Origin of the sequence: Brevibacillus daliensis (genome assembly GCF_021245735.1) — a bacterium.
Taxonomy (GTDB): Bacteria; Bacillota; Bacilli; order Brevibacillales; family Brevibacillaceae; genus Brevibacillus_B; species Brevibacillus_B daliensis.
On sequence record NZ_JAJISB010000006.1, the window covers coordinates 173,015 to 230,685 of the forward strand.

At 40.7% G+C, this 57,671-nt stretch carries 54 protein-coding genes (2 of these 54 running past the window's edge); 50 read left to right on the forward strand and 4 right to left on the reverse strand.

All coding sequences use genetic code 11. The features are described from left to right. From rnpM to LM917_RS08650, 25 genes are all read left to right on the forward strand, one after another. Window positions 1-170, forward strand: partial view of an RNase P modulator RnpM gene (gene rnpM, locus LM917_RS08530; protein ID WP_232697075.1) — the 3' portion only. It extends 121 nt beyond the left edge of the window; 170 of the gene's 291 nt are visible here — the last part of the coding sequence; the start codon falls outside the window, past its left edge; the stop codon is at window positions 168-170. After that, complete coding sequence (locus LM917_RS08535) at window positions 167-475, forward strand: YlxQ family RNA-binding protein (protein WP_232697076.1); 309 nt, start codon at window positions 167-169, stop codon at window positions 473-475. The genes rnpM and LM917_RS08535 overlap by 4 nt, the downstream gene beginning before the upstream one ends. A 14-nt stretch (window positions 476-489) precedes the next feature. Beyond that, window positions 490-2,994 (forward strand): translation initiation factor IF-2, encoded by a 2,505-nt coding sequence (gene infB, locus LM917_RS08540; protein ID WP_232697077.1) that lies wholly within the window; start codon window positions 490-492, stop codon window positions 2,992-2,994. Further along, window positions 2,994-3,275, forward strand: coding sequence for a DUF503 domain-containing protein (locus LM917_RS08545; RefSeq protein ID WP_232697078.1), 282 nt, complete (start codon window positions 2,994-2,996; stop codon window positions 3,273-3,275). Before infB ends, LM917_RS08545 begins: the two co-directional genes overlap by 1 nt. 36 nt (window positions 3,276-3,311) lie before the next feature. Continuing rightward, on the forward strand, window positions 3,312-3,668 hold the full coding sequence (gene rbfA / locus LM917_RS08550) for a 30S ribosome-binding factor RbfA (RefSeq protein WP_232697174.1): 357 nt from the start codon (window positions 3,312-3,314) through the stop codon (window positions 3,666-3,668). A 1-nt stretch (window position 3,669) separates the two neighbouring features. Further along, window positions 3,670-4,668 carry a DHH family phosphoesterase gene (locus LM917_RS08555; protein ID WP_232697079.1) on the forward strand — a complete coding sequence of 333 codons (999 nt, stop codon included), beginning with the start codon at window positions 3,670-3,672 and terminating at the stop codon, window positions 4,666-4,668. Further along, complete coding sequence (truB, locus tag LM917_RS08560) at window positions 4,661-5,578, forward strand: tRNA pseudouridine(55) synthase TruB (RefSeq protein ID WP_232697080.1); 918 nt, start codon at window positions 4,661-4,663, stop codon at window positions 5,576-5,578. Before LM917_RS08555 ends, truB begins: the two co-directional genes overlap by 8 nt. An 11-nt stretch (window positions 5,579-5,589) precedes the next feature. Further along, entirely contained in the window at window positions 5,590-6,528 is a 939-nt protein-coding gene (gene ribF / locus LM917_RS08565; RefSeq protein ID WP_232697081.1) for a riboflavin biosynthesis protein RibF, read from the forward strand. A gap of 108 nt (window positions 6,529-6,636) precedes the next feature. Then, complete coding sequence (gene rpsO / locus LM917_RS08570) at window positions 6,637-6,906, forward strand: 30S ribosomal protein S15 (RefSeq protein WP_232697082.1); 270 nt, start codon at window positions 6,637-6,639, stop codon at window positions 6,904-6,906. A 144-nt stretch (window positions 6,907-7,050) separates the two neighbouring features. Further along, window positions 7,051-9,174, forward strand: a complete 2,124-nt coding sequence (locus LM917_RS08575) for a polyribonucleotide nucleotidyltransferase (protein WP_232697083.1) — start codon at window positions 7,051-7,053, stop codon at window positions 9,172-9,174. 553 nt (window positions 9,175-9,727) lie between these two features. Continuing rightward, window positions 9,728-10,894, forward strand: a complete 1,167-nt coding sequence (locus LM917_RS08580; protein WP_232697084.1) for a bis-aminopropyl spermidine synthase family protein — start codon at window positions 9,728-9,730, stop codon at window positions 10,892-10,894. 188 nt (window positions 10,895-11,082) lie between these two features. Then, window positions 11,083-12,060, forward strand: a complete 978-nt coding sequence (locus LM917_RS08585; protein ID WP_232697085.1) for a polysaccharide deacetylase family protein — start codon at window positions 11,083-11,085, stop codon at window positions 12,058-12,060. A 166-nt stretch (window positions 12,061-12,226) separates the two neighbouring features. Next, window positions 12,227-13,483, forward strand: coding sequence for a M16 family metallopeptidase (locus LM917_RS08590; protein WP_232697086.1), 1,257 nt, complete (start codon window positions 12,227-12,229; stop codon window positions 13,481-13,483). A 15-nt stretch (window positions 13,484-13,498) separates the two neighbouring features. Continuing rightward, window positions 13,499-13,951, forward strand: coding sequence for a dUTP diphosphatase (gene dut, locus LM917_RS08595; protein ID WP_232697087.1), 453 nt, complete (start codon window positions 13,499-13,501; stop codon window positions 13,949-13,951). A 151-nt stretch (window positions 13,952-14,102) separates the two neighbouring features. After that, the gene (locus LM917_RS08600; RefSeq protein WP_232697088.1) at window positions 14,103-14,429 is read left to right on the forward strand and encodes a YlmC/YmxH family sporulation protein; all 327 of its coding nucleotides are present in this window, start codon (window positions 14,103-14,105) and stop codon (window positions 14,427-14,429) included. Between the two features lie 357 nt (window positions 14,430-14,786). After that, window positions 14,787-15,944 carry an FtsW/RodA/SpoVE family cell cycle protein gene (locus LM917_RS08605; protein WP_232697089.1) on the forward strand — a complete coding sequence of 386 codons (1,158 nt, stop codon included), beginning with the start codon at window positions 14,787-14,789 and terminating at the stop codon, window positions 15,942-15,944. Between the two features lie 384 nt (window positions 15,945-16,328). Continuing rightward, window positions 16,329-17,228: a dipicolinate synthase subunit DpsA gene (gene dpsA, locus LM917_RS08610; RefSeq protein ID WP_232697090.1), complete on the forward strand. Its 900-nt coding sequence runs from the start codon at window positions 16,329-16,331 to the stop codon at window positions 17,226-17,228. Further along, window positions 17,225-17,818, forward strand: coding sequence for a dipicolinate synthase subunit B (locus LM917_RS08615; RefSeq protein WP_232697091.1), 594 nt, complete (start codon window positions 17,225-17,227; stop codon window positions 17,816-17,818). Before dpsA ends, LM917_RS08615 begins: the two co-directional genes overlap by 4 nt. 36 nt (window positions 17,819-17,854) lie before the next feature. Beyond that, window positions 17,855-18,895, forward strand: a complete 1,041-nt coding sequence (locus tag LM917_RS08620) for an aspartate-semialdehyde dehydrogenase (RefSeq protein ID WP_232697092.1) — start codon at window positions 17,855-17,857, stop codon at window positions 18,893-18,895. An 11-nt stretch (window positions 18,896-18,906) separates the two neighbouring features. Then, window positions 18,907-20,133, forward strand: coding sequence for an aspartate kinase (gene dapG / locus LM917_RS08625; RefSeq protein WP_232697093.1), 1,227 nt, complete (start codon window positions 18,907-18,909; stop codon window positions 20,131-20,133). A 51-nt stretch (window positions 20,134-20,184) separates the two neighbouring features. Beyond that, window positions 20,185-21,054: a 4-hydroxy-tetrahydrodipicolinate synthase gene (dapA, locus tag LM917_RS08630; protein ID WP_232697094.1), complete on the forward strand. Its 870-nt coding sequence runs from the start codon at window positions 20,185-20,187 to the stop codon at window positions 21,052-21,054. Between the two features lie 254 nt (window positions 21,055-21,308). Further along, window positions 21,309-22,988, forward strand: a complete 1,680-nt coding sequence (locus LM917_RS08635) for a ribonuclease J (protein WP_232697095.1) — start codon at window positions 21,309-21,311, stop codon at window positions 22,986-22,988. 376 nt (window positions 22,989-23,364) lie between these two features. Continuing rightward, window positions 23,365-24,897: a spore germination protein gene (locus LM917_RS08640; protein WP_232697096.1), complete on the forward strand. Its 1,533-nt coding sequence runs from the start codon at window positions 23,365-23,367 to the stop codon at window positions 24,895-24,897. Beyond that, complete coding sequence (locus tag LM917_RS08645) at window positions 24,890-25,993, forward strand: GerAB/ArcD/ProY family transporter (RefSeq protein WP_232697097.1); 1,104 nt, start codon at window positions 24,890-24,892, stop codon at window positions 25,991-25,993. Before LM917_RS08640 ends, LM917_RS08645 begins: the two co-directional genes overlap by 8 nt. Continuing rightward, window positions 25,990-27,099, forward strand: coding sequence for a Ger(x)C family spore germination protein (locus tag LM917_RS08650; RefSeq protein WP_232697098.1), 1,110 nt, complete (start codon window positions 25,990-25,992; stop codon window positions 27,097-27,099). Before LM917_RS08645 ends, LM917_RS08650 begins: the two co-directional genes overlap by 4 nt. A gap of 169 nt (window positions 27,100-27,268) precedes the next feature. On the opposite strand, the gene LM917_RS08655 is transcribed toward LM917_RS08650, so the two are convergent. The 3 genes from LM917_RS08655 to LM917_RS08665 form a co-directional block, all read right to left on the reverse strand. Further along, window positions 27,269-28,201 carry an aldo/keto reductase gene (locus LM917_RS08655; protein WP_232697099.1) on the reverse strand — a complete coding sequence of 311 codons (933 nt, stop codon included), beginning with the start codon at window positions 28,199-28,201 and terminating at the stop codon, window positions 27,269-27,271. Window positions 28,202-28,288: 87 nt separating this feature from the next. Beyond that, complete coding sequence (locus tag LM917_RS08660; RefSeq protein ID WP_232697100.1) at window positions 28,289-29,029, reverse strand: IclR family transcriptional regulator; 741 nt, start codon at window positions 29,027-29,029, stop codon at window positions 28,289-28,291. 135 nt (window positions 29,030-29,164) lie between these two features. Further along, window positions 29,165-29,491, reverse strand: coding sequence for a winged helix-turn-helix transcriptional regulator (locus tag LM917_RS08665; RefSeq protein WP_232697101.1), 327 nt, complete (start codon window positions 29,489-29,491; stop codon window positions 29,165-29,167). 141 nt (window positions 29,492-29,632) lie between these two features. Between LM917_RS08665 and LM917_RS08670 the strand changes: the two genes are divergently transcribed. Together LM917_RS08670 and LM917_RS08675 are read left to right on the forward strand one after the other, a co-directional pair. Next, the gene (locus LM917_RS08670) at window positions 29,633-30,037 is read left to right on the forward strand and encodes a DoxX family protein (RefSeq protein WP_232697102.1); all 405 of its coding nucleotides are present in this window, start codon (window positions 29,633-29,635) and stop codon (window positions 30,035-30,037) included. A gap of 18 nt (window positions 30,038-30,055) precedes the next feature. Then, on the forward strand, window positions 30,056-30,907 hold the full coding sequence (locus LM917_RS08675) for a VOC family protein (RefSeq protein ID WP_232697103.1): 852 nt from the start codon (window positions 30,056-30,058) through the stop codon (window positions 30,905-30,907). 198 nt (window positions 30,908-31,105) lie between these two features. Here the strand turns inward: LM917_RS08675 and lepB are convergent, their stop codons facing one another. Continuing rightward, a complete protein-coding gene (lepB, locus tag LM917_RS08680; protein ID WP_232697175.1) occupies window positions 31,106-31,657 on the reverse strand; it encodes a signal peptidase I in 552 nt (183 codons plus the stop codon). A gap of 461 nt (window positions 31,658-32,118) precedes the next feature. On the opposite strand from lepB, the gene LM917_RS08685 reads away from it, so the two are divergent. The 23 genes from LM917_RS08685 to recA all read left to right on the forward strand — a co-directional run. Then, complete coding sequence (locus LM917_RS08685) at window positions 32,119-32,934, forward strand: MurR/RpiR family transcriptional regulator (protein WP_232697104.1); 816 nt, start codon at window positions 32,119-32,121, stop codon at window positions 32,932-32,934. A gap of 178 nt (window positions 32,935-33,112) precedes the next feature. Then, window positions 33,113-34,603, forward strand: a complete 1,491-nt coding sequence (locus LM917_RS08690) for a PTS transporter subunit EIIC (protein WP_232697176.1) — start codon at window positions 33,113-33,115, stop codon at window positions 34,601-34,603. 24 nt (window positions 34,604-34,627) lie between these two features. Further along, a complete protein-coding gene (locus LM917_RS08695; RefSeq protein WP_232697105.1) occupies window positions 34,628-35,272 on the forward strand; it encodes an N-acetylmannosamine-6-phosphate 2-epimerase in 645 nt (214 codons plus the stop codon). Between the two features lie 249 nt (window positions 35,273-35,521). Further along, the gene (locus tag LM917_RS08700) at window positions 35,522-36,139 is read left to right on the forward strand and encodes an undecaprenyl-diphosphatase (RefSeq protein ID WP_232697106.1); all 618 of its coding nucleotides are present in this window, start codon (window positions 35,522-35,524) and stop codon (window positions 36,137-36,139) included. A 109-nt stretch (window positions 36,140-36,248) separates the two neighbouring features. Then, window positions 36,249-37,112 (forward strand): ClpP family protease, encoded by an 864-nt coding sequence (locus LM917_RS08705; RefSeq protein ID WP_373688770.1) that lies wholly within the window; start codon window positions 36,249-36,251, stop codon window positions 37,110-37,112. Beyond that, the gene (locus tag LM917_RS08710; protein WP_232697107.1) at window positions 37,109-37,333 is read left to right on the forward strand and encodes a YlzJ-like family protein; all 225 of its coding nucleotides are present in this window, start codon (window positions 37,109-37,111) and stop codon (window positions 37,331-37,333) included. The genes LM917_RS08705 and LM917_RS08710 overlap by 4 nt, the downstream gene beginning before the upstream one ends. A gap of 191 nt (window positions 37,334-37,524) precedes the next feature. Continuing rightward, a complete protein-coding gene (locus tag LM917_RS08715) occupies window positions 37,525-39,891 on the forward strand; it encodes an FtsK/SpoIIIE family DNA translocase (protein WP_232697108.1) in 2,367 nt (788 codons plus the stop codon). Window positions 39,892-40,282: 391 nt separating this feature from the next. Continuing rightward, entirely contained in the window at window positions 40,283-41,326 is a 1,044-nt protein-coding gene (locus LM917_RS08720; RefSeq protein WP_232697109.1) for a BMP family lipoprotein, read from the forward strand. A 109-nt stretch (window positions 41,327-41,435) separates the two neighbouring features. Further along, window positions 41,436-42,977: an ABC transporter ATP-binding protein gene (locus LM917_RS08725; RefSeq protein ID WP_232697110.1), complete on the forward strand. Its 1,542-nt coding sequence runs from the start codon at window positions 41,436-41,438 to the stop codon at window positions 42,975-42,977. Then, on the forward strand, window positions 42,970-44,046 hold the full coding sequence (locus LM917_RS08730; protein WP_232697111.1) for an ABC transporter permease: 1,077 nt from the start codon (window positions 42,970-42,972) through the stop codon (window positions 44,044-44,046). Before LM917_RS08725 ends, LM917_RS08730 begins: the two co-directional genes overlap by 8 nt. Before the next feature lies 1 nt (window position 44,047). After that, window positions 44,048-44,995: an ABC transporter permease gene (locus LM917_RS08735; protein ID WP_232697112.1), complete on the forward strand. Its 948-nt coding sequence runs from the start codon at window positions 44,048-44,050 to the stop codon at window positions 44,993-44,995. A 186-nt stretch (window positions 44,996-45,181) separates the two neighbouring features. After that, complete coding sequence (locus tag LM917_RS08740) at window positions 45,182-45,337, forward strand: hypothetical protein (protein ID WP_232697113.1); 156 nt, start codon at window positions 45,182-45,184, stop codon at window positions 45,335-45,337. Window positions 45,338-45,553: 216 nt separating this feature from the next. After that, window positions 45,554-46,852, forward strand: a complete 1,299-nt coding sequence (gene yfmF, locus LM917_RS08745; RefSeq protein WP_232697114.1) for an EF-P 5-aminopentanol modification-associated protein YfmF — start codon at window positions 45,554-45,556, stop codon at window positions 46,850-46,852. A gap of 5 nt (window positions 46,853-46,857) precedes the next feature. Beyond that, complete coding sequence (yfmH, locus tag LM917_RS08750) at window positions 46,858-48,135, forward strand: EF-P 5-aminopentanol modification-associated protein YfmH (RefSeq protein WP_232697115.1); 1,278 nt, start codon at window positions 46,858-46,860, stop codon at window positions 48,133-48,135. Window positions 48,136-48,220: 85 nt separating this feature from the next. Next, window positions 48,221-48,955: an elongation factor P 5-aminopentanone reductase gene (ymfI, locus tag LM917_RS08755; RefSeq protein WP_232697116.1), complete on the forward strand. Its 735-nt coding sequence runs from the start codon at window positions 48,221-48,223 to the stop codon at window positions 48,953-48,955. Window positions 48,956-49,071: 116 nt separating this feature from the next. Continuing rightward, entirely contained in the window at window positions 49,072-49,329 is a 258-nt protein-coding gene (locus LM917_RS08760; RefSeq protein WP_232697117.1) for a DUF3243 domain-containing protein, read from the forward strand. 181 nt (window positions 49,330-49,510) lie between these two features. Continuing rightward, on the forward strand, window positions 49,511-50,296 hold the full coding sequence (locus LM917_RS08765; RefSeq protein WP_232697118.1) for a DUF3388 domain-containing protein: 786 nt from the start codon (window positions 49,511-49,513) through the stop codon (window positions 50,294-50,296). A gap of 13 nt (window positions 50,297-50,309) precedes the next feature. Further along, window positions 50,310-51,197, forward strand: a complete 888-nt coding sequence (locus tag LM917_RS08770; RefSeq protein WP_232697119.1) for a helix-turn-helix domain-containing protein — start codon at window positions 50,310-50,312, stop codon at window positions 51,195-51,197. A gap of 875 nt (window positions 51,198-52,072) precedes the next feature. After that, window positions 52,073-53,416, forward strand: a complete 1,344-nt coding sequence (rimO, locus tag LM917_RS08775; protein WP_232697120.1) for a 30S ribosomal protein S12 methylthiotransferase RimO — start codon at window positions 52,073-52,075, stop codon at window positions 53,414-53,416. A 3-nt stretch (window positions 53,417-53,419) separates the two neighbouring features. After that, window positions 53,420-53,995, forward strand: a complete 576-nt coding sequence (pgsA, locus tag LM917_RS08780; RefSeq protein WP_232697121.1) for a CDP-diacylglycerol--glycerol-3-phosphate 3-phosphatidyltransferase — start codon at window positions 53,420-53,422, stop codon at window positions 53,993-53,995. Between the two features lie 21 nt (window positions 53,996-54,016). Beyond that, window positions 54,017-55,261, forward strand: coding sequence for a competence/damage-inducible protein A (locus LM917_RS08785; RefSeq protein WP_232697122.1), 1,245 nt, complete (start codon window positions 54,017-54,019; stop codon window positions 55,259-55,261). Window positions 55,262-55,276: 15 nt separating this feature from the next. Beyond that, the gene (locus LM917_RS08790; RefSeq protein ID WP_232697123.1) at window positions 55,277-56,863 is read left to right on the forward strand and encodes a DEAD/DEAH box helicase; all 1,587 of its coding nucleotides are present in this window, start codon (window positions 55,277-55,279) and stop codon (window positions 56,861-56,863) included. Window positions 56,864-57,240: 377 nt separating this feature from the next. Then, window positions 57,241-57,671 carry the 5' end (the start) of a recombinase RecA gene (recA, locus tag LM917_RS08795; protein WP_232697124.1) on the forward strand. The gene runs 628 nt beyond the window's last position, so only the first 431 of its 1,059 coding nucleotides appear in the window; the start codon lies at window positions 57,241-57,243; the stop codon falls past the right edge of the window.

The window sequence follows — 57,671 nt, forward strand, 5'->3', positions numbered from 1 at the left end:
AGGCAGCGGGACGAGGTACTTATGTGTGTCAAAAAGAAAGTTGTCGCACGCCTGATACGTTTACTTCAGGGAAATGGAAAAAAGTATTGGAACGTGCCCTCAATACCAGCATTTCTCAGGAGCAATATGATGCTTTCCGTGAAAAATGGCTGGAGATGATGGGTAAATGAACCAAAAAGTTGCGCAACTCCTGGGGTTATCCATGCGAGCAGGCAAAGTATTGACAGGTGAAGGTCTCGTGATTAATGCGGTTCGTACAGGACAGGCAAAACTTGTCCTACTGGCATCAGATGCATCTGCTAACACGACCAAGAAAGTGTCCGACAAATGCCTGTATTACAAGGTTCCTTGTTATTCACTTTCGACCAGGTACGAACTTGGAAGTGCGATTGGTAAAGAGGCTCGGGTCTCAATCGCTATTGCAGACAGCAAGTTGGCAAAAAGCATCGAGAACCTACTCACACCTAATCCATAACAAGGGGTGATTACATGAAGACACGCGTATACGAATACGCTAAGAAAAACAATATGAGCAGTAAAGAAATCGTTACTCTTCTAAAAAGAATCAATATAGATGTCAGCAATCACATGAGTATTATGGACGAAGATACAGTACGTAAATTAGAGGAACATATGGCGAAACTGAGAGCAAATGCTGCTGGGAATAATCAATCTCAACAGAACAAAGTTCAAACACAATTAAAACCAAACAATCAGTCCAAGCCACAGGTCAAAGCAACGAGTGAAGCCTCAAGCATAAAAACGGAAAACTCCCCGAGCAAGGGCAATACCAAACATCCGTCCCGAGCCGAAGCTTCCACACGACCTTCTTCACAACAAGGCAGACACGCAACACAAAATCAGGGGAAGAATCAGGAGCGTAAATCGAATATTATGAGTCAAAACAAAAACGAAGACGTCAAGAACAAAGATCCTAAAGTACAGAACGCCACGAGCCAAACTTCAGGGAAAGCAAAAACTGAATCAGAAGATTTCGAGGACAAAGTAAAAATTCCTGGAAACGTTAGTACGGAAAAACGCGAGAAAATCAAAAAAGCACCACAAGTTACAAAAACATTTGAAGACAATAAAAAAGGTCCTCAGCTTAATAGAGGAAACCAACGTGGCGGTAACAACCAACGCGGTGGGAATAATCGCGGAGGCTACAATAATCGCGGTGGAAACAATAACAACAGACGTCCTGGTGGCAATCAGCAACCAGCTCCGCGTCCAGTGTTAGAATTACCTAGCAAAATTACTTTTACTGAATCGTTGACAGTTGCTGAGCTGGCGAAGAAATTAAGAAAAGAACCAGCTGAGTTAATCAAAAAATTATTCGTGCTGGGAATAATGGCTACCATTAACCAAGATCTTGATAAAGATATGATTGAGTTGGTATGTGCTGATTACGGCGTAGAAGTAGAAGAGAAGATCATCATTGATGAGACCAACTTCGAAACAATCGTGGAAAACGATGCGCCTGAAGATCTTCAGGAACGTCCTCCAGTTGTTACAATCATGGGTCACGTTGACCATGGTAAAACAACCTTGCTGGATGCAATCCGTTCTACAAATGTAGTAGCGGGCGAGGCAGGCGGAATCACGCAACATATCGGTGCTTATCAGGTTGAAATTAAAGGGAAAAAGATCTCTTTCTTGGATACGCCTGGTCACGCCGCATTTACTACTATGCGTGCTCGTGGTGCCCAAATCACTGACATTACCATTCTTGTAGTTGCCGCTGATGATGGTGTTATGCCACAAACAGTAGAGGCAATCAGCCATGCGAAAGCAGCTAATGTGCCAATTATTGTTGCGGTTAACAAAATCGATAAACCAGAAGCAGATATCGATCGTATCAAACAAGAATTGATGAAATACGAATTGGTAGCTGAAGAATGGGGAGGCGAAACAATCTTCTGCCCACTTTCCGCTAAAAAACGCGAAGGTATCGAAGAATTGTTAGAGTACATCCTGTTGGTAGCAGAAGTACAAGAATTAAAAGCAAATCCTGACAAACGTGCACGCGGTACGGTTGTAGAGGCTGAATTGGATAAAGGCCGCGGTCCTGTTGCTACAGTGCTTGTACAACAAGGTACACTAAAAATCGGAGATCCAATCGTTGTAGGTTCTTCATTTGGACGTATTCGTGCAATGGTTAACGATAAAGGCCGTCGAATTAAAGAGGCACCACCATCCATGCCTGTTGAAATTACAGGTTTGAACGATGTTCCTCAAGCCGGAGATCAGTTCATGGTGTTTGAAGACGAGAAGAAAGCACGGGCAATCGGTGAAAATCGTGCCGTAAAACAACGTGAATCTGAACGTCGTGCAAGTGCTCGTGTATCTTTGGATGATCTGTACCAACAAATCCAAGAGGGCGACATCAAAGAATTAAACTTGATCTTAAAAGCAGACGTACAAGGTTCCGTAGAAGCACTTCGTGGTTCTTTGGAAAAAATCGATGTAAACGGAACGCGTGTGAAAGTTATCCATACAGGCGCAGGTGCAATTACTGAGTCTGACGTAACGTTGGCTAACGCATCTAATGCAATCGTCATCGGATTTAACGTTCGTCCAGAACCAAATGCTCGCAGCATGGCTGAACAAGAAAAAATCGACATTCGTATGCATCGTGTTATCTACACTGTCATCGAAGAAATCGAATCTGCTCTTAAAGGGATGCTTGATCCTGTCTATAAAGAGCAAATTATTGGCCAAGCGGAAGCACGTCAAGTCTTCAAGGTTTCCAAAGTGGGAACAATTGCTGGTTGCTACATTACAGAAGGTAAACTAACTCGTGATGCAGGCGCTCGTCTGATTCGTGACGGCATTGTTATCTACGAAGGTAAACTCGATACGCTGAGACGTTTCAAAGATGACGTGAAAGAAGTAGCAACAGGTTATGAATGTGGTGTTACTTTGGAGCGCTTTACTGATATTAAAGAAGGCGATGTAATCGAAGCCTTCATCATGGTGGAAGTAAAAGCCTAATGGTTGCTGTGACCCAACTCGAACTTTTCCTGCCCTATACACACTCGTTAAAAGAGAAAAGGTCTATCGTAAAAAGCATCATTAGCCAGCTTCGTAACAAGTATAATGTGTCGGTTGCAGAAACCGATTTTCAAGAGCAATGGCAGCGCACCTTAATTGAGGTAGCTGCCGTTGCCAATGAATATTCCTTTCTTCAAAAAGAGAGGGATACCGTGGTTCGGTTCGTTGAAAATTTTTCCGAAGTGGAAATAATCCGCACGGAAACGGAATACTACGATTGAACCAGTTGTTAGTGTTCGGAGGTGAATGACATGAGTATGAACAAAACACGTATGAGCCGTGTAAGCGAGGAAATAAAAAAAGAGCTTAGCATTTTGCTTCAGCGTGAAATGAAAGACCCACGCATTGGATTTGTAACTGTTACCGATGTCGAGGTTACAAGTGATTTACAACAGGCAAAAATTTTTGTCAGCATCTTTGGAGATGAAGCGAAACGGGAAGAGAGCTTAAAAGGACTACAGAAAGCAAAAGGCTTCCTGCGTACCGAACTAGGCCGTCGCATTAAGTTGCGTCATGTTCCGGAACTACTGTTTAAAGTAGATGCTTCGATCGATTATGGCAGCAAGATAGACAATATTTTGCGTAAAATCTCCCATGATGAAGGAGAAAAATAGAATGAATACCTATCAATCTGCATTATTTGATGCCGCTCGTTTTGTACGTGAAAACGAGCGTTTCTTGCTTATATCCCACGTTAACCCTGATGGTGATACAACTGGCTCTACATTAGCAATGGCATTATTGTTAGAGCAAATGAATAAGTCATATGTAATTGTGAATCAGGGACCTACACCAGAAGTATTTTCTTTCTTGCCTCGTTACGACAAAATTGTTGACCTGTCTTCTGAATCAATCAATGAAACATTTACGCATGTTATCGCCCTAGATGCAGCAGATAGCAGCCGCATGGGAGATGTAACGCATCTGTTTGCTCCTGATGTAGCTCTGTTAAATATTGATCATCACCCTACAAATGATGCCTTTGGTACGTGCAATGTGATCGTGCCTTCTGCAGCAGCGACAGCCGAAATTATGTACGACTGGTGTGAAGCGGCTTCCTTTTCGCTGAATAAGGAGATTGCAACCTGCATTTATACTGGGCTATTAACAGATACAGGTGGATTTCGCTATTCCAATACCACACCTCATGTAATGGAAGCCGCTTCTAAACTGCTTACCTATGGAATTAATTCTGCAGAGATTGCAGAACGCTGTTTGGAATCGATAACTCTTGAACATGTACAGGTATTACGTCGTGCATTGCAATCACTGGAAGTTACACATGGTAATTTAGTTGCTACTATGCAAGTAACCAACCAGGATTTTATGGAGACGATGGCGACAAATGAGGATGTAAGCGGAATTGTTAATTATGGACGTAACATCGAAGGCGTAGAAGTAGGATTATTTTTCACAGAAATTGAACAAGGTGTAATTAAAGTTAGTTTTCGTTCACGAGCTACAGTGGATGTTGCATTAGTGGCCAAAGAACTAGGTGGTGGCGGACATGCCCGTGCTGCGGGGTGTACGTTGAAAGGCTTGTCTCTACAGGAGGCGAAGGATAAAGTATGGTGGTTGGTAACGAAAGCGCTTGGAGTGGAGTCTCATGAGTAATGAACAACATGGAGTAATCGTATTAAATAAACCGGCAGGAATGACCTCGCATGATTGCGTAGCACGCATTCGTCGGATCATGCAAACCAAAAAAGTGGGGCACACAGGGACTCTTGATCCTGATGTGACAGGTGTGCTTCCTATTTGTGTTAATCATGCTACTCGTATTGTAGAATACTTACAAGAACTCCCAAAAGCATATGAAGTAGTTATGCGATTGGGTAGTTCCACTACTACTGAAGATGCTTCCGGAGAGGTAATAGAGAAGAAAGAGGTTGATCCTGCTCATATTACCACAGAACGTGTACGGGAAGCCTTCCAGAACTTCAATGGGCCAATTGAGCAGATTCCACCTATGTTTTCTGCGATAAAAGTGCAAGGAAAGCGTCTGTATGATTTGGCACGAGAAGGTATTGAAATTGAAAGAAAAGCGAGACAAGTCACCATTTATGAGTTGAAACTACATGAAATTAACCCTGGTGATGGATATATAGATGTCTCCTTTTATTGCCTTTGTTCGAAAGGCACTTATATGCGTACTCTCTGTGTTGACCTTGGCAAGGATTTGGGGTATCCTGCCCATATGGACCACCTACTACGTGTTAAAAGTGGTCCTTTTACACTAGATCAGGCGGTCACACTAGAATGGTTGGAGCAACAAGTGAAAGAAGGTACAACTGACTTTATCATACCGATTGGTGAGGCACTTTCTTATCTCCCACGCTACCAGGTACCTAAAGAACGGGTTGCTGCTGTTCGTAATGGACTTGAAACGGGGCTTGTAAATTGTCAGGCTGAAGAAGGTCAACTGATTTGTTTGTATGATGAGGAGCAGATACTCGGAATTCACAAAGTTCACAAAGGACCTAGAGGGTTTTTTGCAAAACCGGAAAAAGTGTTTCGCACATGAGGTGAAAATTGGTGAACATAATACGATTATCCTATCCGCTTTCTTCAGAAATCATCACACAACCATGTGCGGTAGCCATGGGATACTTCGACGGCGTTCATTTAGGTCATCGACGTGTCATCCAACGCGCGATAGATTTTGCTAAAGCAAATGGTCTGAAAAGTGGGGTACTGACGTTTTTCCCTCATCCACGGGAGGTGTTGGGAAGAAGTGGATACTCACAGTACATTACTCCATTGGAAGATAAATTGGAGCAATTTGAAAAAATGGGTATAGACTTTGTCTACATTATCGATTTTGATATTGCTTTTTCTTCCGTCTATCCTGAGGATTATGTAGAAGAAGTGCTTATGCCCCTTCAGGTAAAGCATATCGTTGTTGGTTTTGACAATACGTTTGCTTATCGAGGAATGGGAACAACTCAAACCCTGCAAGAGCTTAGCAAGGGTCGCTACAGTGTTGACGTGGTAGGACCTGTTAATCGCCTGGGTGAAAAGGTTAGCAGCACGATCATTCGTGAATATCTACATAATGGTGAAGTGGATCAAGTGCGCCATCTTTTAGGTCGACCTTATTCTATAAAGGGAGTCGCCGTCCACGGAGATAAGCGTGGTCGTAAAATTGGATTCCCTACTGCTAACATTGGTGTAAGTTCTCCGTATTTGATTGGGAAAAATGGAGTATACGGAGTAAAAGCTAAAGTTGATGGTAAGATCTATGATGGTGTTATGAATATCGGCATTAAACCTACATTTGAACTGGAAAAGAAGGAAAAAACGCTTGAGGTTCATATTTTTGGGTTTGATCAAGAGATTTATGGAAAAGATATAGAAGTAGAGTTATTGTTCATGATTCGCGAGGAACAAAAGTTTTCTGGTGTAGAGGCTTTGATAAACCAGATTCAGAAGGATGCTGAATTTGCCAAAAAGAAGTTTGCCAGTATCCTTTAATTTGTGCTATAATATTTCTGTTCTACTAGGAACAACCCGTAGCTTGGCTGACCGACTCTCACCGACGGCATGCTCAGCTATAGGGAATATTAATGGAGGTGAGTTTACATGGCTTTGACTCAAGAGCGTAAAACTCAATTAATCAACGAATTCCGTACTCACGATAATGACACTGGATCTCCAGAAGTTCAAATCGCGATCCTTACGGAGAACATCAACAATCTAAACGGACACCTACGTACACACAAAAAAGATCACCACAGTCGTCGTGGTCTATTGAAAATGGTAGGTCAACGCCGTAATCTTCTTGGTTACTTAAGAGAGAACGACGTTGCTCGTTATCGTACACTAGTTGACAGACTAGGTCTTCGCCGTTAATATCGGCACATTCTTGAAAAAGCGGGTGAATTCCCGCTTTTTCTGTTATCTATTTTATTTCTGCTCTGGCAGGAAATAATACATAGAGATTAGAAAACAAATATGTTAAGACTTTACGTCTATAGAAGGAGGACTGCTTAAGGAATGGAGCAACAATTTCGTACTTTTGACTTTGACTTGGGCGGCCGTAAACTAACGCTTGAATTTGGGAAAATTGCAAAACAAGCGCATGGTTCGGTCTTAGTTCGCTATGGTGATTCCACCATTCTCTCCGCAGTAACAGTTTCAAAAGAACCAAAGCCATTGGATTTCTTTCCATTGACGGTAAACTATGAAGAACGATTATATGCAGTAGGTAAAATCCCAGGCGGTTTTATTAAACGCGAAGGACGTCCAAGTGAAAAGGCTATCCTTGCTAGTCGCTTGATTGACCGTCCAATTCGTCCTTTATTCCCGGATGGTTTCCGTAATGATGTACAAGTGGTAAATACTGTTCTTTCAGTAGATCAGGATTGCTCTACTGAAGTGGCTGCAATGCTTGGTACTTCTGCTGCATTGTCTACTTCTGAAATTCCGTTTAATGGCCCAATTGCTGGGGTAATCGTGGGACGCATTGATGGAGAATTCATCATCAATCCTACAGTTGAACAGCAAGAGAAGAGCGATATTCATCTGGTTGTAGCAGGAACGTATGATGCGATTAACATGGTAGAAGCAGGCGCTAAAGAAGTGCCAGAATCTGTTATGCTAGAAGCAATCATGTTTGGTCATGAACAAATTAGAAAGCTTGTTGAATTCCAAAGACACGTTGTTGCCGAGATCGGTAAGGAAAAAATGGAAGTCGTTCTTCACAGCGTTGATTCTGAAATTGATAAAGCAGTACGTGATTATGCTGATGCGAAACTGCGTGAAGCCATTCGTGTGGAAGAGAAACATGCACGTGCGGATGCGATTGATGCAGTAAAAGCAGAAACACAAGAGCACTTTGCCGAAGTGTATCCTGAGCAGGAATCAGTTATCGGCGAAATACTGTATAACATCGTAAAAGAAGAAGTACGTCGTCTGATTACGCATGACAAAGTGCGTCCAGATGGCCGTAAACCACATGAGATTCGCCAACTTACTAGTGAAGTAGGCATTTTGCCACGTACACATGGATCTGGTTTGTTTACTCGTGGACAAACGCAGGCACTTAGCGTATGTACATTAGGGGCGCTTGGTGATGTTCAAATTTTGGACGGACTAGGTCTTGAGTCTTCCAAACGTTTTATGCATCATTATAACTTCCCACCATACAGCGTAGGGGAAGCGCGTCCGTTGCGTCCTCCAGGTCGCCGTGAAATTGGTCATGGTGCATTGGGTGAGCGTGCGATCGAACCAATCCTTCCAAATGAAACTGATTTCCCATATACGATCCGACTGGTTTCTGAAGTTGTGGAATCGAACGGTTCTACGTCTCAGGCTTCCATTTGCGGTAGTATCTTGGCATTGATGGATGCAGGGGTACCTATTAAAGCTCCTGTGGCAGGTATTGCAATGGGGCTAATCATGGATACAGACGGAGAACATTTCTCCATCCTGACTGACATCCAAGGTATGGAAGATCATTTGGGTGATATGGACTTTAAAGTAGCAGGTACAGCACAGGGTGTAACTGCACTTCAAATGGATATCAAAATTGAAGGTATTAATCGTGAAATTCTTGAGCAAGCTCTTACGCAAGCAAAAGAAGGACGCATGCACATTCTGGAGCATATGACATCAGTAATTTCCGAGCCACGCCAGGAATTGTCTCAATATGCGCCTAAAATCATTACCATCAGTATCAATCCTGAGAAGATCCGTGATGTTATTGGGCCTCAAGGTCGTATCATCAACAAGATCATCGAAGAAACTGGTGTTAAAATTGACATTGAGCAAGATGGTCGTGTCTTCATTGGTTCTACTGATGCAGCAGCGATTCAGCGTGCAAAACAGATTATTGAAGATCTAGTTCGTGAAGTACAAGTGAACGAAATCTATGAAGGAACTGTAAAACGCGTTGAAAAATACGGTGCATTCGTTGAACTGTTTGCTGGTAAAGAAGGCTTGTGCCACATCTCCCAGCTAGCTGAAGAGCGCGTAGCTAAAACAGAAGATGTCGTTTCTGTAGGCGATAAAATCATGGTGAAGGTTACGGAAATCGACGATCAAGGTCGAGTAAATCTTTCTCGTAAAGCAGCCCTGAAAGAACAAGAGCAAGCGGAAAAACCAGCTGCTACTGAGTAATTCAAAGAACCAACATCATAGCAAAAAGACAAAAAGCTTTGCAACACATGGGAAACCGTGTACGTGCAAGCTTTTTTTGTATCTTGATTGTCTGATAATTTCACTATATAATGGATTATAGTTAATAAAAGGGGATGTCTTGATGTCGGTATTCGTTCTTAACTAAGTAATTTCATATGGTTTATTCCTTTTCTTACACAACCTCCACTTTTATGTGGTTATTTTGGTGTGGGGAAAATGGGGAAACCACTATTAGTTAAGAACAAGGTCATCCACCATATCTTTTTCACAATGACACTGTGCTCTTAGGCACGGTTTTTTTCTGTGAAAAACGTCTCGACGTTTTTCAGAAAATTGGATGTGACCGCTTGCGGTCCAACAAAACGGTTATGACCGTTTTGTATGCTTTCAATAAGGAAGCATGCTAGTTGTCAATATGTGAAGCAGGGCGGAAGGTGAACGTATGTTCATTTTCTGCCCTTTTTTATTTAGTTGAAATTAAAAATCTGACCAGTATGGCAGAGCCGACATCAAATATGAAAGAGTGAATATAATGAGAAATTATATAGAAGAAACCCACAGAAATGTACGCCTCCAAGAAGGAGTTCGCGTAATTGAACAAATGCTTATCCAGTGCTATATGAGACCGGGCATTTCTACCAAAGATTTAGCTCGAGATGTTCTGTTGCCTGTACCAGTTTCTACTGCGATTAAAAAAGAACTAATAAAAGCAGGGATTTTGCAACAGGAGAGTGGTGTGCAATGTACCAAGTTAGGAAAGGAATATATCGAAAATCGGGTAGGGTACGGCGGTTTAGACAAAGCACTTTACCAAAAATTGATGATAAATGATACAGGTTGGCGAATAGAACTCAAAGATATTCTCTCAACAATGGAAGGTCTCTTTACGTTACGGCCTCAGGTAAATGTGCAAATTGATCAATCAAAATGTACAGCGGAAACGAGTTTGCGTCGAGCTATCTTATGTTTGCGAGATTATTCCCTCATCGGAAAGAAAATCTTGTGTGTTGGTGATGATGATTTAGTAAGTGTATCACTTGCTCTGCTTCTTATGCGATTGTTCCCAACAGAACGTAAGCTACCAGTAACGATTGATGTGATCGATATTGATGAGCGATTCCTACGATACATTAAAGAAATCGCTGTGCAGAAAAAACTGCCGATCAGAGTTCATCAGGTTGATTTACGGTATGCACTTCCCGAACAATTACATGCCCAATATGACTGTTTTTTCACTGATCCACCTTACACATTACAAGGTATGTCTCTCTTCTTATCACGAGGAGTTACGGCTTTACAAAAACAAAAAGGATTATCCGTTTTTCTTTCATTCGCGCATAAGTCCCCTGATTTCATGCTATCGATGCACCGGGAGTTTGTAGAAATGGGGTTGATGGTACGAGAAATCATCTCTAATTTTAATGAGTATGAGGGAGCACAGATGATTGGGAACAGGGGTCAAATGATAGTGCTTACGACGACTGAGCATACCACGCCCAAAATTAGTAATTCTTTCAAAGACCCGTTTTATACTGGGGAAATCAAGCGCACCCTACGTACGTATCGTTGCAAGAAGTGTAACGAATCAATTCTCGTAGGTATTGAAGGAAGGTTTACTACCATCGAGGAATTGAAAAATCAGCGTTGCCCTCGTTGTAGAAACAATAAATTTGAGCTGGTTTTAAAAAGTAGAAAATAAAAAATCGTAGCTAAATATCATGTTTTTTTTCAATCACATGGGGAGATGTAACTACTAGTAAGTATGTCACCGTGGAGCCTTTGCTTCACTTCGGGTTTTTACTTCTAGCCGAAATTTTTCTTACATAAATTGGACAAAGAGGATAGAGACTAGAAGGAAAGATTTCGATAAGGCAAAGGTGATGAGAAATGAAGAAAATGAGTCATAACACAGCAAAGTATGTAGTAGTAGCCGGTTGGGCTGTATTACTTTTAGCTCTGGTAACCTCTCAGCCAGTCTCCACATATCTAGAAGTACTCAAAAGCGGGAGTAATCCAGTAGAAGTAACCGCTACAATCCAGAATCCTGATCTGGAAAAGATTGAAGAATGGAAGACAAAGCTGGATGAAGCTCCTCAGGATGCCTATATAGATCCGGTTTGGAAAGCAGTACCTGGTTATAATGGTCGGGTTGTTGACGTGAAGGCCTCCTTGGAAATGATGCAAAAAACAGGTAAATACGAGGAGAGCGGTATTGTTTTCAAGGAACAACTACCTAAAGTGCATCTCAATCAATTAGGTGCTTACCCCATTTATCGCGGCAACCCCAAAAAAGAAGCCGTATCCTTTATGGTAAATGTCGCCTGGGGGAACGAATACTTGGATCAAATTCTGGATACGTTGGATCGCCACAAGGTAAAAACGACCTTCTTTTTAGACGGTTCTTGGGTAAGAAGAAATCCAGAATTGGCAAATAAAATCAAGGACCGTGGTCACGAGCTAGGGAATCATGCCTATTCACATCCAGATATGAGTAAGCTTGGGGAGGAGAGAATTAGACAGGAAATCGGAAAGACACAAGCAATAATTGAGAAAACGACAGGGGTTACACCGACGTGGTTTGCTCCACCGTCCGGATCTTTTTCTCAACGTGTGGTAGAAATTGCGCAAGACGATTTTAAAATGAAAACGATTTTATGGACAGCGGATACGATCGATTGGAAGAATCCGCCAGTTGAGCAAATGGTGGAACGTGTGCGCAAGAAATTGGATAATGGCGTGTTAATTCTTATGCATCCCACAACTTCCTCTGCTCAAGGATTAGACCAGATGCTGAAATTGGCAAAGGAAAAAGGGCTCACTCCTACAACAGTGACAGAGGTACTCTCCAGTAGTCGGCTACCCTAGTCAAAGTTGAAATATTGTACCGCAAGCTATTATTTGATATAGTAAAATGTGAATTTCAATTGCGTAAAGACAAATATTGGCGATACGTGAGCAGGGAAGAGAGGAATAAATGTCTACCCTGCTTATGTATGTTCTTAGCTGATAATTTGATAGAGGGGGATCACTCTTGATTCAAAAACGAACATGCGAAAATGGAGTACGCATCGTTACCGAAAAAATACCAAGTGTACGCTCAGTAGCACTAGGTATCTGGGTAGGTACTGGTTCCAAATATGAAACTGATAGTAATAACGGTATTTCCCACTTTTTAGAGCACATGTTTTTTAAAGGAACAACTAGTCGAAATGCGAAAGAGATCGCTGAAGCATTTGATCAAATTGGTGGCAATGTAAATGCTTTTACATCCAAGGAATATACGTGCTATTATGCACGGGTACTTGATCAACATGCTCCACTAGCTCTTCAAATCTTATCTGATATGTATTTCAATTCTCTATTTGATTCTGAAGAACTGGAGAAGGAAAAGAACGTGGTGCTTGAAGAGATCAGTATGTATGAAGATACTCCTGATGATCTGGTTCACGATCTCATTGCGAAAGCTACCTATGCTGATCATCCACTCGGATATACAATTCTCGGCAAGGAAGATGTATTAAAAAGCATGACGCGTGACGATTTGCTTACCTATATCGACCAACGTTACTTACCATCCAATACCGTTATTACTGTTGCAGGGAACTTTGATGATGCACTCATCGATTTAATCGCTAGTACCTTCAATAGTTTTACCCGTAGTGGAAGTGCAGTGCAAGTACCAGCACCAACCTTCTCTGGACAATCTATTTTGCATACGAAACAGACAGAACAGGCTCATCTATGTCTGACTATTCCAGGATTTGCAGTAGGACATCCACAGGTATACTCGTTAATCATCTTAAATAATATTTTGGGTGGAAGCATGAGCTCACGCCTTTTCCAGGAAATTCGTGAAGAACGTGGACTTGCGTATTCTGTTTACTCGTATCATTCTTCTTATAAGGAAGCGGGTACATTTAATATTTACACAGGTACGGCACCTGAGCATGTAGGTCAAGTGTTTGACATTATAAGCAACGTATTAGACGATGTCCGTACCAACGGCATTACCGACAAAGAATTGCATAAAGGTAAGGAACAGCTTAAAGGCAGCCTAATGCTTAGTCTTGAAAGTACCAATAGCCGTATGAATCGTCTAGGTAAGAATGAATTGCTCCTGGAACGTCATTTGACTCTTGACGAAATCATAACAAGAATTGATCAAGTCTCACAAGAGTCTGTGCTGGATGTGGCGAATCAATTATTCCATTCACAGATGGCAATGGCTATGGTAAGTCCATTAGAAGCCTTCCCACAAAACATCAATACAAAAGTACTTGGCAAATAGATAGAGGTGGCAGCAATGAATGTAAAAATAAAAAGTGTTTCTCCTATGATCGGAACTGAATTATCTTTTCCTAGCTATGCAACAGCAGGTTCAGCAGGGCTTGACTTAGCTGCATGCATCGAAGAAACGATAACAGTCGCACCAGGAGAACGTGTTAAAATCCCTACAGGCTTAGCCGTGCAAATGCCTAATGAGCAAATGGTAGGTCTCGTATTCCCAAGAAGCGGTAATGCTTGGAAACATGGAATTTCATTAACGAATGCAGTTGGCGTAATCGACAGTGATTATACCGGAGAAATTCAGGTGATTTTGCAAAACCTGGATGCAGAAAAGCCTTTTGAAATCAACAAAGGTGACCGTATCGCTCAGCTTTTGTTCATGCCTGTCATGCAAGTTAATCTACAAGTAGTAGAAGAGCTAGGGGATACTGATCGCGGTGCAGGCGGTTTTGGTTCAACAGGAAAATAATAATTGTAAGGTAAGGGACTTCTGATTTAAGGAAGTCTCTTTTTTCAATATGGAACACTCCGCTTTTTTTAGAAGATGAGTATATTTTGTCCTGTGGTCTCATAAAGTGCTTGTATACCAGTTCTACATCACTAATAAGAGGGGGAGTTCTATGCGATTAAGCGAATTTAGCGGTAAAGAGATTATTGATATCGATTATGGGGAAAAGAGAGGTGTAATCGCACAATCTGATATGGAAATAAACCCCTTATCAGGTGAGATTACTTCCATATTTATCTCAGGTGGGTCGTTTTTGGGGTTTGGTCGTAAAAAAGAAGATTTGGTAATTCCTTGGAGCTCAATTATACAAATTGGACCTGATATGATCATTGTTCAATTAAAACCAGACAGTGACTTAGGTCGTGGCTTGCCAGATCCAAATGAGCGAGAAAAGGTGAATTACTCGATCGGAACGGGAAGCGGATTCACAAAAAACTAGAAATAGCAGGCATGTTTCCCCTTTACCATATGCATATACCTGTAACTGTAACTGAACGTGTGACTAGGGAGTAGAATGGGGTACGGTGCAGGTGGTTTTGGTTCAACAGGAAAATAATAATGATAAAATAAGGAACTTCCGATTGAGGGAGTTTCTTTTTCATAATGGGACTACCAATCCGTATCATTACGGACAATTTATGATTTAATATTATTCATTTTTACAAAAAACAAGAAATAATGTTAATTAATTTAACCTGAAACTGTTTCCTCATGTCCACATCATTGGTATTATAAAATGAGCCTATGCAATAGATTATCCAAAGGCTTATACTTCTTTGAAATAGAGGACAATATTATGAACATGATCATCAAACATCTAAAAAAATTAGACTGGATCATAATGCTAATTCTAGCTGTTTTTTTCACAACTAGCCTCATATTTATTTATAGTAGTCAACAAACAGGCCAATACGGGCTAACAAACTTTGTAGGAAAACAAACCGTTTACTATGTTATCGGTTTTGTTCTCATGTTCTACATGTCTGTTTTAGACATCGAACAAATTAAGAAATTTTCTTGGGTTTTTTATGTTTTTTGCCTTCTTAGTATTATCGCTCTTAAATTTGCTCCCGATAATATTGCTCCGATTATTAATGGGGCCAAGCGTTGGTTTACAATACCAGGGATAGGTTCCATTCAACCATCAGAATTTTTAAGGGTTGCTATTATTCTTTTAGCTAGTTATCTAGTACTGGAACACCAAAATAAGCACACCTTTAATACCATCAGAAGCGATCTTTTATTAGTCGGAAAATTATTAGGAATAACTCTTGTCCCTTCTTTTTTGGTATACACCCAGCCGGATACCGGAATGGTTATTTTATATTTCATTTCTATAGTAGCAATTATTTTTCTAGCTAATTTACAAACAAAATTGATTTTATATCTTTCTTTGATTCCTGCTGTCTTTGTATCCTTTTTGTTGTATCTATACTTCCAGCTCCCTGATGTTTTCAAAAATTATGTGCTTTCATTTTTAAGTGGTCATAGGCAACAAAGAATCTTGGGCTGGCTTGACCCTAGCACATTTAAAGATGAAGGCTATCAATCCATGCAGAGTCTTTTAGCTATTGGTTCTGGAGGATTGAAAGGAAAAGGAATTGGACAAGGAAAGGTTTATATACCTGAAAAGCATTCGGATTTTATTTTTGCTACCATTGGTGAAGAAGGGGGATATGTAATAGCGGTATTGATTGTTTTCCTCTTCTTTATTCTGATGTATCGAGTGATTAAAATTGGAAATGAATCAAACGATCCTTTTTGTGCTTGCGTCTGCTCAGGAATTGTAGCTGTTCTCACCTTTCAAACCTTTCAAAACATCGGGATGACTATTGGATTAATGCCAGTAAAAGGAATCGCCTTGCCATTTCTATCTTATGGAGGTAGTACTTTGCTTTCTAATATGATACTGATTGGTATTGTTTTAAGTATACGTAAAAAGTATAGGAGATAGCTGGATCATAATTTATCTCAGGTAGGTCGTTTTTGGAATTTGGTCGTAAAAAAGAAGATTTGGTAATTCCTTGGAGTTCTATTATGCCAGGGCGTGGTTTGCAAATCCAAATGAGCGAGAAAAGGTGAATTACTCGATCGGAACGGGAATTGAAATCTCAAGAAACCAGAAATAGCAGGCATGTTTCCTCTTTACCATATGCATATACCTGTAACCGAACGTGTGACTAGGGAATAGGATGGGGTAGATTACGAATGCCCTATAACGGATGTCACCTTATAGGAAAAATTCTAAGGCTGGATTGTATATTTGCAGCAGCTCAGGAAAAATTCTTTGCGTTTGCAGGTTTTAATGCAGTAAAATGTTTGGAAAGGGGAACACAGCATGCTAACGGGAAAACATGTTGCCTTTGTTGGTGGCGATGCTCGTCAATTGGAAGTGATCAAGAAATGCATCCAGCTGGACGCCACGGTTACTCTTGTTGGTTTTGATAATCTGGAGAGTAATTTTACCGGAGCAACGAAGAAGCCTTTTACATGTGATGTGCTGAAAGATGCAGATGCCCTAATTCTCCCCATTGTCGGAACAGATGACAAAGGTTTTATTGAGAGTATTTTCTCAACGAAAACGATGCAAGTAACGAAGGAACATGCTCAAGCTCTCAGAAAAGATTGCGTTGTCTACACGGGAATGGCAAAACCTTATTTAAAACAACTGCTTAGAGAACATGATGTCTCGCTTGTCGAGCTGTTGAATCGGGACGACGTGGCTATTTATAACTCTATTCCTACTGTTGAAGGAGCATTAATGGTCACGATTCAAAATACCGATGTTACTATTCATGGATCTGAAGTAATTGTTCTTGGATTGGGTCGGGTTGGCATGTCCCTCGCCAGAGTCCTGCATGCACTAGGTGCCAGGGTTAAAGTTGGGGTAAAACGTCCGGAACACATTGCAAGAAGTAATGAAATGGGCATTCAGGCATTTGATCTGGATGACTTTAAATCGCAAGTTACTAATGTAAATATGATTTTTAACACAATCCCTGCACTGGTGATCACAGCTGAGATCATTGCTCAGATGCCGCAAAGCGCTTTTATTCTAGATATTGCTTCCCGACCTGGCGGAACTGATTTCCGCTATGCTGAACGCAGAGGAATTAAGGCAGTACTGGCACCTAGCCTTCCTGGTATTGTTGCTCCCAAGACAGCCGGACAAATTATCGCACGAACATTGTCGCGACTTTTGGCGGAACAAGGCAAAAACCAGGAGGGATCAGCATGAGCAGTTTACAGGGGAGAACGATCGGTTTTGGATTGACTGGGTCCCATTGTACATTAGAAGAGACCATGCCACAGATAAAGAGATTGGTAGATGCAGGTGCTCGGGTCATTCCAGTAGCTAGCCACACTGTTATGACAACAGATACCCGGTTTGGTACATCTAACGACTGGCAAAAACAGTTGTTTGATATAACTGGGGAAAAAATTATTAGTACGATACCTGATGCTGAACCGCTTGGACCTTCCAAGCTGTTTGACGTTATGGTCATTGCTCCATGCACAGGAAACACCACGAGCCGACTGGCAAATGCCCTTACAGACAGCCCTGTGTTAATGGCAGCAAAAGCAACGTTACGCAATCAACATCCCGTCGTATTGGCTATTTCAACGAACGACGGGCTAGGTTTGAATGCAGGAAATATCGCGAAGTTGCTATCAACCAAGAACATCTTTTTTGTACCGTTTGGGCAGGATGCACCTGATAAAAAACCTAATTCATTGGTTGCAAGTATGGATTTAATAAAAGAGACCGTGGAGCAAGCATTGAATTATCGTCAGTTGCAGCCTTTGCTAATACAAAAATTCCATTAAAAGATGAAGCTTACATGCAAATAGGAGGAGAAAGATATGGGGAACCAACTGAAGGTAAATGTCGCTGTCGTGGGAGCGACAGGAGCAGTAGGGCAGGAAATAATTTCACTTTTGGAGAAGCGTGACTTCCCAATCAATCAATTGAAGTTGTTAGCTTCCAAGAGATCAGCAGGAAAGACTGTTATGTTTAAGGGAGAGCCTGTAACGATTGAAGAGGCGACTCCAGAAAGCTTTGCAGGCGTTGAGTACGCTTTATTTAGCGCAGGTGGAACGATTAGTAAGGAGCTTGCTCCTCATGCCGTACGTCATGGAGCTGTCGTTATTGACAACACCAGCGCATACCGCATGGACACGGATGTACCACTTGTCGTTCCAGAAGTAAATATGGATGCAGCTCTTAAACATAATGGAATTATTGCTAACCCTAATTGCTCCACCATTCAGATGGTTGCAGCATTAAAACCACTTTACGATCGCTATGGCATTGAGCGGATCATCGTTTCGACATATCAGGCAGTATCAGGTGCTGGTGCTTCTGCTATTGAAGAATTGCTTACACAGACAAAAGATATCCTGGATGGCAAGGAACCACAAGCAAATATATTACCAGTATCTAAATTACCGGTTCATCATCAAATCGCATTTAACGCCATTCCGCAGATTGACTTGTTTACCGATAACGGATTTACCTATGAAGAGATGAAGATGGTAAACGAGACAAAGAAAATTTTTGGCGATGAGCAGGTGCAGGTGGCTGCTACATGCGTTCGCATTCCGGTTGTGAAAGGACACAGCGAGTCGGTATATGTGGAACTAAAAAATGACTATGAGCTAGAAGAAGTGAAACAAATTCTGGCTAACGCTCCGGGAGTAGAGCTTGTCGATTCACCGGAAGAACAAAAATATCCTTTGGCTACCGATTCTGCGGATAAGCTTGAAGTTTTTGTCGGTCGTGTTCGTAAAGATTTGACGCATCCGCGTGGTCTTCATATGTGGATTGTTTCTGACAACCTACTAAAAGGCGCAGCATGGAACACCGTACAAATTGCCGAGGAGCTTATAAAGGCCAACAACTAGGAGAGAGGTTCATGAAAATACTTGTCCAGAAATTCGGCGGTTCTTCCCTAACAACGGAGGATCATCGCAATCGGGCAATTGGCCATATGGAAAAAGCCCTGGCGGAAGGCTATTCACTCGTAGTAGTTGTATCAGCGATGGGGCGTAAGGGAGATCCTTACGCCACTGATACGCTACTACAATTAATCCGTCAAAATGGAGACAGTTTACAAACGCGTGAACACGATTTGCTCCTGCATACGGGGGAAATCATTTCAGCATGTGTTGTTTCCAGCATGTTAAATAAACGAGGAATTACCTCTACGATTTTAACAGGTGGCCAGGCAAATATTATCACAACTGATGATTATAATAATGCTCAGATATTACGAATAGAACCTGACCGGATTTTTTCTGAGTTGGAAAAGGAACGAGTTGTTATCGTCCCGGGTTTCCAAGGACGGACTGAAGATTGGCAGATCACGACACTGGGTCGTGGAGGTAGTGATACCACCGCTACTGCTCTTGGAGTTGCTTTGGAAGCTGAGATGGTAGATATTTTTACAGATGTAAATGGGATCATGACAGCGGACCCTCGGATTGTGGATGAGGCTAAACCACTTCATACCATGACATATACAGAGATTTGCAACATGGCTCATTTAGGTGCCAAGGTGATTCATCCTCGTGCAGTAGAAATTGCAATGCAGACGAATCTTCCCATTCGGGTGCGTTCAACTTTTTCAGAGGATACAGGTACGCTTGTGACCAGTTTGCATGAGGTTGGACGTTTCAATGAATCATTTAGTGATCGTCTTGTAGTGGGAATTGCTCATGTGCCTAATATTACGCAAATTAAGGTTTTCGCTAAAGAGGGTCAGTACGATACGCAATTACAGGTTTTTAAAGCGATGGCGAAGCATGAGATAAGTGTAGACTTTATCAATGTGAATCCGTTAGGGGTTGCCTATACCGTTCACGATCATATGGCAGACAAGGCTGCGAGCATCTTGTATGATATGGGATATGAGCCGCAGCTGATGGCACACTGTGCTAAGGTCTCTGTCATAGGAGCGGGCATTGCAGGTGTACCTGGTGTAATGGCTCAAATTGTCGAGGCACTTACTAGAGAAGAAGTACAAATCATGCAATCTGCAGACTCCCATACGACAATTTGGTTATTGGTTCAAGATGAGGATATGGTACGGGCAGTACGTGCTCTTCATCAACAATTTGACCTGTCTAACGCACGCTTGTAAACCTGAGACCTACATCAATGCGTCAAATTGATTTATGAGGAGGGATGTTACGTGGCCTTATTTGGTCGAATATCTACAGCAATGGTAACTCCATTTGATCAAGCGGGACAAATAGATTGGAACAAGACAGAGCGAGTAATCGAGCATTTGCTTGCCACAGGAACAAAAACGCTGGTAGTAAGTGGTACAACTGGAGAATCCCCAACCTTGTCAAACGAAGAGAAGCTGGAGCTCTTTCGTTTTGCAGTCAAACAAGTTAGGGGTCGTGCTAAAGTGATTGCAGGAGCAGGTAGCAATAATACTATCTCAAGTATCGCTTTTGCCAAACAGGCTGAAGAGACAGGTGTAGACGGAATTATGCTTGTTACTCCTTACTATAGTCGTCCTTCACAGGAGGGCATTTACCAGCATTTTAAGGCGATTGCTGAAGCGGTACAAGCGCCTGTGATGCTATATAATGTTCCGGGTAGAACTGGAGTAAATATGACGGCAGAAACAACGCTACGCTTGGCAGAGATTCCAAATATCGTTTGTGTGAAAGAGGCATCTGGTAACTTGGCACAAATGGCAGCGATCATTGAGAATGCTCCTGAAGGCTTTGAGCTGTATTCTGGAGATGACAGCTTGACGTTACCTGTATTAGCTATTGGTGGGGTTGGAGTGGTCAGTGTAGCCAGCCATGTAGTTGGACTGGAAATGAAGGAAATGGTAGACGCCTTCCTCCAAGGGGAACAAAAGAAAGCAGCATCGCTTCATAGAAAGCTAATGCCTGTATTTGAAGGTGTTTTTGCTTATCCAAGTCCTACTCCTGTTAAGGCTGCGCTACGAAAGCTGGGAGTAGACGCAGGGGTAGTTCGACTACCGCTTGTTGACCTCACAGACGAACAAGCAAAGTACCTGGATGAATTATTAGACGTATAAATAAAATCTTTACAAGAACAACCACTAGGTCGAAACACCTAGTGGTTGTTCTTCTTTATCCAATACGAATGAATCCTAAGTCCTTGTTGTAAATCATGGAAATATATGCTTCGAAAAATATTATACATAAACGAATTTACTAATATGCGTTTCTCACTTGTATTCCTATTTTTAATTCGGATATAATGAAAGTAGCGATTTGGGGGCGGTTTTGTTTGAGGAGTAATGGCAACTAATTTTAGGAGGTACACTCATTGTCCAAATTGAATCAAAATGTTCTTATCTTCGCTCTGGGCGGAGTTGGCGAAATTGGTAAGAACATGTATGTAGTAGAGACTGACGAAGATATCGTCGTTATTGATGCTGGATTGAAATTCCCTGAAGAGGAAATGCTTGGAATCGATATGGTTATTCCTGATATTTCTTATCTGGAAGAGAAACTTGACAAGGTTCGAGGAATTCTTATTACCCACGGTCATGAAGATCATATTGGTGGACTAAGTTATGCGTTACGCCATTTACCTGTTCCTGTGTATGCAACGAAGCTAACTATGGGTCTGATTGAAGCAAAATTAAAAGAAGCGGGTATACTAGGTTCAACCACTCGTCACGTTATTACGGGTGAATCTGAGGTTACTCTTGGTAACACCTTGAAGGCTAGCTTCTTCCGAGTGAATCACAGCATACCTGACTCCGTAGGTATCTGTTTAGAAACACCAGAAGGCTATGTCGTGAACACAGGCGACTTCAAGTTTGATCAGACACCGGTAAATAATCAACGTGCTGATCTGAACAAAATGGCAGAGATCGGAAGAAAAGGCGTATTATGCTTACTGTCTGATAGTACAAATGCAGAACGTCCAGGCTTTACCGGATCAGAAAGATCGGTTGGGGACGCTTTGATGGATGTATTTCACAAGGCAGAGAGCAGAATTATTGTATCAACGTTTGCTTCGAACGTTCATCGTATCCAACAGGTCTTTAATGCGGCAGTAGCATACAACCGCAAAGTAACCCTGGTCGGACGCAGCATGGTAAATGTTATTACAATTAGTATTGAACTAGGTTATCTACATGTACCGGAAGGCGTTATTGTAGATATTGATGAAGCGAACAAATTGCCGCTTGAAGAAGTGGTAATTCTATCAACAGGAAGCCAAGGGGAGCCGATGTCGGCTCTAACTCGTATAGCCCGATCCGCCCATCGGAAAATCGAAATGCTTCCTGGAGACACTGTTATTATTGCAGCAACCCCAATTCCAGGAAACGAGAAATATGTTTCCCGTGTTATTGATCAACTTTATCGCGCAGGTGCGAATGTAATATATGGCGGCCATGGTCCTAACGGTAAAGTACATGTTTCTGGTCATGGCAGCCAGGAAGAGCTTCGATTGATGCTCAATCTTATGAAACCTAAATACTTTGTTCCGGTTCACGGAGAATTCCGTATGCAACGTATGCATGCTCAACTTGCTGAACAAGTAGGCGTTCCTTCCGAGAACATTTTCCTGCTCGATAATGGAGATACCGTAGAAATTTCTAATGGTATGGCGAGATTAGGCCCTAAAGTACCAGCAGGAAATGTTCTGATTGACGGTCTAGGAGTAGGTGACGTAGGGAACATTGTACTGCGTGATCGAAAATTATTATCCCAAGATGGAATTCTGGTAGTTGTCGTCACCCTAAGCAAACAAAATGGCACCATTCTTTCAGGGCCGGACATTATCTCACGTGGATTCGTCTATGTGCGTGAGTCGGAAGAACTGATGGAAGAGGCAAATCGCATTGTTACACTAACGCTACAAAAATGTATGGATGAAAACGTAAACGAATGGTCGTCCTTGAAAAATAACGTCAAGGAATCACTAGGACGTTTCCTGTATGAACAAACAAAGAGAAGACCAATGATCTTGCCAATTATTATGGAAGTGTAATGGCAAATCGTAATAATGAGCCGGAAATCCTTGTATATCAGGGGGTTTCGGCTTTTGAAAGAAGCAGTTCCTTTTTATGAGGGACTGTTTTTTTTGATTATTTTTTATGCGTCTACATCATTTATTTAATAGAAATAGGGGAGATATGTCCTCAAATGCAATCGAATTTTTATAGTAAAGGCTATGAAACCCTTTATTTTCAACACCTCTCTACATGTAATTAAAATGAGGTTCTCTAAGCGATGATTACGATTTATTGGATAATGTAATTCTTAATTTATCAATAATCTTACCCTTAGCTAGACTGTGGAATATTTGTCCTTTTTAGGGAGATTATACAAGTTAGCTACCATATGATGACAAGGAGGTAGGGGTTGTGGGTTTATTAACAAATATGTTTACTAACAATCGGAGAAAAAGCAGACCTATGTTAAAAAAGTCTGTGCTAACACCACAACCGGTATTTCCCTCAGTGCAGGAGAATATTCAATTTATGCAGGAAGCGCTGTTTCATACGGATGATTTATTACGCCAAACCGTATCGATCCCAGGGCATACGAGCGAGTTCCTCTTCATGTACACCATGTGCGACCAGAGTAAAATTCGTGAGGAAATATTAAAACCGATTTTGGATAATAGAGATGGAGATTTAGAAGGAATTCTGATCTCGATGCGAGCGAACAGGTATGATGATCTTGAGAAAGTGATTGATTTGTTAGTGAAAGGATATGCCGTTCTATTTATAGAGGGTATGGAAGAATGCTTTGTTATTGAGGTGAAATCGAGTCATGTTCGAAGCGTCACCGAACCGAATAATGAGAAAACGGTGGAAGGCTCACATGAAGGTTTTGTGGAAAGTATCATTATTAATCTACAACTCGTTCGCAAGCATATCGAGAATCGTAATTTGGTTGTGAAGCGGTATAAGCTTGGTAATGAAACGAAAAGTGAAGCGGTGATTGTCTATTTGCAGAATCTGGCCAATCCCAAGCTCATCAATGAAGTCGATTGTAGAATACAAAATATTGATGCAGATAATATCTCATCTGCCGAAATTATCGAAGAATATATTGAAGATAAATCCTTTTCCCCCTTTCCTCAGCTCTTGCATACAGAGAGACCGGATCGGGTCATAGGGAATTTGCTGGAAGGCAGAGTCGTGCTGTTGGCCGAAGGCAGTTCTACAGCCTTAATCATGCCTGTGACTTTCTTTGCCTTTTATCAATCGCCGGATGATTATAGTTTTCGTTCTCTGCAAGGGTCCTTTCTCCGATTCATCCGGTTATTCAGCTTTGTCATCTCCATCGGTCTTCCAGCTTATTATATTGCGGTGGTGTCTTTCCATTACGAAGTGATCCCACAGGATTTGCTGCTGCCAATTAAAAGAAGTGTAGAGCACATTCCGTATCCACCGATCCTAGAGGCGCTGTTTCTGGAGCTGACGATTGAATTGCTTCGCGAAGCTGGTATTCGGCTCCCTGGGCCGGTAGGACAAACGATCGGAATTGTTGGCGGTCTCGTTATCGGGGATGCGGTTGTTAAAGCAGGTATGGTATCGAACGCCATGATCATTGTTGTCGCCTTAACGGCGATTGCTTCTTTCGTGGTACCTTCTCATGAGATGAGTGCTTCGGTCCGAATGTTGCGCTTTCCTGTCATGGTAGCCGCATCGTTATTCGGATTCTTTGGGATTGTCTACAGCGTGATAATCATTCTAATCCACTTATGTATATTAGAATCGTTTGGGACGCCCTATTTTGCCCCCGTAGCACCGTTACGTTTAAAGGATTGGAAGGATACGATCATCCGGTTTCCTCAATGGATGATGAAGCAGCGATCAAATGATCCAGCTCCACAAAAACTAGATCTACAGCGATCTTCAGGGGAGGAGCGGCAGGGAAATGAGTAATACCGAGTATCAAATTACGCCGGGTCAGCTTGTATTTTTGATTACCCAGACTCAAATTGGTGTCGGGCTGTTAGGGCTGACAAGCAAGGTGCATAACGTAGCGAAAGGGGATGCATGGATATCCGTGCTGCTGGCAGGTATGCTGGCTCATTTATTTATTTTCGTTATGTGGTGTTTAAGCAGAAGATTTCCTTCGTTTACGCTGTATGATTATTTGCCTGTTTTATTGGGAAAATATATAGGTAAATTTATTCAATTCGTATATACTGCTTATTTTATTTTGGTAGCTAGTTATATCATCTTACAGTTTAGCAGTACGTTTCATGACTGGGTGTTAAGCAATACGCCAAGATGGATTATCATGGGTATAATATCGGGTGTCTGTCTTTATTTGATCCGAGAGAGCCTTCGAACGATTGCCCGTTTTTTTGTACTCGTCTTCTTCTGTAACATTGCGGTGATCATCATTACAGCGTATGCATATCTCCATGTTAACTTTCTATATATATTGCCAGTGGGACAGGCAGGTATATGGAAAATAACGGAGGGTGCGCACTATGCCATGAACGCTTTTGCAGGGTATGAGCTTCTGTTGATTACTTTTCCCTTAGTGGAAGGAGGGAGCGCTGGAAAATTAAAGGCAGCAACTTTAGCGAATCTCTTCACTGCAGTGTTGTATACCTTTGCAGTCTTTACCAGTCTAATCGTATTTAGTCCACCGGAGATGGAACTGCTTCCTCAACCCTTACTTTACATGGTTAAGGCGTTAACCTTCAGTGTGTTCGAGCGGCTTGACCTCTACTTCCTCTCCCTATGGGCGGTCGTGACGACCACTTCATTGATGGGCTATATGTTCATGGCGTCTAAGGGGCTCGCTAATCTCTTTCGGGCGCAGAGCAATCATCAGAATGCAGCTCCTTACACGGTGGCCCTTGTATTTATCATTGTCGTGTTCTTTCAAAATCCGCTCTTGATTGATGTATTTGGAAAAATTTTATCCATCGCAAATTATGTGTTCTTATTTGGAATCCCATTCGTTCTATTCATGATTTCCATTCTGTTCAAGGTAACGGAAGTTAGGGGGAGTACGGAGTGAGATTGGGAATAATCTTATTCGCAGCCTGTTTCATAGCCATGCTGCTATCGGGGTGCTGGGATCAGCAATTGCTGAAGGACGACAGAATTGTATATATTGTGGGCTTTGATTTGGGTTCGGATGGAAAGCTTCAGACGACTACGGCGATACTTGATGTGAGCGGTTCGCAAAAAGGAATGAAGCCGTTTAGCGAAATTCATACGGTGAGTGGATATACAAGCAGACATAACAGGGAAATTATGGACCTTGAAGTACCCGGTAGAGTATCGGCTTCCAAGGTCCTTGTCATACTATTTGGAGAGGCTTTGGCGAGAAAACATATTTATCCAGTTCTTGATGTATTCTACCGTGATCCTAGAAGTGCTCTAAATGCAAAGGTTGCTGTCATCGAGGGTACAACTCGTGATGCCATCACTATGAAATTAACAGGCACAAAACTAATCAGCGAGCATTACAATAAGCTGATCAAAAGTGCAGAGAAAGCAACGAATGTTCCTAATGTAAACATTCAATTTATCTGTTCGCCTTTGTTGGATCAAGGTGATGATTTTGCGGTTCCTTATATCAAAATTGCTAAGACTCCTTCAATCAACGGAATCGCCTTGTTTAATGGCGATAAAATGACTGGCACGTTAAGTAGAGAGGAGTCAATGCTGTACCTGTTGATGGCCGACAAATTATCCAAGACCGCTAGCTTTACGTTTGAAGTAAATAAGGAGGGAAAGCAGAATCCGGAAAAATACATATCAATAGACGTTCAAAGTATAAAAAGGAAGTTGAAGGTAAACGTCCAAGGCAACCGAAAAATTCAGGTGCCGCTCGATTTAAACTTAAAAGTAAATGCAATTGAATACCCGAAGAATCATTTAACTAAACAAATATTGGATCGATTGAATAAGAAGCTATCGAAAGAACTAACGAGAAAAGCGCAAGTGGTTACGCAGAAAATGCAGAAAGCCAATCACGACGGGTTTGGGATCGGTCGAAGAATAATGGCTTACTATCCGAATACATGGAAAAATCTGAACTGGAAAGAGGATTATCGGAAGGTGGAGTTTGTTCCTAAAGTGACGGTAGAGATTGTTACTCACGGAATTATGAACTAAATATAAGTATCACTTTCGGCATGTAATTGTCGGTTAACAGACCTAAGACCACCAGTAAAGGTGGTCTTTTGCATACTTTAATAGAGTCATTTATTCAATTACGTTCTCTGAATGCAGGTTCACCATACCACTGGAATAGAGCTAATTCTGCAAGGTTGCTTGCTAAAAATTATTGAAAGATACGATCAATCTCTTGGATTTCATCAGCTGTTAAATGGACATCTAATGTTCTTAAGTTACTTACTACTTGTTCTGCCCTTTTCGCACCTGGGATGACAACATCAATGGAATCACGAGTTACATACCACGCTAAAACAACGTGAGCAACGTCTGTTTGTTTTTCATTAGCCAATTTTCGTAGTTTTTCTACTTTGTCTAAGTTTTGTACAAATTCTTCTCCTTGTAGATGTGGCATTTTTGAACGAAGATCATTGAATACCCGGTCCTTATTGTATTTACCTGCTAATATGCCAGCTGCTAGAGGGAAGTAAGGTATAAATGATATATTCTGTTCTACTGTGTAGGGGAGTAACACTTTTTCAGCAGATCGTTGTAACAAGTTATATTCTCCTTGATACACATCCACATAACCGTCTTTATTTGCCTCAATTAACTGATCAATTGAAAAGTTGGAAACACCAATTGCTCTAATTTTTCCTTCATCCTTTAATTGTTTTAATGCACCAACAGCTTCATCTTTTGGTGTATCATTATCCGGAAAATGAATATAAAACAAATCAATGTAATCCGTTTGAAGACGTTTTAAGCTCTCCTCAACTGTTTGCTTTAAGAAAGCAGGAGAGTTGTCGAACACAACATCTTGTCCTACACATTTATGTGCACCTTTTGTTGCAAGGATAATATCGCTACGCTTTCCTGTTTCTTTAATCACTTCCCCGACTATTTCTTCAGAACGACCTGGTCCGTAAATAAAAGCTGTATCAATAAAATTCACACCATGATGGATTGCTGCTTGCACTAATTCTTTTCCTGTTTCCTCATTTAAATTAGGATATAGATTATGCCCACCAACAGCATTCGTTCCAAGTCCAATCGGATTGACAAAAAGGCCTGTTTTTCCAATTTGTGTATGTCTAGTCATTCTTACTATTCCTCTTTTCTTTCATTACATTTTTATTTTTGAGACAAGATAAACATGTAACACTTCATGGTAGAGCTAATTGTAAGATCATGAGCTTATTTCTTTTGTTATTTCCTTGCTTCCTGCGATCACTTTTCGGGTTAAGCCCCGTAAAAGGCTCTTCTTGATTCTTTCATTGGGACCAGCTATCGCGACAGCTGCGATGACACGGGTTTCACGGAACACGGGGGCAGCTATACAACGAACGCCTAAGAATCTTTCCTCATCATCAATTGCAAATCCTTGTTTTTTGACGACTTCTAAATGATGAAAAAATAACTCTTGATCTACAAAGGTTTGGTCAGTAGCTTGAGTTAAAGTAAGTTGAGAAAATGTCTCTTTTTGTTCATCTGGTTTTAAATTAGCTAGGATCACTTTTCCTAAAGCATTGTGATGGGAGGGTGAACGATTTCCTATGCCCTGATGAAAAGGTTCCTTGAAGGGAGGTCTGATTATTTGCTTCATGACCAAATCCGTTCCATCCAGTGTCCCAATATATACATTTTCCCCTACACTCATTCCCAACCGATACGGACTATGTAAGATAGTCCAGTCAATGGATGTTTTTCTTTCATTAGCGAAAAGACACTTCGTATCGTTCAATTCAAAATACTTATCTCTTTTCTTGATATAGTCCATGTCTTCCAATGTATGTAATAACCTAAATGCCGTCGTTTTGTTTAGTTGAAGTGTATCAGAAATCTCTGTTAACGTTAAAAATCGATTTATTTTCAAAAGGTCTAGGATCTGTAGCCCCTTTTTTAATGTGGAAACTTCGTATTTACTCATAATGTTCACCTCGTCTCTGAACCTATCTTAAGCCGCATTCTAAATTTGATTCAACAATCAAGGTTTTTATTTCATTATTTGAAACTTTTAATTGAACCTATTTGCTATTTTATTTCGATTAGGAGACCATCCATATTAGGTTTCTTCACTCTCTAACTTAACCCAGAGCTGAGACCAATTCTCTATCTCTTTTAAAATGGGCCCTAATGAAATCCCTTTTTCTGTTAGTGAGTACTCAATAAGAACGGGCGTTTCAGGTATGACCTTTCTCGCAATAATCCCTTGATGTTCCAAGTCTTTTAATCGTTCAGACAAAACCTTTCCACTGATACCAATAGAAGATTGAATGGTATTAAACCGTTGTGAACCGGTCAATAATTGATAGATAACTAAAGCAGTCCAGCGTTGATGTAAAAGCGAAATAGCTTTTTCAAATCGTGGGCAAATAGTAGATTTTTTCATGCATTCTTTCACTCCTCTATGTAAACTATATTACTATACTATTTTATATTAAATTACTATTCATTATTGAATTACTTGACAAAAGAATGTCACTAAAATAAACTTACTTACATAAAGTAAGTGAAATGAAGGAGAATGATAATGAATAAAAATGAAGTAGGGAAAGTTATGTTACGTGTGGTATTAGGGATTATTTTCTTCGTTCATGGATTATCGAAATTTCAAGGGGGCATAAATAACACTGCAGGCTTTTTTGACAGTATCGGAATTCCAGGATTTATGGCTTATGTTGTTGCATTAATAGAATTAATCGGTGGTATTGCGCTGATTCTAGGAATCGGAACACGAATTGTTTCTGTGTTGTTTGCTATTATTATGTTAGGAGCCATTTTTTCTTTAAAACTTCCTGCAGGACTTCTAGGGAATGGTCAAATGGCAGGATATGAACTTGAATTAGTTTTACTTGTAATCTCTATTTATTTTGTTATAGATAACAAGTCCATTTTAGCCTTTGATAACAAAATTTTTCGTTCTAAGGCAGATTAAAACATAGGAGGATGTAATATGAGATTTCATAGTAAACCAATTACTTTTGTAAGCCATGTAAAAATTAAGGTAGAAAATTTAGAGCGCTCTCTTACCTTTTATCAAGAGGTTATCGGTTTTAAAATTCTAGAACAAACGAAAACAACAGCTACATTAACCACTGATGGTAAGACTAGTGTGTTGTCAATTGAACAACCAGAAAATGTTGTACCAAAACAGGGAAGGACTACGGGTTTATATCACTTTGCCCTTCTTTTGCCTCACCGCTCAGATTTAGCGAATATTGTAAATCATTTTAGTAAAAATGATATTAGAATTGGGTCATCAGACCATCTTGTAAGTGAAGCTCTCTATTTATCAGATCCAGATGGGAATGGGATTGAAATCTATGTAGACCGCGATCCTTCTGAATGGGATTGGAATAACGGGGAAGTAGCAATGACAGTAGATCCGTTGAATTTTGTAGATCTCCTTTCAAGCGAGAAGCAGGAGCAGGTGTGGAAAGGCCTACCTGCTGGTACAGTCATGGGACATATACATTTACACGTATCCGAATTGAAAAAGACTGAGGAATTCTATACACAGGGACTTGGCTTTGAAGTAGTTAGCCGATATGGGACTCAGGCACTTTTTATCTCTACTGGTAAATACCATCATCATATCGGCCTAAACACTTGGGCAGGGCTTGGGGCTCCGGCACCACCAAAAAATAGTGTTGGACTTGAATCATTCACATTAAATTTACCAAATGAGGCAGCAAGAGATCATGTAGTAGCTAATGTAAAGAATATTGGTGCATCCATCACAGAGGAAAATGATCTTTTTATTACCTCAGATCCTTCTGGGAATCGTATTCACTTACGGATTTAAATCAGAGGACAGTTTAAACTGGTGGAAAATGCAGAGATGCGAATTGTAGAGGAATTGAAAAATACAGGAATAGAGAGGTCTCTACACGCATGGAGACGTATGCCTAGAACCTCATAAATATAAGCCATAATCCTTAAATAAGGTTTATGGCACTTTTGTTTATACATGTATTAGAATATTTGTGAACTTCTCTATCATCTAATCTGATGAAAACATTTTCTTACCCATAACATGATTGAGTGGAATTACCCCAATAGCTCTACTATCCTTGCTATTGTTACGATTATCTCCCATAACAAACACATGGTTCTCAGGGACGACAATTTTTTTATCTGGTTGGTATAACATCATTTCTTTGATGTATGGCTCGTTTAGTGGTTGGTCATTTCTAAATACCATGTTCTTCTTAAATTCCAGGATATCTCCAGGCTTACCTATGACACGTTTCACCCAGAAAGATTCTTCATCTTCACTTCCTGTTAGTAACTGTACCAGCGGATTTTCCGAAAAATCATCCAGTAAGGAACGAGTTCGATCTACCCGTTTGTCGATTACGACGATATCACCGTACTCAGGGAGATACGCGAATGTATGGGATAGTTTCGATACAAATATCCGTTCCTGGTCTTGTAGTGTAGGGTCCATTGAATGGCCGTCCACCTTATATGTTTGTAAAACAAATATGTTAATAAACACTGCTAGTGCCAAAGAAAATCCAATCGTTTTTGTCCAACTCCAGATTACTTTTATTTTTTTCAACAAGATCATTTCCTCTCTGTTTTACTGTATAACTCTCTCAATGATGAACTAGCATAATATTTTTTCCTCTTATATAAATACGTGTATCAAAACATCTTCGTTTCAAAAAAAAGAAATTTTTCAAGATTGACTCAGACATAGTGTCATACTTCAGTATAGAAGTGAGCTCAATAATACCGGTAGAAAGGAAAGTAACATGTACGTTACTCGTACAATGATGCAGAAGCCGTATCTCATTAGAGGGATACGGCTTTTCACTTTCACTATTATTTTGACAAGCGCTATCTTGTATGGATTTGTCAAAAAATAAGGATTAATACTGGATACTAGTGGACTTTCTAGTGTAAAGTGAAGAAAGTTACTTGTACAGGTTAAGCTACATAAATATGGATAATTTACATTGAATCGAGTATTCTTTTATGCTAAAATTTCCAATTAATGGTGGTGAATAGATGGATATCCTCATGGTAATTCAACAGCAATATCCGAGTTTTTCTAAAAAAGAACAGGCGATAGCGAACTATATCCTACAAAATGGGATGACCATTAAAAACATGAATATTTCTGTTTTAGCTAAAAATGTTGGTGTGTCTAATGGAACCATCACTCATTTTTGCAAAAAAATAGGGTGTAAAAATTTTGCTGAATTGAAGGTTCAACTGGGAGGATTAGTAGCGCGAGAGCAAGTATCAGCTGATAACAATATTGCTGGACAGGTCTATAATTTTTACAAGACGGTTATCGATCGAACGAACCAATTTCTAGATATCAATGAATTAATTAACCTTGCTGATCAAGTTAGAAAAGCATCCCGAATTTACATATATGGCGTGGGAAGCTCCGGTCTTACAGCTACTGAGCTCATGCTTCGCCTAATGAGGATGGGATTCAACGTCCAAAGCATTACTGATTCACATTTAATGCTCATCAATAGTTCCATTCTGACAACCGATGATTTTGTAATTGCTATTTCGAATTCAGGTGAAACAACAGAGGTTGTTGATGCGGCTAGAATTGCTAAGAATAATCAATGCAAAGTGATATGTTTCACCAGTTTTTCCGAGAGTAGCTTAGCTCAGCAGTCCGATTCGTCTATTACCGTTTCGAACGCTCTGTTTATTGATAAGGAACGATTTATCAATAGCCAGTTTTCCGTTATGTATGCAATAGATTTGTTATGCACAATCTTGTTACGAGATTCGAATCTCAAGGATAGAATGCAAATAACAGTAGATACAATCATTGATTATAGTCGTCTACATACATAAAACTTTACAACATTAGCTAGTTCCCGATGTTATTGGACTTCAATAACATCGTTTTTTTTATTTTGGAGAAAGAAAAATCATATAAAATAAAATAATTTCAGAGGTATTCTATTTACTAAAATTATTTCATATAATACAATTATCACATGACAAAAGAGGAGAAAGGGAGGAAAATATGATGTTTAAACAATTGCAAAAACTTGGTAAAGCATTTATGTTACCGATTGCAATCCTACCAGCAGCAGGTCTACTGTTAGGAATCGGTGGAGCTTTATCAAACCCCAACACAGTTGCAGCATATCCTTTTTTAGACACATCGTTTTTACAAGCCATTTTTCAAATTATGTCAGCTGCAGGAAATGTTGTTTTTGCTAATCTCGCACTTATTATGTGTATTGGTCTTGCTGTTGGGTTAGCTACAAAAGATAAAGGTACAGCAGGTCTTGCAGCAGCAGTTGCTTTCCTGGTAATGAACGCATCTATTTCTGCCATGATTACCGTTTTTAATCCGAGTGTTGAATCAATCGATACGGGAGTAGTAGGATCGATTGCAATGGGTTGCTTGGTAACGTATTTGCATAATCGCTATCGGGCAATTCAGTTACCTGCCTTTTTGGGATTTTTTGGTGGATCACGCTTTATCCCGATTGTTTCTTCGTTTAGTGCCATTTTTGTTGCCATGATCTTTTTCCTAATTTGGCCTACCTTCCAAGGATGGTTGGTATCAGCGGGAACAGCTATTTCGGGAATGGGTTCAATCGGAACATTTTTCTATGGATTCTTGTTACGATTAACCGGAGCTGTTGGTCTGCATCATATGATTTATCCAATGTTCTGGTATACAGAGCTAGGTGGAGTAGCTACGGTTTCCGGTCAGCAAGTAGTGGGCGCACAAAAAATCTTCTTTGCAGAGCTGGCTAATCCTAATCACGTTGGTATGTTTTCTGACGGAACACGCTTTTTTGCGGGAAGGTTTGCAACCATGATGTTTGGTCTTCCAGCTGCTTGTCTGGCGATGTATCATTGTGTACCTGTAAAAAGAAGAAAGTTAGTATTTGGATTGTTTTTTAGTGCAGCCCTTACATCTTTCTTAACTGGTATAACCGAACCAATTGAGTTTATGTTCTTGTTTGTTGCTCCTTGGTTATATGTAATCCATGCCTTACTTGATGGGCTGTCCTTCTTGGTTGCGGATATTTTGTCTATCCGCATCGGTAATACGTTCTCAGGTGGAGCAATCGACTATTTATTATTTGGAGTATTGCAAGGAAATGACAAGACGAATTGGATATATGTCTTGATGGTTGGTGCTGTTTGGGCCGTTCTATACTATGTTACTTTCCGAGTTTTGATTACGAAATTTAAAGTTGCAACACCAGGACGTGAGAGCGATGGGGAAGAAGTTTCCATTGAAACAAAAGGAACCATTGCGGACACGGCGTTACAGGTGCTTGATGCATTAGGTGGACGAGAGAACATAGAAGATGTTGACGCATGTATTACGAGACTTCGTGTTGCTGTTAAAGATGTTTCTCTAGTTGATAAGGAAACGATTAAAGGATTGGGGGCAACAGCGGTCCTTGAGGTTAAAGGCGGAATACAGGCTGTCTTTGGAGCAAAAGCAGATTTAATCAAACAAAAAATCAACGAGGTTATTGGAGAAGAATAACGAATACAATGGAGGAACAAATAAGTGAACAGGGGACTAATTGTATCATGCCAGGCATTGCCAGAAGAGCCGCTTCATAGTTCATTTATTATGGGACGTATGGCTATAGCGGCATTGCAAGGTGGTGCAGTCGGTATACGTGCTAACAGTACAGCTGATATTGAAGAGATTAAAAAGCATGTGGACTTACCCATTATTGGGATCATAAAAAAAGAATATCCAAACATCAAGCCGTATATTACACCAACCTTTGCAGAAGTTGATGCTCTTGTGAAAACGGGAGTAGAGATCATTGCCGTTGATGCGACGATCGATCAAGAGGAAGAATTTTTACAATCACTGTTTTTTAAATATCCCTCACAAAAATTTATGGCGGATATATCAACGATTGAGGAAGGACTGCGCGCAGACCAATTAGGATTTGATTATATTGGAACCACTTTAATTGGTTATACTCCACAATCTAAAGATGTTGATAAATTCGAAGTGCTAGAACAACTTATTAAAGAGTGTAAACATCCAGTGATTGCAGAAGGTAATTTTAATACACCTGAACAAGCTGCAAAAGCCATCCAGTTGGGGGCATATGCAGTAGTGGTTGGTAGTGCCATAACAAGACCACAAGTTGTTACCAAATGGTTTTTTGATTCAGTGAGTAAGGTTTTGTAGGTAACTAAATATCCATTTATATGATTACAAATCGAATGGAGTAATCATTTTTGAGGCGATTATTTTTCGGGAGTAAACCGAAGAACGATCGCCCTTTTTTTATGTGAAGAATCCCCAGAAATATGGTGTGATAGATAAACCTTACAAGATTGTAATATTTATCGCTATCACTGTAAGCTGAATCGATGTTTCCAGTTTAATAGATGAGGTACATTTCCTCTATCAGACTTATTTTTGGAGGATATGGATATGGACCTAATTGAGCAAAATATAGCTTTATTTCGAGTAATTAATGATTTGGGCAAGCAGTATACAGCTTTAAATCCCGTATTTGTAATCATTGCGGAATATACGGTTTATCTCTTACTTTTATATGTGTTATTCCAATGGTTTTCCAGAATTCACTCGAATAGAATGATGATGATAAGCGGAGGTATTTCTTTTATCATAGGAGAAATAATGGGGAAAATAGCTGGTCAATTTTATTTCAATTATCAGCCTTTCGCTGTATTGGCAGATGTAAATCAGCTAATAGAAAAAGGAGTAAATAATTCTTTTCCGAGTGACCACACCATCCTTTTCTTTACCTTTTGTGTTACGTTCTTCTTATTTCGAAAAAAATTCAGACTCTTTTGGGTACTACTAGCCCTTTTTGTTGCGATCTCCCGCATTGGGGTAGGCGTACATTATCCTCTTGACGTTTTAGTAGGAATGCTGATCGGAACTACCTCGGCTTATGCTTGTTATAAGCTAGTTCCTAACCTTCGACTAACTACATGGTCCCTTCGTTTTTATGAAAACAGGGAAAATGAGCTGCTATCAATTTTTACAAACCGAAGTAAAAATAAGAAAAAGAAATCTTTATAGTCAAAGTAGGAAGAGTTACAGAAATATGTCGCATTACTCTTGACCTTCCAATGCATGGAATAAAGACCTCTAACTCATACTAACAACAGCAAAAAGGAGGTCATCCTGAATGAATCCTATGGATTACTTGCGAAAGCCATCTACTTCATCAATTTCCGCACTTCGGTCCGATGTGCAAAATAACAATCGCCAACTACCTTTTGGCTCACAACAACAACCAGATCAACCAGCACCACCTCAAGCTCTGCCGCGCCAACCGCAAGAAACGAAATCAGAAGAAGAGCCGTCGGAAGAAACAAAAAAACGCATGCTAGATAGTATTACTCAATTGGGTCAAACAAACGTACCTCAATTGGAGAGTAATATTTACTGTTTAACGATTATCGGGCAAGTAGAAGGACATATTCAGCTCCCTCCGCAAAACAAAACAACCAAATATGAGCATATCATTCCGCAATTGGTAGCAGCGGAACAAAACAAAAAGATTGAGGGGCTCATGGTTATTTTAAACACGGTGGGTGGAGATGTAGAGGCGGGTCTTGCGTTGGCTGAAATGATTTCATCCATGTCAAAGCCAGTCGTAACCCTGGTGCTTGGTGGAGGACATTCTATCGGTGTACCGATTGCGGTAGCAGGTGATTACTCGTTCATCGCCGAGACTGCCACAATGACTATCCATCCGATCAGGCTTACAGGGTTAGTAATAGGAGTACCGCAAACCTTTGAATATCTGGATAAAATGCAAGATCGGGTCGTTCATTTCGTGGCGCGTAACTCTGATATCTCGGAGCAAAAGTTTCGTGATCTCATGATGACAACAGGTGAGTTGACGAGGGATATTGGAACTAATGTCATTGGCGCTGACGCTGTCTCCTATGGATTAATTAATGAAGTTGGTGGATTAGGAAAAGCGATGAATAAATTAAATGAATTAATTGAGGCACAGCGAAAAAATGAGGCGGTGCTACAATGATCATTTATTCGACCGTTCCGATGGAGATCATTTTTGCAGATCAGGATAAGCTTGAGAAGCAGCAATTACACGAAATAAAAGTAGGAGAAGTACTCATGCTGGTAGAACCGGTTAATACATATGAAGGCAAGATCGTGCGCCTAATTAGTCCTGACCCAATGGATTATACGAATCCAGCATACGCACCCGGACAAATTGTATCATTTCACCCCTCTTTTTAAGGTGTATTTCCTGTATTTCTTAGTATTTTTTGTGATATACTAGATTGACAATCACTACAGCCGGAGCTTACAGATCCGGCTGTCTTTTTTCTGTAGCAAGCTCCCCCCGCGAGGCAGGATTTACATAGAAGTTGCTTGAAGTAATGGTAAGGATAAATATGGTGGGAGTGTAAGGCAAAAGGGGGCAAATCATGAGCAGAAGGAAGAAGAAATCTAGCAAACCTGCATGGGCCTCTCTCATAAGACTGGAACTAATCGGTATCATTGTAATCTTTTTAAGTGTTATTGGTTTGTTAGAGAGTGGATGGCTTGGCAAGAATGTTCTTGCCTTTTTATTTCGAATAATGGCAGGTTCCTGGGATTTTATTATCCCAATTGTTTTCATAGCAACATCAGCTTACATGATGTTTGCTCGCAGTCTACCTAGGCTTAGCCCGAGATTATTTGGCTTTTTTCTTGTATTTGCAGGTATTATGCTGTGGAGTCACCTGGAGTTGTATCAACAGCTTTCATTCAACGGGCGATTTAATCAAAATATGATTGGTCACACATGGCAACTTATTTTGGAGGATCATGGACAGAAGGTTTCTACAGTAAATGTAGGTGGAGGGATGATAGGTGCCGTTCTATTTACATTGACCAATGCATTGATTGGAACAATGGGTACCGGACTTGTCATTGCACTATTTTTCCTTGTTGGTCTGATGTTTATCTTCCAATTCTCTTATGTAGATTTATTGAATTTTATCCGCACCAAAGCCCAATCTGCATATGGAAAATCAAAAGAATCTGTCAAAGAATCGTTACAATTGCTTCAAGAGGAAAAAGAGAAGAAAAAGCTTGAATCACAGAAAAAAGGAATCGATGACAACCAATTGGCTGCAACCTCAGCAGGAGCTCTTCATTCAGAGTCCTCTTCTGAACAGCCACCGTGGACGGAATCGCAGCCAATAGAAACTTCATTTACACCACCTGTCATACGCGATTTTACGGAGCGTGTCCAAGATGCAATTGACGAGAGTCCAAAACAACCTGCTGACGTGCAGACGAAACGGGCTTCTACGACTAAAGCCTTGGCAGATGAACAGATTGATGTACCTATGAATTTTCAGGATAAAGCGCAGGAACAGGAGCAAAGTTATATTATACCTGAGCTTTCTATGCTTACCTTGCCAAAAGCTGGTCATAATATGAAGGATATTGATCATGCTTCCAACGCCGCCAAATTAGTGCAGACGCTGAAAAGCTTTGGTGTAAGTGCAATTGTGTCTGAAATTCATCGTGGTCCTGCTGTTACCAGATATGAAGTTCAGCCAGCTACAGGGGTAAAAGTAAGCAGAATTGTCAGCTTAACCGACGATTTGGCATTGGCTCTAGCTGCTAAAGACATACGAATTGAAGCTCCGATCCCAGGGAAGTCTGCTATCGGGATTGAAGTTCCCAATAATGAAGTATCGATCGTAACACTTCGAGAAGTGTTAGAAAGTCCCCACATTCAACAATCTGGGGGTAAATTGACAGTTGCACTCGGAAGAGATATTTCTGGTGAACCAATCTTAGCGGATTTAACCAAAATGCCTCATTTACTCGTTGCAGGTGCCACAGGAAGTGGTAAATCTGTATGTGTAAACGGAATTATCATGAGTATTCTTTTCCGGGCGAAACCAAACGAAGTAAAGCTGATGATGATTGATCCGAAAATGGTGGAATTAAATGTATATAATGGGATTCCCCATCTGTTGGCTCCTGTGGTAACAGATCCAAAACGTGCCTCTGTTGCTTTGAAAAAGGTTGTTGCGGAAATGGAGCGCAGATACAATTTGTTTTCACAAAATAACTGCCGCAATATCGAAATGTACAATCAATTTGTTCAGGAAGATGGGCAAGACCCAAAAGCAGCTCCGTTGCCGTTTATTGTCGTAATTGTGGACGAGTTAGCTGATTTGATGATGGTAGCACCAGGTGAAGTAGAGGATGCCATTTGCCGACTAGCTCAAATGGCACGTGCAGCTGGAATTCATTTGTTAATTGCTACGCAGAGACCTTCTGTTGATGTTATCACGGGAGTTATTAAAGCAAATATTCCTTCTCGTATTGCTTTTGGAGTATCATCTATGGCTGATTCTCGCACTATACTTGATATGGGCGGGGCAGAAAAATTATTAGGTCGTGGTGACATGCTTTTCCTGCCGATGGGCGCATCAAAGCCAGTTCGTGTGCAGGGAGCATTTGTTGCTGATAAAGAAGTAGAAGAAGTAGTTTCCTTTGTGAAAAATCAACAAGAAGCTAAATACAGCGAGGAGATGATTCCAGAAGAGACCAAGGACGAGCCACAAACCGTAATTGATGATGAACTGTATGACCAAGCTGTACAGATAGTTGCGGAAGCACAGACTGCCTCTGCTTCCCTTCTGCAACGCAGGTTGCGAATTGGTTATACGAGAGCTGCCAGATTGATTGACATGATGGAAGCGCAACATATAGTAGGACCATACGAGGGGAGTAAACCAAGAGAGGTCAAAATACCTAAACCCTCGTCAGAAAGTCAAATTTCATAGGATTAACCGAAGTGAATTATTTAATTCAGACATCTTACATGTACAGAAATTGATGAGAGGGATTCAGTTTAGTCTTGAAAAGCCGTGACATGAAAAAACGGAAAGAAGATAGTGAACAAAAATTCCCTTGCATACACCCTGTACATGGGTTAAAATTTCTACGGACCAAAGAAAACGCTAGCATGCCAATGAATAGGAAAAAATGCCTATTCCTGTAAGGAGAGAAGAGTTATGAATAAATAAGTTTTCATGTATCTGCTCGTGAAATTCTTGTTTGTTCAAGTTTTTGTTAAAAAGCCCTTTTCTCTGTTTATATAGACAGGCTTTCTTTGCCTGGGCTGCTAGGTTATCCAAAGTCTACATAAAAATGATCATTGGGGGTATCACAAGCATGAATAAAAAGATCCTATCCGTCATTTCCGTGGCGACCCTGAGCCTTTCTCTTGCTTTGACTGGTTGCGGCCAAAAACCAGCCGAGCCTTCTGGAAGCGAAAGTGGTGCGCCTGCAGCAGAACAAAAATCTGATAAGAAAATTGGAATGGTTACTGACGTTGGTGGTGTTAATGACAACTCTTTCAACCAAAGTGCATGGGAAGGTTTGCAAAAACTGCAATCTGAAACAGGAATTAACGTGCAATACGCACAAAGTACAGGTGATGCAGAGTATGTACCTAACTTGAACACTTTCGTAAAAGACAAATGGGATCTAACATGGGGTATCGGTTTCTTGCTTGCTGATCCAATCAAACAAGTAGCAGAGCAAAACCCTGATGCTAAACTAGCTATCGTCGATGGTGAAGTTGCTGCTCCAAATGTTACTTCTGTAATGTTTAAAGAGCAAGAAGGTTCATTCCTTGTTGGTGTAGTTGCAGCTGAAATGTCTAAATCTAACAAAATTGGTTTCGTTGGCGGAATCAAGATTCCAGTTATCGAGCGTTTCGAAGCTGGTTTCAAAGCTGGTGTAAAAGCTGCTAACCCTAACGCTGAAGTAGTTTCTATCTACACTGGTGCATTTGATAAACCAGACCTTGGTAAATCTACTGCTTCTAGCATGTACTCTCAAGGTGTAGACATCATCTTCCACGCTTCTGGCGGAACTGGTGATGGCGTATTTAACGAAGCAACTGCTCGCAAGAAAAACGGTGCAGATGTATGGGTTATCGGTGTAGATAAAGACCAATCTATCAACTTTGGTGAAGACGTAACTCTTACTTCCATGGTTAAAAAAGTAGATGAAGCTGTAATTCAGGTTTCTAAAGATATGGCTGAAGGTAAATTCGAAGGCGGAAAAACAATTAATCTTGGTTTGAAAGATAATGCAGTAGGTCTTTCCGAGTCTTCTTTAAAAACTCTACCAGCTGAAGTTCTGAAAAAAGTTGATGAGTTTAAAGCAAAAATCATCTCTGGCGAAATCACTGTTCCAGAGAAACCTTAATTAATTTAAAAATTATTTTAGTTATAGCAGTAAGTCCGACAAGGCTAGTTAACTAACTAGCCTTGTTGTTTCCATAAAGAAGGGTAACCCAAAAGACGGGGTGAAAAACATGAGTAACGTACAAACAGTCGTAGAAATGAGAGGAATCACGAAGCGATTTCCTGGAATAATTGCGAATGACAACATTAATCTAAAAGTGAAAAAAGGCGAGATTCATGCGCTATTGGGAGAAAACGGCGCAGGTAAATCAACGCTGATGAACGTTCTGTTTGGTTTGTATCAACCAGAAGAAGGTGAAATTCTTATTAATGAATCACCTGTAAAAATTACGAGTCCAAACATTGCAAATGAAATGGGTATTGGGATGGTCCATCAACATTTTATGCTTGTTGATCCATTCACAGTTACAGAAAATATTATTCTCGGAAAAGAACCTAAAGCAGGGTTAAAGATAGATATTGCATCGGCTGCAAAAAAAGTTCAGGAACTATCCGAACAATATGGTTTAAAGGTAGATCCTTATGCCAAAATTGCTGACATTTCTGTAGGGATGCAGCAACGTGTTGAAATCCTAAAAACATTATATCGCGGTGCCGATATTCTGATTTTTGATGAACCAACAGCCGTTCTTACTCCTCAAGAGATTCTAGAACTTATTGATATTATGCATAATCTTGTTAAAGAGGGTAAAACGATCATCTTGATCACGCATAAATTAAAAGAAATTATGGCTGTATGTGACAGTGTAACAATTATTCGTCGCGGTAAAACAATTGATACTCTCACTGTTAAAGAGACCAACATAAATGAGCTTGCATCAAAAATGGTTGGTCGTGAGGTTACATTTACTGTTGATAAAACTGAGGCAAGTCCTAAACAAACTATTTTATCTGTAAATAATGTAACTGCGATGGGTAATCGCGGAGTGAATGCCTTAAATGGTATTTCTTTTGAAGTGAAAGCTGGGGAGATCCTCGGTATTGCAGGGGTAGACGGTAATGGTCAAAGTGAGTTGATCGAGGTATTAACTGGACTACAAAAAGCTCAGTCAGGTTCTGTCACGATTAATGGTAAAGAAATCATGAATAAGACTCCCCGATATATTTCAGAAGAGGGATTGGCTAATATACCAGAAGACAGGCATAAACGCGGTCTTGTGCTAGACTTTAGCGTAGCAGAAAACCTCGTTTTAAAAAGTTACTACATGGATGAATATAACAAAAAAGGATTCCTTGATTACGATAAGATTAATGTGCATGCTACGAAATTAATCGAAGAATTCGATGTGCGTACACCAAGCATCCATACGCTTGCTCGTGCATTGTCTGGTGGTAATCAGCAAAAAGGAATCATTGCTCGTGAAGTAGATGGAGATCCAGATTTACTGATCGCAGCGCAGCCTACTCGTGGTTTGGATGTAGGGGCAATTGAGTTCATTCACAAGCGTCTTATTGAACAACGTGACAAAGGAAAAGCAGTTCTTTTGATCTCGTTTGAACTAGATGAGATTCGTAATGTGTCCGATCGCATTGCTGTTATCTATGAAGGCCAAATTGTTGGTGTCGTAGATCCAAAAACGACTAACGAAGAAGAATTGGGCTTGATGATGTCTGGTGGAAAACGCATGCAAGGAGGCACACAGGGTGAATAAATTTGTACAAGTATTTACGAAAGATTCATTCCTCGTTCCTGTTGTAGCTATCATTTTTGGTCTTATTGTTGGTGCTTTTGCCATGCTTGCAGGTGGTTTTAATCCAATTGAAGCATATGTAGCTTTGTTTGATAAAGTATTTGGAGATATGTACAACTTTGGTGAAACAATTCGTCAAATTACTCCTCTCATTTTCTCAGGTTTGGCTGTAGCATTTGCATTCCGTACCGGTATGTTTAATATCGGGGTTGAAGGTCAGTTCTTGATGGGTATGGTTACAGCGGTGTATCTTGGAGTTAAATTGGATCTTCCGTTTTTTCTACATGCTCCAATTACGATTGTTGGTAGTATGTTAGCAGGTGGACTATGGGCAGCATTTGCGGGTTGGTTAAAAGCTGTTCGTGGGGTGCATGAGGTAATTACAACGATCATGTTAAACTGGACAGCGCTTTATCTGGTTAACTTTATCTTGACTACAACTCTTGTTCCTGAAGGACAACAACGTTCAGAAACGATTAAAGAATCAGCTATGATTAATATTGGATGGCTTTCCGAAATGTTTGATAGTGCTCGCCTTCACTGGGGAACTTTGATTGCATTAGGCGCTGCATTTATCTTCTATATCGTTTTATGGAAAACAAGAACAGGTTTTGAACTTCGTGCAACAGGTGTTAATCCGCATGCGGCAGAATATGCCGGAATGAACGTTAACAAAAACGTTGTGAAAGCTATGTTTATCTCTGGTGCCCTGGCTGGTATCGGTGGAGCGTGTGAAATCCTGGGTGTATTCCACTACCAAGCGATTTCTGCTGCTCTTCCAGGTTATGGCTTTGACGGAATAGCTGTAGCCTTGATAGGTGGTAATACCCCTATAGGTGTCATATTTGGTGCCATTCTGTTTGGTATCCTGACATTTGGTGCAGGTGGTATGAAACTGGGTGCAGGCGTTCCAGTCGAATTAATTCGTGTAGTAATAGCATCTGTTATTTTCTTCGTAGCAGCTCATGGAATCGTACGTTACTTCCTGAAGCCTATCCTTGCGAAGAAAAAAGACAAGGAGGTGCTGTAATATGGCATGGTTAGCAATGGGTGGAGACCTCTTACATGATACTATTGTATTTTCTACAGCTCTAATCTTCGCAGCATTGGGTGGTGTTATTTCCGAACGTTCGGGGATCGTTAACATCGGGATTGAAGGTATAATGGTAATGGGTGCCTTTGTAGGTGCGGTCGTTACATTCATGTTAGAACCGGCTCCGTATGCTCCGTGGATAGGATTTTTTGCAGCTGGTATCGCAGGGATTATTTTCTCACTTCCACATGCCCTTGCCTCGATTACTTTTAAGGCTGATCAGGTAATCAGTGGGGTAGCCCTTAACTTTTTGGCAACTGGACTTGCTGTTTACTTGACAAAAGTGATGTTTGATGGTGCTGGTCAAACGAAGACGCTGACTGAAGTTTTTACGAAATGGGAAATTCCTTTTTTAAGTGATATACCATTCTTTGGTCGAGCATTATTCCAAGGATATCCAACAAGCTATATTGCATTTATTCTTGTAGCAGTTGTCTGGTTCGTCTTGTTTAAGACAGCATTTGGTTTGCGCCTGCGTTCTGTAGGGGAGCATCCAAGAGCAGCTGATACTGCTGGGATTAATGTAGCACGCACTCGTTATATAGCTGTTATGATTAGTGGTGCGCTTGCTGCTCTAGGTGGAGCAACAGTTGCACTAACCACTACATCTAACTTCTCGCACAATACAATTTCTGGACAAGGTTTTATTGCCATTGCAGCGATGATCTTTGGTAAATGGCATCCACTTGGTGCGATGGGAGCAGCTTTATTCTTCGGTCTAGCTCAATCCGTGAAAACATTGATTCAGTTCTTCGGCTGGAATATTCCAGTAGAATTCATGTATATGCTACCTTACGTAGTAACAATCTTGGTACTTGCTGGGGTAGTAGGTAAATCTAGTGCTCCTGCAGCAGTAGGTAAACCATATGAGACTGGATCAAGATAAGTTCTTGTAAATAGGAAAGGTTGTCTCCATGTGAGGCAACCTTTTTTGCATGCTTTGCTATTTAAATCCCAAGAAATAAGGGTCTCTTACAAACTTTTTCTTATATCAAGCAACTTTTATCGTTATAACAAAAGATAATCAGGGGAAAACTATGGGACGATGTTTAATTGTAAGGGGTGGATACAAATGTGGAATTGCCCTTATTGCGGGTTTGAACGAGGCCATGTATTTCAGGATAGCCAGTTGCACGGTATTCTCTGCTTAAATCCTGTTTGTGGACGATTTGACGATAGCGAAGCAGGGATTGGAACATTAGACGATTGGGATACTAGTGACTTTTAGGGAACGGAATCGTCTCATAACAGTTTCTTTCTTGAAGAGTAGGGTAATTTATGGTTGTTATCCATAGTAGCACTTTAAAGGCTTTGTCTAGACGAACGTTTAGGCAAAGCCATATTTTCTAGCCTTGAAGCCCATTGGAGAGTAGAATTTTTACTGTAACCTTTTGATTTTGGGTAAAATATAGGAAGACACGTTAAAATGAAGGGAGATGACCAAATGGCTATCCAAGAACATGAAATTTCATTTATCCCGATAGAGGTTCCCGGCATGAATGTACATATGCTGCCTACACAGAAATTTAAGACGATTACCATTATGGTTCAAATCGAACAGGTATTAAGTAAAGAGGTTGCCACAAAAACTGCCCTACTCTCTCTAGTGTTAAAACGAGCAACAGCGAGATTCCCAGAGCCACAAAAATTAAGTGAGCATCTGGATCATTTATACGGTGCAATTTTTGATGTGGACGTGTCAAAAAAAGGAGAGCGCCAACTCCTTCAAATTTATATGGAAGTAGCTAATGAAAGATACTTACACAACGAATCCTCTTTAGTAGAATCGGCAGTTCAATTTGTAGGCGATGTGATGACACGTCCGCTTCTTGTCGATGGAGTTTTTTCTACGGAGATTGTAGAATCTGAGAAAAAGTCATTACAACAACGGATTGAAAGTATTATTAACGATAAAATGCGCTATGCAAATCAACGAATTACCGAGGAAATGTGCAAAGGAGAGCCATATGCGGTATCTCCATACGGTGATGTTGAAGATTTACAGCAGATAGATGCTGCTTCGCTTACCGAATATTATCATACTTTATTACGTGAGAATCCGATTCATTTGTTTATTGTAGGTGATGTGGAAGCATCTAATGTAAAAGAGTGGATTACAGCGCATATTAATCTACCGGAGCGTCAGCCAGCAGCCATTCCGGTAACAATGCAACACACTGAAGAGGCTGTTTCAGAAGTAAAAGAAGTAATTGACCAATTGGATGTAGCTCAAGCGAAACTTAACATGGGTTGTCGAACGCATATAACTTATAAGGATCCAGAATACCCAGCCTTACTGGTGTATAACGGGATTTTGGGAAGCTTTCCTCACTCCAAACTGTTTTTAAACGTTCGTGAAAAAGCAAGTTTAGCCTATTACGCTGTATCACGGCTGGAGAGTCATAAAGGGATATTAATGATGATGTCTGGTATTGATTCCAGTAATTATGAAAAAGCTGTCACGATTATTAAAGAGCAAATGGAATTAATGAAAAAAGGTACCATCTCTGAAGAAGAAATGAGTATGACCAAGGCAACTTTATATAATCAGTACAAAGAGCTACTAGATAGTGGCAGAATGATGATTGAGTTTGCTTTTAACGGAATTGTCAGCGGGAATCCGCGCAAACTACAAGATCTGTTAAAAGAGATCAGTGAGATCACGATAAAAGATGTTCAGCAGGTAAGTGAAAAGGTGCAGCTTGACACCATCTATTTGTTAAGAGATAAGAAAGGGGTTTAGAAGGCATGAAAACTGTAACGTTCGATCAGGTTAATGAAACCCTTTATTATGAGACGCTTCCTAACGGTCTTTCCGTCTTTCTCTTGCCCAAAGAAGGTTTTAGCAAGACGTATGCGGTTTTCACTACTCGATATGGTTCCAATGATAGTCATTTTAAGCTAAATGGCAAAGAAATCCGTGTACCTGATGGGATCGCTCACTTCTTAGAACATAAATTGTTTGAAAAAGAGCAAGGGGATGTCGCAGCGGAATTTTCTCGTAATGGTGCTTCCTACAATGCATTTACTACATTTAATCGCACAGCATACCTTTTTTCTTCTACTGACAAGGTCGAAGAGAATTTGAAAATTTTGCTTGATTTCGTACAGGAACCGTACTTTTCTGGACCGAGTGTAGAAAGAGAGAAAGGGATCATCGGACAGGAAATCCAGATGTATGATGATAATCCAGACTGGAAAGTATATACGAACTTATTACAGGCAATGTATCAGGAGTATCCGGTTCGCTTGCAAATCGCTGGCACAATAGAATCTATATCAAACATTGATAAGGATCTACTCTACAGCTGCTATGAAACATTTTATCATCCAAGTAATATGATTTTATTTGTTGTAGGTGGATTTGATCAGGAGAGCATTACCCGTTTGATTAAAGATAACCAGGCAGCGAAGGATTTTTCGCAAGCACCTGAGATTGAGCGGGTTTTTCCAGACGAAATCGCACAGGTTTCAAAAAAACAAATAGAAGCTACGCTGTCAGTAGGGATTCCAAAATTGTATATTGGTTTTAAGGAAGCAGTGAATGGTCTCACAGGAGAGGCTCTCTTGAAAAGAGAATTGAGTACCAAGCTAGGTTTGGATGTCTTGTTTGGAACAAGCTCACCTTTTTATCAAAAACATTATGACTCTGGACTGGTGACGGAAGGGTTTGGTTTTGACTATAGCAATGAGCATGATTATGGTTATTCCATTATAGGTGGAGATGCACCTGATCCAGAAAGATTAGTAGAAGAAGTAAAGCAGGTATTAAAAATGGCTAGTGAGGAAGGGTTAGATGAAGAGGCTTTCCAACGACAAAAGAGAAAGAGCATTGGACTATATATGCGCTCCCTTAATTCAATTGAATTCATTGCGAATCAATTTACCAGTTATAAGTTTAATGACATCGATTTATTTGATGTGGTTCCTACATTAGAAAAAATTACGCTGGAAGAGGTAACGGAGCGTATGAAGGAACATTTGCGTGAAGTGCAGATGGCTGTCTCTATTGTACGATCACCGTAACAAAACGGTCATGACCGTTTTTCACAGAAAAAATATGCACCTGAAATAAATGAGGAATTAGAAAGAAGAGGAGATAAGGAACGTAATGGGGGATGAACGACATTGGGCACTAGTGACAGGTGCTTCTGGGGAAATAGGTCGAGCTATTGCCAAAAAGCTGGCAGAAGCAGGTTATCATTTATACGTGCATTATCACACCAACGTCCATGCAATAGAAGAGCTGATTTCTTTTTGTAGGGAATTAGGCGTAGAAGCTGTTCCGTTACAAGCAGACTTGGGAGATCCAAAACAAATCAGATCCATGTTTACTCACATGCCTATTAAACCGTTATCAATCATTAACAACGCATCTATTGATCATTTTGGACTAGTGACAGAGGTTGAGCCAGATTTGTTTGATCAAATGGTTCGAATTAATATGGGTTCGTGCTTTTTCGTTTCACAAGCGGCTATTCCTGCAATGCTACAAAATCGATTCGGGCGGATCGTAACTGTTTCTTCGATTTGGGGAGAAACAGGTGCTTCCTGTGAAGTGCTTTATTCCATGACAAAAGGTGCCGTTTTAAGTTTTACAAAAGCGTTGGCGAAAGAATTGGCTCCCAATCACATAACAGTGAATGTCGTCTCCCCGGGAGCTGTTGCAGGTGGAATGATGAGTCGCTTCAACGAAGACGAAATACAGGAGCTGTGTGATGAAATTCCAGCAGGGCGACTTGCAGAACCGTCAGAAATAGCTGAAGCTGTACTATTTTTACTTTCTGACAAGGCTGGTTATATTAATGGTCACACTTTATCGATCAATGGTGGATGGCATACCTAGCCATTATTCGTTTAAAGAGTACTAGTTATTTCTCGAATAAGAAGAGATGGGAATAGGCAACCTACTTCTGTAAGGACTCGGACGCATGTCCGCAGTTTAGGAAGGAGGAAATCAGCATGTCTGTACTTGAAAACTTTGGTGATTGGAAAGAATTCTTGTCGACTCGTGTTCAACAAGCTACTACAGCAGGTATGAACTCTGATACGATTCAAAATGTTGCTTTTCAAATCGGTGGATATCTATCTGAACAGGTTGAGCCTAAGAATGATCAAGAGCGCCTGTTAAAACAGCTGTGGGATGCTGGCGATGAAGAACAGCGTCGCGCAATTGCAACCGTAATGGTGAAATTGGTTAGTGACGGCAAACGTGAATAGGTAGGGAGAAAAACAGCCCTTAGGGAGCTGTTTTTTTTCTTTGTCGTTCTATGTCATAATGGTATACTATTGGTAAGAAAAGCAAAATAAAAAGCATTGTTGCGAACAGCCACTAACATTGTTACAATGACCAAATAAAAGCGAGAGCCATTATGGCTAAAAAGGGAGACGCATGAAGCTCATGGAGGAGAAAGAGTATTTTGAATGGTATTTGGAATATCGACTAATTAAAGACCGCCCTGGGTTACTTGGTGATTTAGCCTCCATGCTTGGTATGCTTAATATTAATATCGCAACCATTAATGGGGTCCAGACGAATACGCGGGGAATGTTATTATCAACAGATGATAATGATAAGATAGAAGTGTTGAGAAGTTTGTTATTAAAAGTTACCAACATCGAAATTAACAAGTTTCGTCCTCCGACGATGCTTGATCGTTTGGCCGTCCGTCATGGCCGCTATATCGAACGTGATTTGGAAGACAAAAAGACATTCCGTTTTATCCGCGATGAATTAGGGATTCTGGTTGATTTTCTGGCAGAACTGTTTAAAAAAGAAGGGAATCAGCTGATCGGGATTCGGGGAATGCCTCGCGTGGGTAAAACCGAATCAATGATTGCTGCTAGTGTTTCTTCCAATAAACGCTGGACATTTATCTCATCTACTCTGCTCCGACAAACTGTTCGTAACTCGCTAACCATTGATGAAATGTCTCCCAATCATGTGTATCTAATCGATGGTATTGTCTCTACGATGAGATCTACCGAACGTCATCACAGTCTGTTACGTGAGATCATGGCAATGCCTGCAACAAAAGTGATTGAGCATCCTGATATTTTTGTCAGGGAAACAGAGTATGAGTTGTCTGATTTCAATTACATCATTGAATTGAGACACCAACCAGATGAAGAGATTACATATGATCTGATTAATACGCGAGGTATTAATGACTTCGAGATGAATTAAGGAGGGTAACCTTGTGTCAGAGCTCGGCCAAGTATTGAAGAGAGCCAGAGAAGAAAAAGGCATCTCACTTGAAGAAATTCAAAAAATGACCAAAATCCAAACAAGATATCTGGAAGCGATCGAGCGGGGTCACTTTCATTTTTTACCTGGTCACTTTTACGCAAGGGCTTTTATTAAAAGCTATGCGGAAGCGGTTGGGTTAGACTCCACTGAAATCCTTGAACAATATCAATCTGAGTTGCCTGCTCAGCCAGCACCAGAACAAGTGGAAAGACTACAGAGACGCAATGTTGTAAAAAGAAGAATGCCGATTCAAACTGGTCGATGGGTTGCTCCAACACTTGTCATACTATTTGTCGTATTAGTAGCTGGACTGATATATGTGGCGGTTGTTAATGGTAATCAAACGGCTGCACCACCAGTAAAACCTTCTGATCAAACGATTGAAAAGAAACCGGGAGAAGGCTTACCACCTACTCCACCTCAGACAACACCGCCAGTAACAACCCCAGGTACAGTTCCTGGAACAACGCCTGATCCAAATTTGACTTTGCCAGGAGAAGAAGGCGGAGCTTCGACCGTAAAGCTTGTTGAGGAGAAAAAAGGACATTACACGTTTGAAGTGGCTCAAGCAGATAAGATTTCTCTTACCGTAAAAACAACTGGAAGCAGTTGGGTTCGAGTACGAGATAAAGCCGGAAAGAATCTGTACGAGTCAACGATGAAAGAAGGGCAAGAGCAGGTTGTAGAAGCTGGAGATACTGCTATATTACGTACTGGTAATTCCAGAGCGCTACAAATTATGGTTAATAACACACCGATTGATATGAGCCAAGTGAAAGATCAGACTACTAATCTGGAATTTAAGCTTGCTCCGACTACGGGAACGACTACTCCCTAACGAGTAAATGATGAAGGAAATAGACAGCCGCCTTGAGCTAACACGCTTAAGCGGCTGTTTTTCTTTGACAGATAAGAATTTATAAAAATTCTCATCTGCATAAGTGCAACTAAGGCTTTGCCTGTGCCAAAGGCTTGGCAAAGCCAAGTTTTCTAATCTGCAAACTCGTTAAGGTCCAACATGGTAGTATGTACTGTTCTCTACACAATTAAGAGTGCGGAAAGTGCAAAAGGTCGTAGATGCTACGAAGTAGCTCATGGGTTGCACTTTTTAACTGTATAAGAATGTATAAACTTCTAGGCTTCGCTTCCTTATCCGCATGAAAAACATCCGCTAAAGAAGAACCAGCTTCTTCGAAAGACTTCGATAAGAAGTTTTTCTTATCCGCACTCTTTGCTGTGTAGCTAGGTAGGACCTTAAATAGTTCTGGACAAAAAATGTGCTTCTTCTGCAACGGGCTACTGTGGAAAAGCTCAAGAGAAACCAAAACCAAAAGCCCGAAAAACCAGATTCTCTTTTCACACAGAGCGTCTTGGCGAAGCCCGACCCAGCGGAGCACTATTCATTGGCAAAAAGAAGCGAGACCCAGCAAGTCTTACAGTGAATACGTCGTTTTGAAGCTTCCTAGGGTGAATAGTGCGGAGCGGACAGTCAATCTTCATATGGGGCGAAGACTCTAGCGAAGTGTGAAAAGAGAATCTGGTTTTCTCGCCGACAGCAGGAAGAAAACGATTTTTTTTTTATAAGTAAAACACGTACATTTATTAGAGAATTGGGAGTCTTTTGATAGAGATTCCCATTTTGACTAGTCGCCTAAGCATATATTATACTGATTAGGTGTATTTGGGCAGGATGAAGTATTGGAGGAAGAGTAAATGACTGATAAATCAACATCCCGAGAGAAAGTTGCTATCGTAACCCTTGGTTGTGAGAAGAACCTAGTGGATTCAGATATGATGGCTCATCTGATCGATGATAAGGGATATGAATTAGTGGATAATCCGGAAGAAGCTACAGTAGTAATCGTTAATACCTGTGGATTTATTGATGCAGCCAAGGAAGAATCGGTAAACAAGATATTAGATATGGCTGAGTTAAAAGAGAAAGGTAATCTGAAATCACTTGTGGTTGCAGGTTGTTTAACACAACGATATAAAGAAGATTTGCTCGATGAAATCCCGGAAGTAGATGGAATCGTAGGAACCGGTGATTTTATGGCAATAACTAACGTAATAGAAGATACACTGGTTGGTAAAAGAACAAGTCTTGTTGGTAACCCGATCTTCAATTATGAAGAGGTCATTAAACGAAAAGTGAAAGAAGGCACGTATACGACGTATATCAAAATTGCCGAGGGATGCGATAATGCCTGTACGTTCTGTAGTATTCCATTAATGCGTGGTAAGTTCCGGAGTCGTTCAATCGAATCTATTGTGGAAGAGGCGACATATCTTGCTTCCAAGGGAATTGTGGAGATCTCTTTGATCGCACAGGATTCTACGAACTATGGAATGGATCTGTACGGTAAGATCATGCTGCCGGAGCTTCTTGACACACTTGCAAAGATTGATGGCATTGAATGGATTCGCTTGCATTATGCATACCCAGGATTCTTCTCAGATGAGTTGATCTCAACGTTTGCTAAAAATCCAAAAGTCTGCAAATATATTGATATGCCATTGCAACACTCAGAGGATCTGATTTTAAAACGGATGCGTCGTCCAGGACGTCAGACAGATATTCGCCAGCTAGTTGCCAAAATCAGAGCGCAAGTACCTGATGTAGCTCTACGTACATCGCTGATTGTTGGTTTTCCTGGGGAGACAGAGGAAGAGTTCCAGAATCTCTGTGAGTTTGTAAAAGATATCAAGTTTGACCGACTGGGAGTCTTTACGTATTCAGAAGAAGATGATACACCAGCTACTCGTCTTCCTAACCAGATCGATGAAGAGGTTAAGGAAAAACGGGCTAATATTATTATGGAAATTCAACGTCAAATTGCAAATGAAAAAAATGGACAGTACGTTGGGAAAGAACTAGATGTATTGGTCGAGAAGTACGAAGGACGGAATAATGTACACGTAGGACGTACTCAATATGATGCACCTGAAATAGACGGTGAAGTTTTTATTTCCAATTATAATGGAGAGCTTGGAAAGATTGTGAAAGTGAGAATAACACATTCTTACGATTATGATCTAGCTGGGGAGGTTATTTAGCTAATGAATCTTGCTAACCGCATCACGCTGGCCAGAATTTTTCTGGTCCCTGTCGTCATGTTTTTTCTATTAGTTGAATACAAATTTGGCACATTTACCATCGGACAATTAACTATGACGTACAATGAGCTGATTGCGGCTCTCGTATTTATTCTGGCTGCCAGTACAGATGGTCTGGATGGATACATTGCACGTAAACGCAAGATTGTAACGAATTTAGGGAAATTTTTAGATCCACTGGCTGATAAACTACTGGTTTCGGCTGCGCTAATCTCTTTGGTTGAAATGCAGCGCATTGAAGCTTGGGTAGTTATTGTCATTATTAGTAGAGAGTTTGCTGTTACTGGGCTTCGAATGATTGCATCTGCTGAAGGTAAAGTAATCGCTGCTAGTGCCATGGGTAAAATTAAAACCTGGGTACAAATTGTAGCTATCACTGTCTTAATGATGAATAATTTTCCGTTCGAAATAGTGGGAATTCCATTCGATAAAATTGCAGTTTGGGCAATGGTTTTAATTACGTTATACTCTGGATATGACTATTTCTCCAAAAATCGTAATATCATTCAATATTCATAAAGAGAAACGGGATGAAGAGTGATGAAAGCGGAAATTATAGCGGTGGGGACTGAGTTACTACTCGGGCAAATTGCTAATACGAATGCACAATATTTATCTCAGAAGCTTGCAGAAGCGGGAATAAATGTTTATTACCATGTTACGGTTGGGGATAATTCTGAACGCTTAAAGCAAGTAATTGAACGTGCAAAATCACGTTCCGATCTCATCATTTTTTCTGGGGGGTTAGGTCCTACCCAGGATGATATAACAAAAGAAGTTATAGCTGAACACTTAGGCACAAAGCTCGTTACGAATGAAAAAGCTTTGCAAAATATCCTTGAATCTTTCAAGCGCCGCGGGATGATTATGACGGAAAATAATCGCAAACAAGCACTTGTTATTGAGGATTCTATTGTGTTTGACAATGATTTCGGGATGGCACCAGGTATGGGGATAACGCATGATGGCACAACCTACGCCTTGTTGCCTGGGCCTCCTAGTGAGTTATATCCAATGGTTCAAAACTATATGATGCCGTTTTTAACTTCTTTAGAGAAGGAAGACCAGGTGTTTTATTCCCGTGTTCTTTGTTTCTTTGGAATTGGAGAATCGTTACTCGAAGATAAGCTGATTGATTTAATTGAGCAACAGTCTAATCCAACAATTGCACCGTATGCAAAAGAATATGAGGTAACGTTACGCATTACTGCACGTGCTGCAACCATTAGTGAAGCTGATGCAATGCTGGATCAGGTAGAAAACACGATTCGTGAACGTGTTGGTGAGCATATTTATGCAATTGGGGAAACATCCTTGCAACAAGTGCTATATGATAAATTGCTTACGACTCACAAAACGATTGCTCTGGCTGAAAGCTGTACAGGAGGCACCGTTTCCAGGTTAATTACTTCCATTCCTGGTGCTGCTCAGATTTTCAATGGTGGCGTGGTATGTTACTCCAACCTGGTGAAAAACAAGTATCTGGGTGTACCTGAAGAGGTACTGAATAAGCACGGTGCAGTGAGCGAAGAAACAGCGCGGATCATGGCTGAAAATATTCGAGAAAATATGCAAACCTCATATGGTATCTCAATTACAGGGGTTGCAGGACCTGATACTTCAGAAGGGAAGCCAGTGGGGCTTGTTTACATTGGAATTGCATGTGAAGGATTACCAACTGTGGTCAAAAAGTTACATTTATCAGGACAACGTTCCACTATTATTGGTCGGGTAGCTAAGTATGTCTTGTTCTATACTCTGCAACATTTGCGTTGCAATGAATAAAGAAAGGTGACATTTATGACGATCTTTACAGATTTTGTTCTACATAAAAACGTACTAGATGCCATTCATGACATGGGTTTTGAAGAACCATCTCCAATTCAGGAAGCCTGTATCCCCAAGATTCTTGAAGGGGGAGACCTGATTGGACAAGCACAAACAGGGACAGGAAAAACTGCGGCCTTTGGAATTCCGCTCGTTGAAAAATTGACCCCTGCCAACCGTGTTCAAGCCATTGTGCTCACTCCTACAAGGGAGTTGGCTATTCAAGTTGCTGGGGAACTGTTACGTATTTCTAAATATAAAAAAATTCGTACCCTTCCAATTTACGGTGGTCAATCAATCGGTCATCAGATACGAGCTCTTCGTCAAGGTGTTCAAGTCGTAATTGGAACTCCAGGACGTATGCTTGACCATTTGCGCCGTAAAACGCTTCGCCTTGAAAATGTTAACATGCTTGTTCTGGATGAAGCTGATGAAATGCTGGATATGGGGTTCATCGAGGATATCGAAACGATTATTAGCCATATGCAAGAAGAACGTCAAACCTTGCTTTTCTCCGCGACAATGCCGCCGGAGATTAAACGTCTTGCCCATCGCTATATGAAAAGTCCTCAAACGATAGCCGTGAGCCGTGAAGAGGTTACTGCTCCACTCATTGAGCAGGTATATTACAAAGTGTTTGATCGTAATAAGCTGGAAAGTCTCTGTCGAATCTTAGACAGTCAGGATGTTGAGCTGGGAATCATTTTCTGCCGAACAAAACGGGGTGTAGATGAGCTAAGTGAAGCTTTGCAGGCACGAGGTTATCTTGCTGACGGTTTGCATGGAGATTTATCACAGGCACAGCGAGACAAGGTAATGAAAGCATTCCGTGAAGGCAGCATTGAGTTCTTGATCGCTACCGATGTGGCAGCACGCGGTATTGATGTAGGGAATGTATCACATGTAATCAATTACGATATTCCTCAGGACCCTGAGAGCTACGTACATCGCATTGGCCGTACAGGACGTGCTGGACGTAAGGGTATTGCAATGACTCTTGTAACCCCTCGTGAAATGCGTCAGTTGATGGTGATCCAGAAGCAAACAAAAGCGGTGATGGATTCAAGAAATGTTCCTACGCTTGAAGAGATTGCAGAACGTAAGCGCACCCAGATGCGTGAACAGCTAATCGCTTTGTTAGAAAGTGATTCGGCTCACGAGATGTATCATCAGATTGTAGAAGAACTGAGTCATGAATATGAACCAAATAAAATTGCTGCAGCAGCACTGCATCTTGCGTTTCATAGTGAATCAGGTAACGCAGAGGATGAAGAAGTATATAACTTCGGTGAGACTGGAGCTGCCAAGGGCATGGTTCGTTTCTTCCTCAATGTTGGTCGCAATGTGAATATGAAGCCACAGGATCTAGTACGTGAAATATCTGAGACGGTGGGTATCCCAGGAAAAGCGGTTGGCCGCATTGATATTTTTGAGAACTTTACATTTGTTGAGGTTCCTGAAGATGTTGCTCCATTTGTCTACGAAGCGTTAAGACAGACGCGGATTAATGGCAAGCGCATCAATCTTGAACCTGCTAAACCACGCACTCGTAGAACCTAATTGCTATGATAAAAGAGGAAAAGGTTTTTTTCTGAGTTGATTCTCGGGAAAAAACCTTTTTTGATTGATAGGAATTTATCAAAATTCTATCTGTATAAGTGCAACTAAGGCTTTACCCGCACCAGAGGCTTGGCAAATTCAAGTTTTCTAACAGAATCAGAACGTATTTTGTCTTAGTGAAAATCATTTCCAAATGGCGGAGGATACTCGAAAAATGGCGTCTGAATTGGCTTTTAGATGCTTGGCAAACACCTGTTTTGGCTGGAAGACAAAATACGAATATTTGTTCGCGAAAAATACTTGTAATGACCTCTATCTCGATGTATGATAAATACAGAAGAAAAAAGTTGGAAGGTACGAGAAAGGGAGTGTCGTGATTGTCAGATCGTCGCGCTGCATTAGAGAGTGCATTACGTCAAATAGAAAAGCAATTTGGTAAAGGTTCCATTATGAAAATGGGAGAAATGGCAAATACCCAGGTTTCCACTATCTCAACCGGTGCACTTGCTCTAGATATTGCCTTAGGTGTTGGCGGTTTCCCGCGCGGCCGAATTATCGAAGTATATGGACCTGAGTCTTCCGGTAAAACAACTGTAGCACTGCATGCGATTGCAGAGGTACAAAAGCAAGGTGGACAAGCTGCGTTTATTGATGCAGAACATGCTCTTGACCCTGTGTATGCGGCTAAGCTCGGTGTAAATATAGAAGAATTGTTACTTTCCCAACCAGATACAGGTGAACAGGCACTTGAAATTGCTGAAGCACTTGTTCGTTCTGGCGCGGTTGATATTATCGTAATTGACTCTGT

What these genes read in the sequence shown, in the direction of transcription:
- LM917_RS08685 (WP_232697104.1), top strand. Translation starts at nt 32,119, where the DNA reads ATGGATATCCTCATGGTAATTCAACAGCAATATCCGAGTTTTTCTAAA.
- infB (WP_232697077.1), top strand. Translation starts at nt 490, where the DNA reads ATGAAGACACGCGTATACGAATACGCTAAGAAAAACAATATGAGCAGT.
- rbfA (WP_232697174.1), top strand. Translation starts at nt 3,312, where the DNA reads ATGAACAAAACACGTATGAGCCGTGTAAGCGAGGAAATAAAAAAAGAG.
- LM917_RS08645 (WP_232697097.1), top strand. Translation starts at nt 24,890, where the DNA reads ATGAGTAATACCGAGTATCAAATTACGCCGGGTCAGCTTGTATTTTTG.
- ymfI (WP_232697116.1), top strand. Translation starts at nt 48,221, where the DNA reads ATGGGGGATGAACGACATTGGGCACTAGTGACAGGTGCTTCTGGGGAA.
- yfmH (WP_232697115.1), top strand. Translation starts at nt 46,858, where the DNA reads ATGAAAACTGTAACGTTCGATCAGGTTAATGAAACCCTTTATTATGAG.
- dapG (WP_232697093.1), top strand. Translation starts at nt 18,907, where the DNA reads ATGAAAATACTTGTCCAGAAATTCGGCGGTTCTTCCCTAACAACGGAG.
- truB (WP_232697080.1), top strand. Translation starts at nt 4,661, where the DNA reads ATGAGTAATGAACAACATGGAGTAATCGTATTAAATAAACCGGCAGGA.
- LM917_RS08620 (WP_232697092.1), top strand. Translation starts at nt 17,855, where the DNA reads ATGGGGAACCAACTGAAGGTAAATGTCGCTGTCGTGGGAGCGACAGGA.
- LM917_RS08600 (WP_232697088.1), top strand. Translation starts at nt 14,103, where the DNA reads ATGCGATTAAGCGAATTTAGCGGTAAAGAGATTATTGATATCGATTAT.
- rpsO (WP_232697082.1), top strand. Translation starts at nt 6,637, where the DNA reads ATGGCTTTGACTCAAGAGCGTAAAACTCAATTAATCAACGAATTCCGT.
- LM917_RS08670 (WP_232697102.1), top strand. Translation starts at nt 29,633, where the DNA reads ATGAATAAAAATGAAGTAGGGAAAGTTATGTTACGTGTGGTATTAGGG.
- LM917_RS08725 (WP_232697110.1), top strand. Translation starts at nt 41,436, where the DNA reads ATGAGTAACGTACAAACAGTCGTAGAAATGAGAGGAATCACGAAGCGA.
- LM917_RS08675 (WP_232697103.1), top strand. Translation starts at nt 30,056, where the DNA reads ATGAGATTTCATAGTAAACCAATTACTTTTGTAAGCCATGTAAAAATT.
- LM917_RS08555 (WP_232697079.1), top strand. Translation starts at nt 3,670, where the DNA reads ATGAATACCTATCAATCTGCATTATTTGATGCCGCTCGTTTTGTACGT.
- LM917_RS08535 (WP_232697076.1), top strand. Translation starts at nt 167, where the DNA reads ATGAACCAAAAAGTTGCGCAACTCCTGGGGTTATCCATGCGAGCAGGC.
- LM917_RS08720 (WP_232697109.1), top strand. Translation starts at nt 40,283, where the DNA reads ATGAATAAAAAGATCCTATCCGTCATTTCCGTGGCGACCCTGAGCCTT.
- LM917_RS08790 (WP_232697123.1), top strand. Translation starts at nt 55,277, where the DNA reads ATGACGATCTTTACAGATTTTGTTCTACATAAAAACGTACTAGATGCC.
- LM917_RS08575 (WP_232697083.1), top strand. Translation starts at nt 7,051, where the DNA reads ATGGAGCAACAATTTCGTACTTTTGACTTTGACTTGGGCGGCCGTAAA.
- dut (WP_232697087.1), top strand. Translation starts at nt 13,499, where the DNA reads ATGAATGTAAAAATAAAAAGTGTTTCTCCTATGATCGGAACTGAATTA.
- LM917_RS08615 (WP_232697091.1), top strand. Translation starts at nt 17,225, where the DNA reads ATGAGCAGTTTACAGGGGAGAACGATCGGTTTTGGATTGACTGGGTCC.
- LM917_RS08715 (WP_232697108.1), top strand. Translation starts at nt 37,525, where the DNA reads ATGAGCAGAAGGAAGAAGAAATCTAGCAAACCTGCATGGGCCTCTCTC.
- dpsA (WP_232697090.1), top strand. Translation starts at nt 16,329, where the DNA reads ATGCTAACGGGAAAACATGTTGCCTTTGTTGGTGGCGATGCTCGTCAA.
- LM917_RS08660 (WP_232697100.1), bottom strand. Translation starts at nt 29,029, where the DNA reads ATGAGTAAATACGAAGTTTCCACATTAAAAAAGGGGCTACAGATCCTA.
- rimO (WP_232697120.1), top strand. Translation starts at nt 52,073, where the DNA reads ATGACTGATAAATCAACATCCCGAGAGAAAGTTGCTATCGTAACCCTT.
- LM917_RS08760 (WP_232697117.1), top strand. Translation starts at nt 49,072, where the DNA reads ATGTCTGTACTTGAAAACTTTGGTGATTGGAAAGAATTCTTGTCGACT.
- LM917_RS08710 (WP_232697107.1), top strand. Translation starts at nt 37,109, where the DNA reads ATGATCATTTATTCGACCGTTCCGATGGAGATCATTTTTGCAGATCAG.
- LM917_RS08545 (WP_232697078.1), top strand. Translation starts at nt 2,994, where the DNA reads ATGGTTGCTGTGACCCAACTCGAACTTTTCCTGCCCTATACACACTCG.
- LM917_RS08665 (WP_232697101.1), bottom strand. Translation starts at nt 29,491, where the DNA reads ATGAAAAAATCTACTATTTGCCCACGATTTGAAAAAGCTATTTCGCTT.
- LM917_RS08735 (WP_232697112.1), top strand. Translation starts at nt 44,048, where the DNA reads ATGGCATGGTTAGCAATGGGTGGAGACCTCTTACATGATACTATTGTA.
- LM917_RS08690 (WP_232697176.1), top strand. Translation starts at nt 33,113, where the DNA reads ATGTTTAAACAATTGCAAAAACTTGGTAAAGCATTTATGTTACCGATT.
- pgsA (WP_232697121.1), top strand. Translation starts at nt 53,420, where the DNA reads ATGAATCTTGCTAACCGCATCACGCTGGCCAGAATTTTTCTGGTCCCT.
- yfmF (WP_232697114.1), top strand. Translation starts at nt 45,554, where the DNA reads ATGGCTATCCAAGAACATGAAATTTCATTTATCCCGATAGAGGTTCCC.
- LM917_RS08580 (WP_232697084.1), top strand. Translation starts at nt 9,728, where the DNA reads ATGAGAAATTATATAGAAGAAACCCACAGAAATGTACGCCTCCAAGAA.
- LM917_RS08765 (WP_232697118.1), top strand. Translation starts at nt 49,511, where the DNA reads ATGGAGGAGAAAGAGTATTTTGAATGGTATTTGGAATATCGACTAATT.
- LM917_RS08655 (WP_232697099.1), bottom strand. Translation starts at nt 28,201, where the DNA reads ATGACTAGACATACACAAATTGGAAAAACAGGCCTTTTTGTCAATCCG.
- LM917_RS08785 (WP_232697122.1), top strand. Translation starts at nt 54,017, where the DNA reads ATGAAAGCGGAAATTATAGCGGTGGGGACTGAGTTACTACTCGGGCAA.
- LM917_RS08705 (WP_373688770.1), top strand. Translation starts at nt 36,249, where the DNA reads ATGAATCCTATGGATTACTTGCGAAAGCCATCTACTTCATCAATTTCC.
- LM917_RS08740 (WP_232697113.1), top strand. Translation starts at nt 45,182, where the DNA reads ATGTGGAATTGCCCTTATTGCGGGTTTGAACGAGGCCATGTATTTCAG.
- LM917_RS08700 (WP_232697106.1), top strand. Translation starts at nt 35,522, where the DNA reads ATGGACCTAATTGAGCAAAATATAGCTTTATTTCGAGTAATTAATGAT.
- LM917_RS08585 (WP_232697085.1), top strand. Translation starts at nt 11,083, where the DNA reads ATGAAGAAAATGAGTCATAACACAGCAAAGTATGTAGTAGTAGCCGGT.
- LM917_RS08605 (WP_232697089.1), top strand. Translation starts at nt 14,787, where the DNA reads ATGAACATGATCATCAAACATCTAAAAAAATTAGACTGGATCATAATG.